59 protein-coding genes (2 of these 59 only partly in view) are annotated in these 54333 nt (G+C 66.5%); 29 read left to right on the top strand and 30 right to left on the bottom strand.

Going from position 1 to position 54333, the window contains the following annotated elements; all coding sequences use genetic code 11:
• A protein-coding gene (locus tag VGN62_RS18900) for a zinc-ribbon domain-containing protein (protein WP_327456772.1) crosses the window boundary here: on the bottom strand, window positions 1-278 show its beginning. The gene continues 502 nt to the left of window position 1, outside the view; only the first 278 of its 780 coding nucleotides appear in the window; it begins with the start codon at window positions 276-278; the stop codon falls past the left edge of the window.
• 171 nt (window positions 279-449) lie between these two features.
• Between VGN62_RS18900 and ftsE the strand changes: the two genes are divergently transcribed.
• From ftsE to VGN62_RS18880, 4 genes are read left to right on the top strand one after another with little or no spacing between them, the layout of a single operon-like run.
• On the top strand, window positions 450-1181 hold the full coding sequence (gene ftsE / locus VGN62_RS18895) for a cell division ATP-binding protein FtsE (RefSeq protein ID WP_327456770.1): 732 nt from the start codon (window positions 450-452) through the stop codon (window positions 1179-1181).
• On the top strand, window positions 1178-2083 hold the full coding sequence (locus tag VGN62_RS18890) for a cell division protein (protein WP_327456768.1): 906 nt from the start codon (window positions 1178-1180) through the stop codon (window positions 2081-2083). The genes ftsE and VGN62_RS18890 overlap by 4 nt, the downstream gene beginning before the upstream one ends.
• The gene (locus VGN62_RS18885; RefSeq protein WP_327456766.1) at window positions 2080-2610 is read left to right on the top strand and encodes a YdcF family protein; all 531 of its coding nucleotides are present in this window, start codon (window positions 2080-2082) and stop codon (window positions 2608-2610) included. Before VGN62_RS18890 ends, VGN62_RS18885 begins: the two co-directional genes overlap by 4 nt.
• 11 nt (window positions 2611-2621) lie before the next feature.
• Window positions 2622-3353, top strand: a complete 732-nt coding sequence (locus tag VGN62_RS18880; RefSeq protein WP_327456764.1) for a lysophospholipid acyltransferase family protein — start codon at window positions 2622-2624, stop codon at window positions 3351-3353.
• Between the two features lie 20 nt (window positions 3354-3373).
• On the opposite strand, the gene VGN62_RS18875 is transcribed toward VGN62_RS18880, so the two are convergent.
• Both VGN62_RS18875 and hisC read right to left on the bottom strand, forming a co-directional pair.
• Window positions 3374-4276, bottom strand: coding sequence for a prephenate/arogenate dehydrogenase family protein (locus tag VGN62_RS18875; protein WP_414713300.1), 903 nt, complete (start codon window positions 4274-4276; stop codon window positions 3374-3376).
• Window positions 4276-5391: a histidinol-phosphate transaminase gene (hisC, locus tag VGN62_RS18870; RefSeq protein WP_327456762.1), complete on the bottom strand. Its 1116-nt coding sequence runs from the start codon at window positions 5389-5391 to the stop codon at window positions 4276-4278. The genes VGN62_RS18875 and hisC overlap by 1 nt, the downstream gene beginning before the upstream one ends.
• Window positions 5392-5469: 78 nt before the next feature.
• On the opposite strand from hisC, the gene metX reads away from it, so the two are divergent.
• From metX to metW, 3 genes are read left to right on the top strand one after another with little or no spacing between them, the layout of a single operon-like run.
• Entirely contained in the window at window positions 5470-6594 is a 1125-nt protein-coding gene (metX, locus tag VGN62_RS18865; RefSeq protein ID WP_327456760.1) for a homoserine O-acetyltransferase MetX, read from the top strand.
• Window positions 6591-7022, top strand: coding sequence for a GNAT family N-acetyltransferase (locus VGN62_RS18860; RefSeq protein ID WP_327456758.1), 432 nt, complete (start codon window positions 6591-6593; stop codon window positions 7020-7022). The genes metX and VGN62_RS18860 overlap by 4 nt, the downstream gene beginning before the upstream one ends.
• A 2-nt stretch (window positions 7023-7024) precedes the next feature.
• Window positions 7025-7609, top strand: a complete 585-nt coding sequence (gene metW, locus VGN62_RS18855; protein ID WP_327456756.1) for a methionine biosynthesis protein MetW — start codon at window positions 7025-7027, stop codon at window positions 7607-7609.
• Window position 7610: 1 nt separating this feature from the next.
• Here metW and VGN62_RS18850 read toward each other — a convergent pair whose 3' ends face one another.
• Entirely contained in the window at window positions 7611-8246 is a 636-nt protein-coding gene (locus tag VGN62_RS18850) for a TetR/AcrR family transcriptional regulator (protein WP_327456754.1), read from the bottom strand.
• Window positions 8247-8441: 195 nt separating this feature from the next.
• Between VGN62_RS18850 and VGN62_RS18845 the strand changes: the two genes are divergently transcribed.
• Window positions 8442-10832, top strand: coding sequence for a TonB-dependent receptor (locus tag VGN62_RS18845; protein ID WP_327456752.1), 2391 nt, complete (start codon window positions 8442-8444; stop codon window positions 10830-10832).
• 47 nt (window positions 10833-10879) lie between these two features.
• Here the strand turns inward: VGN62_RS18845 and VGN62_RS18840 are convergent, their stop codons facing one another.
• From VGN62_RS18840 to hemC, 5 genes are read right to left on the bottom strand one after another with little or no spacing between them, the layout of a single operon-like run.
• Window positions 10880-11989, bottom strand: a complete 1110-nt coding sequence (locus VGN62_RS18840; protein WP_327456750.1) for a CaiB/BaiF CoA-transferase family protein — start codon at window positions 11987-11989, stop codon at window positions 10880-10882.
• Between the two features lie 19 nt (window positions 11990-12008).
• On the bottom strand, window positions 12009-13211 hold the full coding sequence (locus tag VGN62_RS18835) for an acyl-CoA dehydrogenase (protein WP_327456748.1): 1203 nt from the start codon (window positions 13209-13211) through the stop codon (window positions 12009-12011).
• Between the two features lie 49 nt (window positions 13212-13260).
• Complete coding sequence (locus VGN62_RS18830) at window positions 13261-14172, bottom strand: mitofilin family membrane protein (RefSeq protein WP_327456746.1); 912 nt, start codon at window positions 14170-14172, stop codon at window positions 13261-13263.
• Window positions 14173-14191: 19 nt separating this feature from the next.
• Window positions 14192-14881: a uroporphyrinogen-III synthase gene (locus VGN62_RS18825; protein WP_327456744.1), complete on the bottom strand. Its 690-nt coding sequence runs from the start codon at window positions 14879-14881 to the stop codon at window positions 14192-14194.
• Complete coding sequence (hemC, locus tag VGN62_RS18820; RefSeq protein ID WP_327456742.1) at window positions 14878-15825, bottom strand: hydroxymethylbilane synthase; 948 nt, start codon at window positions 15823-15825, stop codon at window positions 14878-14880. The genes VGN62_RS18825 and hemC overlap by 4 nt, the downstream gene beginning before the upstream one ends.
• 62 nt (window positions 15826-15887) lie before the next feature.
• Between hemC and tsaD the strand changes: the two genes are divergently transcribed.
• The 3 genes from tsaD to VGN62_RS18805 all read left to right on the top strand — a co-directional run bounded on the left by tsaD (window position 15888) and on the right by VGN62_RS18805 (window position 19517).
• The gene (gene tsaD / locus VGN62_RS18815; RefSeq protein ID WP_327456740.1) at window positions 15888-16922 is read left to right on the top strand and encodes a tRNA (adenosine(37)-N6)-threonylcarbamoyltransferase complex transferase subunit TsaD; all 1035 of its coding nucleotides are present in this window, start codon (window positions 15888-15890) and stop codon (window positions 16920-16922) included.
• A complete protein-coding gene (locus VGN62_RS18810; protein ID WP_327456738.1) occupies window positions 16919-17911 on the top strand; it encodes an NAD(P)H-dependent glycerol-3-phosphate dehydrogenase in 993 nt (330 codons plus the stop codon). The genes tsaD and VGN62_RS18810 overlap by 4 nt, the downstream gene beginning before the upstream one ends.
• 76 nt (window positions 17912-17987) lie before the next feature.
• A complete protein-coding gene (locus VGN62_RS18805; protein WP_327456736.1) occupies window positions 17988-19517 on the top strand; it encodes a lipopolysaccharide biosynthesis protein in 1530 nt (509 codons plus the stop codon).
• Here the strand turns inward: VGN62_RS18805 and VGN62_RS18800 are convergent.
• Together VGN62_RS18800 and VGN62_RS18795 are read right to left on the bottom strand one after the other, a co-directional pair.
• A complete protein-coding gene (locus tag VGN62_RS18800) occupies window positions 19514-19771 on the bottom strand; it encodes a hypothetical protein (RefSeq protein WP_327456734.1) in 258 nt (85 codons plus the stop codon). The two genes, VGN62_RS18805 and VGN62_RS18800, sit on opposite strands and share 4 nt — an antisense overlap.
• A 52-nt stretch (window positions 19772-19823) precedes the next feature.
• On the bottom strand, window positions 19824-20822 hold the full coding sequence (locus tag VGN62_RS18795; protein ID WP_327456732.1) for an adenosine kinase: 999 nt from the start codon (window positions 20820-20822) through the stop codon (window positions 19824-19826).
• A gap of 188 nt (window positions 20823-21010) precedes the next feature.
• Between VGN62_RS18795 and VGN62_RS18790 the strand changes: the two genes are divergently transcribed.
• Both VGN62_RS18790 and VGN62_RS18785 read left to right on the top strand, forming a co-directional pair.
• On the top strand, window positions 21011-21694 hold the full coding sequence (locus VGN62_RS18790; RefSeq protein ID WP_327456730.1) for an EI24 domain-containing protein: 684 nt from the start codon (window positions 21011-21013) through the stop codon (window positions 21692-21694).
• Entirely contained in the window at window positions 21691-22065 is a 375-nt protein-coding gene (locus VGN62_RS18785) for a hypothetical protein (RefSeq protein ID WP_327456728.1), read from the top strand. Before VGN62_RS18790 ends, VGN62_RS18785 begins: the two co-directional genes overlap by 4 nt.
• 43 nt (window positions 22066-22108) lie before the next feature.
• On the opposite strand, the gene queG is transcribed toward VGN62_RS18785, so the two are convergent.
• Window positions 22109-23161 carry a tRNA epoxyqueuosine(34) reductase QueG gene (gene queG, locus VGN62_RS18780; RefSeq protein ID WP_327456726.1) on the bottom strand — a complete coding sequence of 351 codons (1053 nt, stop codon included), beginning with the start codon at window positions 23159-23161 and terminating at the stop codon, window positions 22109-22111.
• Between the two features lie 49 nt (window positions 23162-23210).
• Between queG and VGN62_RS18775 the strand changes: the two genes are divergently transcribed.
• From VGN62_RS18775 to msrB, 4 genes are all read left to right on the top strand, one after another.
• Window positions 23211-24185, top strand: coding sequence for an ABC transporter ATP-binding protein (locus VGN62_RS18775; RefSeq protein ID WP_327456724.1), 975 nt, complete (start codon window positions 23211-23213; stop codon window positions 24183-24185).
• Window positions 24182-25432 carry an ABC transporter permease gene (locus VGN62_RS18770; RefSeq protein ID WP_327456722.1) on the top strand — a complete coding sequence of 417 codons (1251 nt, stop codon included), beginning with the start codon at window positions 24182-24184 and terminating at the stop codon, window positions 25430-25432. The genes VGN62_RS18775 and VGN62_RS18770 overlap by 4 nt, the downstream gene beginning before the upstream one ends.
• A gap of 87 nt (window positions 25433-25519) precedes the next feature.
• Window positions 25520-26755: a cytochrome P450 gene (locus VGN62_RS18765; RefSeq protein ID WP_327456720.1), complete on the top strand. Its 1236-nt coding sequence runs from the start codon at window positions 25520-25522 to the stop codon at window positions 26753-26755.
• A 44-nt stretch (window positions 26756-26799) separates the two neighbouring features.
• On the top strand, window positions 26800-27285 hold the full coding sequence (gene msrB / locus VGN62_RS18760; protein ID WP_327456718.1) for a peptide-methionine (R)-S-oxide reductase MsrB: 486 nt from the start codon (window positions 26800-26802) through the stop codon (window positions 27283-27285).
• 6 nt (window positions 27286-27291) lie between these two features.
• Here msrB and VGN62_RS18755 read toward each other — a convergent pair whose 3' ends face one another.
• From VGN62_RS18755 to VGN62_RS18745, 3 genes are read right to left on the bottom strand one after another with little or no spacing between them, the layout of a single operon-like run.
• The gene (locus tag VGN62_RS18755) at window positions 27292-29112 is read right to left on the bottom strand and encodes a hypothetical protein (RefSeq protein WP_327456716.1); all 1821 of its coding nucleotides are present in this window, start codon (window positions 29110-29112) and stop codon (window positions 27292-27294) included.
• On the bottom strand, window positions 29109-29540 hold the full coding sequence (locus VGN62_RS18750; RefSeq protein ID WP_327456714.1) for a GtrA family protein: 432 nt from the start codon (window positions 29538-29540) through the stop codon (window positions 29109-29111). Before VGN62_RS18750 ends, VGN62_RS18755 begins: the two co-directional genes overlap by 4 nt.
• 25 nt (window positions 29541-29565) lie before the next feature.
• Window positions 29566-31101 (bottom strand): NAD(P)/FAD-dependent oxidoreductase, encoded by a 1536-nt coding sequence (locus VGN62_RS18745; protein ID WP_327456712.1) that lies wholly within the window; start codon window positions 31099-31101, stop codon window positions 29566-29568.
• A gap of 163 nt (window positions 31102-31264) precedes the next feature.
• Between VGN62_RS18745 and VGN62_RS18740 the strand changes: the two genes are divergently transcribed.
• Window positions 31265-32227: a patatin-like phospholipase family protein gene (locus VGN62_RS18740; protein WP_327456710.1), complete on the top strand. Its 963-nt coding sequence runs from the start codon at window positions 31265-31267 to the stop codon at window positions 32225-32227.
• Between the two features lie 18 nt (window positions 32228-32245).
• Here the strand turns inward: VGN62_RS18740 and VGN62_RS18735 are convergent, their stop codons facing one another.
• From VGN62_RS18735 to VGN62_RS18690, 10 genes are all read right to left on the bottom strand, one after another.
• Complete coding sequence (locus VGN62_RS18735) at window positions 32246-32521, bottom strand: hypothetical protein (RefSeq protein ID WP_327456708.1); 276 nt, start codon at window positions 32519-32521, stop codon at window positions 32246-32248.
• Between the two features lie 114 nt (window positions 32522-32635).
• Window positions 32636-35407 carry a carboxypeptidase regulatory-like domain-containing protein gene (locus VGN62_RS18730; protein WP_327456706.1) on the bottom strand — a complete coding sequence of 924 codons (2772 nt, stop codon included), beginning with the start codon at window positions 35405-35407 and terminating at the stop codon, window positions 32636-32638.
• A 32-nt stretch (window positions 35408-35439) separates the two neighbouring features.
• Window positions 35440-36264, bottom strand: coding sequence for a molecular chaperone (locus tag VGN62_RS18725; protein ID WP_327456704.1), 825 nt, complete (start codon window positions 36262-36264; stop codon window positions 35440-35442).
• Between the two features lie 190 nt (window positions 36265-36454).
• Window positions 36455-36952 (bottom strand): DUF4402 domain-containing protein, encoded by a 498-nt coding sequence (locus tag VGN62_RS18720; protein ID WP_327456701.1) that lies wholly within the window; start codon window positions 36950-36952, stop codon window positions 36455-36457.
• A 275-nt stretch (window positions 36953-37227) separates the two neighbouring features.
• Complete coding sequence (locus tag VGN62_RS18715; protein WP_327456699.1) at window positions 37228-38196, bottom strand: ParB/RepB/Spo0J family partition protein; 969 nt, start codon at window positions 38194-38196, stop codon at window positions 37228-37230.
• A complete protein-coding gene (locus tag VGN62_RS18710; protein WP_327456697.1) occupies window positions 38197-38979 on the bottom strand; it encodes an AAA family ATPase in 783 nt (260 codons plus the stop codon).
• Window positions 38976-39632, bottom strand: a complete 657-nt coding sequence (gene rsmG / locus VGN62_RS18705; RefSeq protein ID WP_327456695.1) for a 16S rRNA (guanine(527)-N(7))-methyltransferase RsmG — start codon at window positions 39630-39632, stop codon at window positions 38976-38978. The genes VGN62_RS18710 and rsmG overlap by 4 nt, the downstream gene beginning before the upstream one ends.
• Window positions 39629-41497: a tRNA uridine-5-carboxymethylaminomethyl(34) synthesis enzyme MnmG gene (mnmG, locus tag VGN62_RS18700; RefSeq protein WP_327456693.1), complete on the bottom strand. Its 1869-nt coding sequence runs from the start codon at window positions 41495-41497 to the stop codon at window positions 39629-39631. Before mnmG ends, rsmG begins: the two co-directional genes overlap by 4 nt.
• Window positions 41498-41572: 75 nt before the next feature.
• Window positions 41573-42877 (bottom strand): tRNA uridine-5-carboxymethylaminomethyl(34) synthesis GTPase MnmE, encoded by a 1305-nt coding sequence (gene mnmE, locus VGN62_RS18695; protein WP_327457031.1) that lies wholly within the window; start codon window positions 42875-42877, stop codon window positions 41573-41575.
• A 23-nt stretch (window positions 42878-42900) separates the two neighbouring features.
• Entirely contained in the window at window positions 42901-43200 is a 300-nt protein-coding gene (locus VGN62_RS18690) for a DUF6489 family protein (protein ID WP_327456691.1), read from the bottom strand.
• Window positions 43201-43309: 109 nt separating this feature from the next.
• On the opposite strand from VGN62_RS18690, the gene VGN62_RS18685 reads away from it, so the two are divergent.
• On the top strand, window positions 43310-44008 hold the full coding sequence (locus VGN62_RS18685) for a dienelactone hydrolase family protein (protein WP_327456689.1): 699 nt from the start codon (window positions 43310-43312) through the stop codon (window positions 44006-44008).
• On the top strand, window positions 44005-44406 hold the full coding sequence (locus VGN62_RS18680; RefSeq protein WP_327456687.1) for a nuclear transport factor 2 family protein: 402 nt from the start codon (window positions 44005-44007) through the stop codon (window positions 44404-44406). Before VGN62_RS18685 ends, VGN62_RS18680 begins: the two co-directional genes overlap by 4 nt.
• On the opposite strand, the gene VGN62_RS18675 is transcribed toward VGN62_RS18680, so the two are convergent.
• The 5 genes from VGN62_RS18675 to hemE all read right to left on the bottom strand — a co-directional run bounded on the left by VGN62_RS18675 (window position 44403) and on the right by hemE (window position 48124).
• The gene (locus VGN62_RS18675) at window positions 44403-44789 is read right to left on the bottom strand and encodes a DUF1489 domain-containing protein (protein ID WP_327456685.1); all 387 of its coding nucleotides are present in this window, start codon (window positions 44787-44789) and stop codon (window positions 44403-44405) included. The genes VGN62_RS18680 and VGN62_RS18675 overlap by 4 nt on opposite strands.
• Window positions 44790-44887: 98 nt before the next feature.
• Window positions 44888-45181, bottom strand: a complete 294-nt coding sequence (locus tag VGN62_RS18670) for an antibiotic biosynthesis monooxygenase (protein WP_327456683.1) — start codon at window positions 45179-45181, stop codon at window positions 44888-44890.
• Window positions 45182-45193: 12 nt separating this feature from the next.
• Entirely contained in the window at window positions 45194-46450 is a 1257-nt protein-coding gene (gene rho, locus VGN62_RS18665; RefSeq protein WP_037557490.1) for a transcription termination factor Rho, read from the bottom strand.
• A 195-nt stretch (window positions 46451-46645) separates the two neighbouring features.
• A complete protein-coding gene (locus VGN62_RS18660) occupies window positions 46646-47062 on the bottom strand; it encodes a CopD family protein (RefSeq protein WP_327456680.1) in 417 nt (138 codons plus the stop codon).
• A 33-nt stretch (window positions 47063-47095) separates the two neighbouring features.
• The gene (gene hemE / locus VGN62_RS18655) at window positions 47096-48124 is read right to left on the bottom strand and encodes a uroporphyrinogen decarboxylase (RefSeq protein WP_327456678.1); all 1029 of its coding nucleotides are present in this window, start codon (window positions 48122-48124) and stop codon (window positions 47096-47098) included.
• Between the two features lie 350 nt (window positions 48125-48474).
• On the opposite strand from hemE, the gene VGN62_RS18650 reads away from it, so the two are divergent.
• The 9 genes from VGN62_RS18650 to VGN62_RS18610 form a co-directional block, all read left to right on the top strand.
• Complete coding sequence (locus VGN62_RS18650) at window positions 48475-49287, top strand: pyruvate, water dikinase regulatory protein (RefSeq protein ID WP_327456676.1); 813 nt, start codon at window positions 48475-48477, stop codon at window positions 49285-49287.
• The gene (locus VGN62_RS18645; protein ID WP_327456674.1) at window positions 49284-49880 is read left to right on the top strand and encodes a Maf family protein; all 597 of its coding nucleotides are present in this window, start codon (window positions 49284-49286) and stop codon (window positions 49878-49880) included. The genes VGN62_RS18650 and VGN62_RS18645 overlap by 4 nt, the downstream gene beginning before the upstream one ends.
• Window positions 49877-50689, top strand: coding sequence for a shikimate dehydrogenase (gene aroE / locus VGN62_RS18640; protein WP_327456672.1), 813 nt, complete (start codon window positions 49877-49879; stop codon window positions 50687-50689). Before VGN62_RS18645 ends, aroE begins: the two co-directional genes overlap by 4 nt.
• Complete coding sequence (coaE, locus tag VGN62_RS18635; protein ID WP_327456671.1) at window positions 50686-51309, top strand: dephospho-CoA kinase; 624 nt, start codon at window positions 50686-50688, stop codon at window positions 51307-51309. Before aroE ends, coaE begins: the two co-directional genes overlap by 4 nt.
• 19 nt (window positions 51310-51328) lie before the next feature.
• The gene (gene dnaQ / locus VGN62_RS18630; protein ID WP_327457029.1) at window positions 51329-52030 is read left to right on the top strand and encodes a DNA polymerase III subunit epsilon; all 702 of its coding nucleotides are present in this window, start codon (window positions 51329-51331) and stop codon (window positions 52028-52030) included.
• A 45-nt stretch (window positions 52031-52075) separates the two neighbouring features.
• Window positions 52076-52648: a ribosome hibernation-promoting factor, HPF/YfiA family gene (hpf, locus tag VGN62_RS18625; protein ID WP_327456668.1), complete on the top strand. Its 573-nt coding sequence runs from the start codon at window positions 52076-52078 to the stop codon at window positions 52646-52648.
• 149 nt (window positions 52649-52797) lie between these two features.
• Window positions 52798-53262 (top strand): PTS sugar transporter subunit IIA, encoded by a 465-nt coding sequence (locus tag VGN62_RS18620; RefSeq protein ID WP_327456666.1) that lies wholly within the window; start codon window positions 52798-52800, stop codon window positions 53260-53262.
• Between the two features lie 21 nt (window positions 53263-53283).
• Window positions 53284-53622: a DUF1491 family protein gene (locus VGN62_RS18615; RefSeq protein ID WP_327456664.1), complete on the top strand. Its 339-nt coding sequence runs from the start codon at window positions 53284-53286 to the stop codon at window positions 53620-53622.
• 199 nt (window positions 53623-53821) lie between these two features.
• On the top strand, window positions 53822-54333 hold the 5' portion of the coding sequence (locus VGN62_RS18610) for a cell wall hydrolase (protein WP_327456662.1). The gene runs 154 nt beyond the window's last position; only the first 512 of its 666 coding nucleotides appear in the window; the start codon lies at window positions 53822-53824; its stop codon lies off the right edge, out of view.

The following is a 54333-nucleotide window of genomic DNA, read 5'->3' as shown; positions in this document are numbered from 1 at the left end:
AAGGCCGGCGGCGCGGTTACCGGGTCTGCGGCCGGTTCGGGGAAATCGGAATATGTCGCCGCGGGTACGGGCGCGGCAGCCGGTTCGGGCGCCGGAACGCTCTCCGGTGCAGCCGGCGCAACAGGCGTTGGCGCAGGCGCGGCTTCGGCGGCGGCTGCCGAGGGTTCCTGGAACCAGCTATGGCGGCAATTGGCGCAGCGAACCGTGCGGCCCGTCGGTCCGATCGCCGTATCGGGCACGACATAACGCGTATGGCAGGACGGGCAGGCGAGGATCATGGGGTTCCTCTAAACACGCTGATTCGCAGCGTTGCAAGCCTCGCGTGGCGGCCGCGCCGTTACTCGCCGCTTTACGTCGGTGAACAGCCGTGTAACAGGCTTCGGCATGAGCGCCGATGCTCCCCTGTTCCGCAGACCGGCCATGGCGCGACGACGCGCGCGGGTGACGCCATGACGGACATCTCTCCTGCGCGTCCCGGCGGGGCGATGGTCGAATTCGACGGCGTCGGGCTGCGCTACGGCCCCGATGCCGAGATTTTGAGCGACATCAGCTTCAACCTGCAACCCGGCAGCTTCTATTTCCTGACCGGCGCGTCGGGTGCGGGCAAGACATCGCTGCTCAAGATGCTCTATCTCGCGCAGCGCCCGAGCCGCGGCATCGTCCGTCTGTTCGGCGAGGATCTGGTCGCGATGCCGCGCCACCGCCTGCCCGGCTTTCGCCGCCGCATCGGCGTCGTCTTCCAGGACTTCCGGCTGATCCCGCACCTGTCGGCGCGCGACAATATCGCGCTGCCGCTGCGTATCGCAGGGGTGAGCGAGGAAGACCTGTCGGGCCCGGTCGGCGAAATGTTGAGCTGGATCGGGCTGGGCGACCGCGCCGATGCGCGTCCCGCGACGCTGTCGGGCGGCGAGCAGCAGCGCGTCGCCATCGCGCGCGCGGTGATCGCGCGGCCTCAACTGCTCGTCGCCGACGAGCCGACGGGTAACGTCGACCCCGAAATGGCGATGCGCCTGCTGGGCTTGTTCGAGGCGCTCAACCGCCTTGGCACCACGGTCGTCGTCGCAACGCACGATATCCACCTGATCAGCCGCATCGAAAATGCGCAGATGATGCGGCTCGAACGCGGGCGCCTGTCCGACCCCACCGGTGCGCTGCGCTATCCCCCGGCGAACCGGGCATGATCATTCCGCGCGTTCCCGTCCAGCATCGCCGCCTGCTCCCCGACCATCGCCTCTCGGGGCCGACGCCGTGGGTTATCGCGATATTGATGATGCTGACCCTGCTCGCCGCCGCGGCCGGCGTCGGACTCGCACGGTCGGCGAATGCGATCGGCGATGCGATCGCGGGGCGCGTCACGGTGCAGATCGTCACCGCAAACCCGGTCACGCGCGCCGAACAGGCCGCCGCGCTCCGCCGCGCCGCCGCCGCGCAGCCCTTCGTGCTCTCCGCGCGCTCGGTCGAACAGGAAGAGTTGCAAGCGACGCTGGGACAATGGTTCGGGAGCAGCGAAGGTGACGATCCGGTGCTCAAATCGCTGCCCCTGCCCGCGCTGGTCGACATCGATTTCGTCGGCGAGGACCGCGCCGGTCCCATGCGCGCGCTCCGGGCGCTCGTCGCGCGCGAAGCGCCCGGAGCGCGCATCATCCCGCACGCCGAATGGCTCGGTCCGGTCGCGCGGCTGATCCGCTCGCTCGCGTGGATCGCCGGCGCCATGGTGCTGCTGATGGCGCTCGCCAGCGCCGCGGTGGTGATCATGACCGCGCGCGCCGCGCTCGGCACCCATTACGCAACGATCGAGATGCTCCACCTGATCGGCGCGACCGACCGCCAGATCACCCGGCTGTTCCAGCGCCGCATCGCGATCGACACCGCTTATGGGATCGCGCTCGGCAGCCTCGTCGCCACCGCGATCCTGCTGCTCATCGGTTGGCAATGGTCGGGAGTCACCTCGGGACTCGCGGCGACCGCGTCGCTCGGCGCGGCGGGCTGGGTGCTCTTGCTGGCGCTGCCGCTATTGGCTATCGCGCTCGCAGCCCTGACGGCGCGCCAGACGCTGCTCGCCGCGCTCAAGAAGATTTTATGATCAAGCGCCTGATTTCGCTTTTGTTCCTGGCTTGGGTGCTCGGCTTCGCCTGGTTTGCGCTGTTGCTGCCCTTGCCCGCCGATGCGCAAAAGACCGACGCGATCGTCGTGCTGACGGGCGGCCCCGGACGCATCGACCGCGCGCTCGAACGGCTCGAGGCGGGCGATGCGAAGCGCCTGTTGATCAGCGGCGTCGCGCGCGAGGTGAAGCCGCGCGAACTCGCCGCCGAATATAAGCGTCCGCTCGACCTGTTCGACTGCTGCATCGCGCTGGGGTTCGAGGCCGAGGATACGCGCTCGAACGCGACCGAGGTCGCGACCTGGGTTGCGCGGCGCAACTACAAGAGCATCCGGCTGATCACCACCGACTGGCATATGCGCCGCGCCGAATATGAAATCGGCCGCGCGGTCGGCGACAAGGTGACGATCCTGCCCGACGCGGTGCGCAGCCGGCCCAATTTCGCAACGCTGTTTCGCGAATATCATAAATATCTCGCGGGGCTGGCGGGCGGCGTCCTCGGGCTTTAAGAAGCGCGCCGATGCGCTACATCATTGCCCTTGCCCGCTCGATTTTGTTCTGGCTGCTGTTCGTCCTGATGAGCAGCTTCAGTTCGATCGGTGCGGTGATCTCGCTCCCCGTCTCGCACAAGGCGACGATCTGGTTCGTGCGCATCTGGGCGCAATTCCACCGGTTGATCTGCCGCTTTGTCCTGGGCCAGACGATCGTTGTCGAGGGCGACATGCCCGACATTCCGGTCCTCTATGTCTTCAAGCATGAGGGGGCGTTCGAGACGATCGAGCAGCCGGGGCTGTTTAGGCACCCCGCGGTATTCGCGAAAGAGCAGCTGTTCAACATTCCCGTCTGGGGTCAGGCGGCGCATTTCTATGGCCTGATCCCCGTCGACCGCGACGGCGGCGGCAAGGCGATGCGCGCCATGCTGAACGCCGCCAAGGCCGCGCTCGCCAAGGACCGGCCGCTGGTTCTGTTTGCCGAGGGTACGCGCATCCCGCACGGATCGGCGCCTCCCCTGCGTTCGGGCTTTGCCGGCATCTACCGCCTGCTCGGCGTGCCGGTGATCCCCGTCGCAGTGAACAGCGGCATCGCCTATCCGCCGCGCCGCTGGGTCAAATGGCCGGGGACGATCACCTACAAGGTCGGCGAGACGATCCCCGCCGGCCTGCCGCGCGAGGAAGCCGAAGAGCGCGTCTGGCGCGCGATCAACGCGCTGAACCCGCCCGAAGCGTTGCTGGAAGGCTACAAAGCCTCCTGATTCCCGTTCGTGTCGGAAGCCTAATGTTTCCGCCCGAAATCGGGCGCCGCGTCATCCTGCCCCTGTTCGATGATCGAACGGCGGATCGCGCGCGTGCGCGTGAACCAGTCCTCGAGCTTGTCGGCGTCGCCGCGGCGGATCGCCTGCTGGAGCACGGTCAGATCCTCGTTGAAGCGCTGCAGGGTCGCGAGCACCGCATCCTTGTTCGCGAGGAAGACGTCGCGCCACATCACCGGGTCGCTCGCCGCGATGCGCGTGAAGTCGCGAAAGCCGCCCGCCGAATATTTGATCACCTCGCTCTCGGTGACCTCTTCGAGCTCGCTCGCGGTGCCGACGATCGTGTAAGCGATGAGATGCGGCAGGTGGCTCGTCACCGCGAGCACCATGTCGTGATGCGCGGCATCCATCGTTTCGACCTTGGCGCCGAGCGCCTGCCAGAAAGACGTCAACGCCGTCACGGCGTCTTCGGATGCGTCGGCGCCCGGCGTGACGATGCACCAGCGGCCCTCGAACAAGGTCGCAAAGCCCGCCGCCGGCCCGCTGTTTTCGGTGCCCGCGACCGGGTGCGCCGGAATGACGGCATGATTGGGCAGCGCCTTCGCGAGCGCTTCGGCGACCCCGGCCTTCGACGAGCCAACGTCGGAAATGATCGCGTCGGGCTTCAGTCCCGGCGCGATCGCCGCCGCGGCATCGGCCGTGCGCCCGACCGGCACCGCGAGGATGACGAGGTCGGCTTCGGCCACCGCGGCCAGCGCATCGTCGGCGATCGTGTCGCAAAGCCCCAGATCGCGGGCGAGTTCGCGGACGTCGGCGCTGGCGTCATGGCCGGTGACCGTCACCTGCGGCAAGCGCTCGCCGATCGCGCGCGCGATCGACGAGCCGATCAGGCCCAGCCCGACGATCGCGACGCGGTCGATACGCATCAGCCGTTCAGCGCGGCGCGAATCGCCGCCGCAAGGCCGCGCGTCTCGTCCTCGGTGCCGATCGTCATGCGCAGCGCGCCCGGCAGCCCCTGCCCCGGCAGCCAGCGGACGATATAGCCCGCGTCCATCAACCGGTTGTAGACGGTCTCGGCGCTGACATCGCCCTCGAACAATACGAGCAGGAAGTTGCACGCCGACGGCACGACGCGCACGCCATGGTTGCCGAGGCTTTCGAGCTCACCCGCCAGCCAGGCACGCCATTTCGCATTATGCTCGCGGCTGTTGTTGACGAACGCGTCATCACCGAGCGCCGCGACCGCTGCTGCCTGCCCCGCGCGCGTGACGTTGAACGGCAGGCGGATACGGTGCAGCGCGGAAATCACCTCGGCGGCGGCATAGCCCCAGCCGATACGTTCGGCGGCGAGGCCGTGAATTTTCGAGAAGGTACGCGTGATAAAGACGTTCGGCTGAGTTTTCGCAAGCTCGAGCCCGCCGTCATCCTCGGCTTCGGACAGATATTCAGAATAGGCCTGGTCGATCACGAACAGGACATCCTTGGGCAGCCCGGCGTAGAGCCGCTGCACCTCTTCGCGCGTCGCGAGCGTGCCCGTCGGATTGTTCGGATTGGCGAGATAGACGACACGCGTCTTGTCGGTGACCGCTGCGAGCAGCGCATCGACGTCGGTCGCATAATCCTTGTCATCGGCCTCGACCGGCACCGCGCCGACGCGCCGCGCGGCGATTTCATAGACCGCAAAGCCATAGCGAACGTACAAAATCTCGTCGCCGACGCCGGCGTAGGTGCCCGCTGCAAGATGGAGCAGCTCGTCCGACCCGTTGCCGCAGATGATCCGCGCCGGATCGAGCCCGAATTTCGCCGCTATCGTCTCGCGCAGTAGGGCCGAACCCGGATCGGGATAGCGCGACAACGCATCGGGCGCCGCCTGCGCCGCAGCGAACGCCGCGCGCGCCTTTTCGCCGGTGCCCAGCGTATTTTCGTTCGCCGACAGCTTGATGAGCGGGCGTCCGTCGGCGCCCGCGGACTTGCCGGGAACATAGGGGGCGATGCCGCTGATCCACGGCTTGGGCGTAAGGGTCTGGGTCGTGTCGGTCATGCGGTGGCGTTTAGCGGCTGTGCGACGCGAGTCCAGCACGTTGACAGTCTTCGCGCACCCGCTTAGCCCCGCCGCACCATGGCGAGCCTGCTACACGATATCCAGCATCACAGCGTGACGATTCCGGCACCGCTGCCGCTCGACAGCGGGCAGGTTCTGGGCTCGGTGACGATCGCCTATCAGAGCTATGGCGCGTTGAACGCCGACAAGTCGAACGCAGTGCTCATCTGTCACGCGCTGACCGGCGACCAATATGTCGCGAGCGACCATCCCGCGACGGGCAAACCCGGCTGGTGGGCGCGCATGGTCGGCCCGGGCAAGCCGATCGACACCGACCGCTTCCACGTGATCTGCGCCAATGTCCTCGGCAGCTGCATGGGGACGAGCGGCCCCGCTTCGCCCGACGCCGCGACCGGCGCGCCGCTCGGCATGCACTTCCCCGTCATCACGATCACCGACATGGTGCGCGCGCAGGCGATGCTGCTCGATCATCTCGGCATCGCACGGCTTCATGCCGTCGTCGGCGGGTCGATGGGGGGTATGCAGACGCTCGCCTGGGCCGCGACCTATCCCGAGCGCCTCGCCTCGGCGCTCGTGATCGCGAGCGCGGCGCGGCATTCGGCGCAGAATATCGCGTTCCACGAGGTCGGGCGGCAGGCGATCATGGCCGACCCCGACTGGCAGGACGGCCAATATTATGGCAGCGCGCGCGCGCCCACCAAGGGTCTCGCGGTCGCGCGCATGGCGGCGCACATCACCTATTTGTCCGAGGAAGGGCTGACCGAAAAGTTCGGCCGCCGCCTGCAGGCGCGCGACATCAAGAGCTTCGGTTTCGACGCCGACTTCCAGATCGAATCCTATCTCAGGCATCAGGGACTCGCCTTCACCGATCGCTTCGACGCCAACGCCTATCTCTATATCACGCGCGCGATGGACTATTTCGACCTCGCCGACCCGCATGACGGACGCCTCGCAGGCGCGTTCGCAAACGCAAAGAACGTGCGCTTCACGCTCGTCAGCTTCGACACCGACTGGCTCTATCCGACCTCCGAATCGCGCCGTGTCGTCCAGGCGCTGCAAAGCGTCGGCGCTGCGGCGAGCTTCGTCGAACTGTCGGCGCCCTTCGGCCACGACAGCTTCCTCCTCGACGTGCCCGCGCTCGACCGGCTCGTCGCCGGATCGCTGAAAGCAGGGCTGGCATGACCGGAAACTATCGCCTGTCATTCGACGCGGCCGACATGCAGGTCGATGCGATTCATACTTTTCTGGCGCAGAGCTATTGGGCCGCGAACATCGCGCGCGGCGTTGTCGAACGTGCCATCGCGGGGTCGCTCTGCATCGGCGTCTTTGCACCGGGCGGCGCGCAGGTCGGCTTTGCCCGCGTCGTCACCGATCGCGCGACCTTCGCCTATCTGGCCGACGTCTATGTGCTCGAGGCGCATCGCGGGCACGGCCTCGCCGCGCGCATGGTGACCGCGTTGCACGACCACCCCGATCTGCAGGGGCTCCGGCGCTGGATGCTCGCGACCAGCGACGCCCACGGCCTTTATGCCGCGCTCGGCTGGACCCCGGTCGAGGACAGCGCGCCGTTCATGCAGCGACACTTCCCCGACGTCTACAGGCAGGCCTGACGATGAAGCTGCGCCCCGATCTTGCGATCATCGCCGATGCCGTCCCGTCGACGGCGCGCGTGCTCGACGTCGGCTGCGGCGACGGCGACCTGATGGCGGCACTCCGCGACAAGGGCGTCGATGCCCGGGGGCTCGAGATCGATCCCGACAACGTCACCGCGGCGATCGCGCGCGGCCAGTCGGTGGTGCAGGGCGACGCCAACCGCGACCTTGCCGACTATCCCGACGACGCCTTCGACTATGCGATCCTGTCGCAAACGCTGCAGACGACCGAACGCCCCGACCGTGTCGTCGACGAACTGCTGCGCATCGCGCCGCGCGCCTTCGTCAGCTTCCCCAATTTCGCGCATTGGCGGATCCGCCTCGCGCTCCTGTGGGGCGGGCGGATGCCGGTGACGCGGCTGTTGCCCGTCGCCTGGTACGAAACGCCGAACATCCACCATGTCACGGTCAGCGATTTTCGCGACCTCGTGCGCGACAAGGGCATCGCGGTCGAACGCGTCTGGCACCTGTCGGGCGACCGGCCGACGAGCGACGCCGCCGCGAGCTGGCGCGCCGAACATGCGATCTTCCTGATTTCGCGTTAAGTCAGTCGCGCTTCTTCAGTCCGTTCGCGAGCAGGTCGTTCGCGATGCGCGCAATCTCCGATATGTCACTCTCTTCGTCCCACAAACCATAGCGCATACCAAGGAACACGTTCATCCCGCCGATCGCCCAGGCGTGGATCTCGCTGACGTCATCGCGGATCTCACCGCGCGCCGCGCCGCCCTCGAGCCGCTGGCGGACGCGCGCGACGGTCGTTTCATAGTGGCGGCGATAGCTCGCATAATCGACGAACTCGGCCTCGTCGATGATGCGGTAAATCTCCTTATGCTCGCGCACGAAGCCCAGATAGGATTCGAGCCCGATGCGTTCGGCGCTGATCTCATCGGGCGCGGCCTGGACGAGCGGGGTGACATGATCGCGTAACTGTTCGCTCATATAGCGCACGAGCGCCTGGAAGATTTCCTCTTTCGAATCGAAATAGGTGTAGAAACTGCCGAGCGCGGTCCCGGCGCGGCGCGTGATCGCGCTGATCGACGCTTCATGAAAACCGCGCTCGCCGAATTCGATCGCCGCGGCGTCGAGCAGCTTGCGCAAGGTCCGGCGCCCGCGCTCGGTGCGCGGCGTCTTGTCGCGCGGTTCGCTCTCGGCATGTTCTGTCGCGACTGGCGGCTGATCCATAAACTGCCCTTGCCTCCCCTCCGTCGCTGCATCGTGGCTTTTTCGCACCACTGGCAAGCAAAAAACGACGATTGCACATTCCAAGTTGAAACTTGGTTCATGTTTCATTATTGGAAGCGGCGCGGCTTGGCAAGCACCAGCCCAAGAAAACCGACAAGGGTGGCGAGGGGCCGCCCGCCACATGGGAGAGTCTTCATGCGTCCTTTCGCCCGCTCGCTGCGCCGTGCCGTCCTCGCCACCAGCGCGCTTTCCATGATCGCCTTTGCCCCCCCGGTCTTTGCGCAGGAAGAGGGCGCGAGCACCGACGCCAGCGACAATGAGATCATCGTGACGGCACGCCGCCGCGACGAACGGCTGATCGACGTTCCGGTCGCGATTACCGCCTATTCGGGCGACGCGCTCGCCAAGGCCGGCGCGATCGACATTACCGACATCGGCCAGACCACGCCGAACACGACGCTCGAAGTGTCGCGCGGTTCGAACTCGACGCTCAGCGCCTTCATCCGCGGTGTGGGCCAGCAGGATCCGGTATCGGGCTTCGAACAGGGCGTCGGCATCTATCTCGATGACGTCTATCTCAACCGCCCGCAGGCCGCAGTCCTCGACATCTATGACGTCGAACGCATCGAAGTGCTGCGCGGGCCGCAAGGCACGCTCTACGGCCGCAACACGATCGGCGGCGCGGTCAAATATGTGACCAAGCAATTGCCCGAGGAATTCTCGCTCAAGATCAAGGGCACGCTTGGCACCTATGACCAGGCCGACCTGATCGTCACCGCGAGCGCGCCGATCGGCGACCTCCTGCGCGTCGGCGTGTCGGGCGCGCGCCTGTCGCGCGGCGGCTTCGGCGACAACCTCACCACCGGCCTCGAAAATTACAACAAGGACGTGTGGGCCGGGCGCGGTACGGTCGAACTCGGCGGCTATGGCGCGCCGGTCCTGATCCGCATCTCGGGCGACTATAGCAAGGACAAGAGCGACCCGCGCGGCGGGCATCGCCTGATCGCCGGTCTCAAGACGGGCGCACCGGTCCTCGACGACGTCTATGACAGCCGCGGCGGTCTCAACGATCCCAAGCAGGAAATCGAGGCTTACGGCCTCGCGATGAATGTCACCGCCGAACTCAGCGACACGGTGACCCTCCGCTCGATCAGCGCCTGGCGCAAGGATAATTCGGCGACCCCGATCGATTTCGACGCACTGCCCGCGGTCGACGTCGACGTCCCCGGCTATTATTTCAACGAGCAGCTGAGCCAGGAATTCCAGCTGCTTTACGAAGGCGAAAAATTGAAGGGCCTGCTCGGCTTCTATTATCTCGATGCCAAGGCCGACACGCTGTTCGACGTGCGCATCTTCAACAATGTTGCCGGGCTGACCGCCTTTACCGAGGCCGATGTCGACACCACGACCTTTGCCGTGTTCGGCGACTTCACCTATGATTTCACCGACCAGTTCAGCCTGTCGGTCGGCGGCCGCTACACCTGGGACAAGCGCGAGGCGCATATCCTGCGCCAGAATTATATCGGCGGCGGGTCGCCCGTCTTCGGCGGCGCGGGAATCGCGGCAGGCGCGCCAAGCACCAATTTCGACGGCAGCCGCAGCTTCAACAAATTCACCCCGCGCGTATCGCTGTCGTACAAGCCGAACCCCGACCATAATTTCTACGCCAGCTATTCGCAGGGCTTCAAGGGCGGCGGCTTCGATCCGCGCGGGGTCGGCGCCAACGCCCCCGCCGCAATCCCCGGCCGGCCGACCAACGACGAGGTCGCGAACTTCCTGAGCTTCCGCCCCGAAAAGGTCGAAAGCTATGAAGTCGGATATAAGGGCAGCCTGCTCGACGGCGCGGTCAATGTCGCGCTTGCGGGCTTCTACGCCGATTATACCGACGTCCAGATCCCGGGCTCGGTCGCGTGTACGGTGTCGGGCCTGCCGACCTTCTGCGGCGTCGTGTCGAATGCCGGCAAGGCGAAGTTCAAGGGCCTCGAATTCGAAGGCCGCGCACGCCTCGGTCAGGACATGGCCACGCCGGGCGACCGGCTGACCTTCTCGACGGCACTCGGCTATATCGACGCCGAGTATAAGGAATATATCACCAATATCGCGAGCGTTCCGACCGATGTCGCCGCGTTCCGCGAAGTGCAGAACACGCCGAAATGGACCGCAAGCGGCACGCTCGCCTATTCGGCCCCGGTCGGCGACGGCGACATCAGCTTTGCCACCACGCTGTCGTACCGCAGCAAGACCTATCAGTTCGAAATCCCGAACCCCTATATCGACCAGAAGGGGTTCGCGCTTTGGGATGCGAGCCTCGTCTATACCGCGCCCGACGAACGCTGGAGCATCGGGCTGTTCGGCAAGAATCTGCTCGACAAGCAGTATAAGACGTCGGGCTATACCTTCATGGTCGCGAACCCGACAACCGGTGCGCTCGTCCAGACTGCGGCACCGACGCCCGTCGCGGCATGCCCCGGCATGGCGCCGCTGCCCGCGGGCAGCCTGATCCCGGCCTTGGGCTGCGAAGGCGTGCTCACCGCTTTTTACGGCAATCCGCGCCAGGTCTTCGTCACCGGCACGGTCAAATTCTGATCTTCGGATAAGGGGAGAAAGGGGCGTCCGTCGCGGCGCCCCTTTTTCTATGGCCTGAGCGGCGGCGCCCCGGCGCGCGCGACCATGCGTTCGCCGTCGATCACGATCGGGCTCGCGACACCATCGATCGACGCGCCCTCGGGCCGGAAGCGCATCCCGCGCGCCCGGACCTGCGGATCGGCGAACACCTGCGCGAGGTCGTTGATCGGCCCCGCGGGAACCCCCTCGGCCTCGAGCGCAAGCGACAGCGGCTGCGCGTCCCACGCGGCGATCTTTGCGGCGAGCAGCGGGATCAATTCGGCGCGGTTCGCGAGCCGCGCGGCATTGTTGACGAAACGCGGATCGTCGGCCCATTCGGGCACGCCCAATATCGCGCAGAGCTTGCGATACTGGCCGTCGTTGCCGACCGCGATCACGAGCTGGCCGTCGGCGGTCGCAAAGACCTGATAGGGCACGACATTGACGTGGGCGTTGCCCATCCGCTTCGGCGCGACGCCGCTCGCCAGATAATTGGCCGCCTGATTGGCGAGCACCGCAACCTGCGAATCGAGCAGCGCCATGTCGACATGTGCGCCCTTTCCGGTGACGTCACGGCGTCGCAGCGCCGCGAGGATCGCGACGGCGGAATACATGCCGGTGAAGATATCGGCATAGGCGATCCCGGCCTTTTGCGGCGCGCCGTCGGGCTCGCCGGTCAGCGACATGAAGCCGCTCATCGCCTGCACGATATAGTCATAGCCGGCGCGGTGCGCATAAGGCCCGGTCTGGCCGAAGCCGGTGATCGAGCAGACGACCAGCTGCGGGAAATCGGCGCAGAGCCGCGCGGGGTCGAGCCCATATTTGACGAGCCCGCCGACCTTGTAATTTTCGATCACGGCATCGGCATCGGCGAGCAGCGCCCGCACCTCCGCCTGCCCCGCGGCCGACGCGATGTCGATCGCGACGCTCAGCTTGCCGCGGTTGCAGCTGTGATAATAGGCCGCGCCCAGATTCTCGCCCGCCGCGCCGGTGACGAAGGGCGGGCCCCATTCGCGCGTATCGTCGCCCGCGCCCGGCCGCTCGACCTTGATCACCTCGGCGCCGAGGTCAGCGAGCAATTGCCCGCACCACGGCCCCGCGAGCACACGCGCCAGTTCGACGACGCGGATGCCCTGCAAAGGTTTTAAGCCCTGGGGCTCAGGCAAAGGCCGAAATACCCGTGATCGCGCGGCCGAGGATCAGCGCGTGAACATCGTGCGTGCCCTCATACGTGTTCACCGTCTCGAGGTTCACCGCGTGGCGGATGACATGATAGTCGGCCGAAATCCCGTTACCGCCGTGCATATCGCGCGCGACGCGCGCGATATCGAGCGCCTTGCCGCAATTGTTGCGCTTGAGCAGGCTGATCGCATCGGGGATGAGCCGCCCCTCGTCGATCAACCGGCCGACGCGCAGCGCGGTGTGCAAGCCCAGCGTGATTTCGGTGAGCATGTTGGCGAGCTTGAGCTGCACGATCTGGTTCGCCGCGAGCGGGCGCCCGAACTGCTTGCGCTCGCCGGTATAGCCCCGCGCCGCTTCATAGCAGAATTCGGCCGCGCCCATCGCGCCCCAGCCGATGCCGTAGCGCGCGCGGTTGAGGCAGCCGAACGGCCCTTTGAGCCCCGAAACATGCGGCAACAGCGCATCTTCGCCCACCTCGACCGAATCCATGACGATCTCGCCGGTGACCGACGCGCGCAGGCTCACCTTGCCCTCGATCTTGGGCGCCGACAGGCCCTTCATGCCCTTTTCGAGCACGAAACCGCGAATCGCGCCGTCATGCGCCTCCGACTTCGCCCAGACGACGAAAACGTCGGCGATCGGCGAATTGGTGATCCACATCTTCGCGCCCTTGAGGCGATATCCGCCTTCGATCTTTTCGGCGCGCGTGCGCATCCCGCCGGGATCGCTGCCCGCGTCGGGCTCGGTCAGGCCGAAACAGCCGACGAGTTCGCCCGAAGTGAGCCCGGGCAGATATTTGCGCTTCTGCTCCTCGCTGCCATAGGCGTTGATCGGGTGAATCACGAGGCTGCTCTGCACCGAACAGGCCGAACGATAGCCCGAATCGATCCGTTCGACTTCTCGCGCAATCAGGCCATAGCTGACATAATTCAGCCCCGCGCCGCCATATTCGGGATCGATCGTCGCGCCGAGGAGGCCGAGTGCGCCCATTTCCGACATGATCTCTCGATCGAAGCGTTCGTCGAGGAACGCCGAGGTCACGCGCGGCAACAGCGCGTCGGTCGCATAGGACCGCGCGGTATCGCGGACCATCCGCTCCTCTTCGCTGAGCTCGGCGTCGAGCTGGAGGGGATCGAGCGGGTCGAGCGCTTCGATGCGCTGCGGGTCGGCGAGGGCCATGGAACGGGCTTTCTCTCTAAAGGGCGGGCAGCCCTTACCGGAATGCGCGCTATGGGGTCGGTTCGGCCGCTTTCGGGGCCATCGCGGCAGCGGGGCTGTCGCGCGGTTCCAATATCGCCGCCGTCTCGATCAGGTCAAGCGCGCGCCGCGCCTCATGATAGCGGCGCGCATCGATCAGCCAGTCGTTCGCCGCGGCCGCGCCGGGCATCGCCTCGACCTCGGCAATCGCAAGGTCGGCTTGGCCGGCCGCGAGATAGCGCCGCGCGCGATCGAGACGTTCGGATGCACGCGGCGATTGCGTTCCCGCCGCGCGCACGACGAACAGCTCGCCCAGTTCGCGGCGCAGCCCGGTCCACAGGCTGCCATTGCCGTCACCGTTCCGCCCGACGAGTTGCGGCGCGAGCGTGTCGAGTTCGGCGCGAAGCTGTTCGAGCGTCACCGGTTCGCGCGAGGTGTCGATGATCGTTTTCACCGCATTGGGCTGGTCATCACCAAAGCGCAGCCGGAGCTGGGCGTCGAGATAACCAAGCGACAGCCCGCGATCGAGCGCGCGCCGGACGGCAAAGGCGACGAGGAGCCCTTCGGCGCGCGACGCATTGCCCGATGCCGATTCGGCTTCGAGGGTGATTCGCGACAATCGTTGTTCGAGTTCGGCGACGCGCGCCGCGAGCGCATTCGCGCCGTCGACGGGCGCAACCACCATCGGCTGGCCGTCGGGCGCACCCTTCGCCGCGCCTGCAACGAGGAGCGGATTCGCGGTCCCTGCCGATGGCTCGATCGCTTTCGGAGCCGACGGCAAATTATCGCCCGTCAGCCAACGATTTACCGCCCATCCGCCTCCGGCGATTCCGATCAGGAGCAGGACGAGGGCGCCAAGGCCGACCGCGCGGAACGATAGCCCTCTCGTCGGGACCGCCTCGTCCTGCACGGGCGAGGTGGTGTCGATACTGTCGATTGCCATGTTTCTCTTTCGAACGACCCTATTTTGCACCCTTGTGCCACAAAGCACGCGCCTGTGCCAATATTGCGACATCGTCCGGCTGTCCCGCGATGGCGATATCGTGCCACCCGCTCCCGGCGGCCGCCGCGACCGCGGGGCTGATTGCAACGAGCGACAGATGGTCGCGTGCGGCGCCTACAAGGTCCGAAATCCGCCGTGCGGCACGCGCCGAATGGGCGAGCAGGACCGCGGGTTCGGCGATCAGCCCCATCCATTCGGCAGGCGGCGGGACGGGATCGACAGCATAGCAGGGCAAGGCCGTGATCGCCGCGCCGCGCAGGTCGAATTCGGACCGGTCTCGCCCGCAAAGCCATAATATATCTCGGATATTTTCTGACGTCATGGCGTCAAGAAGCTGCCCGGCGTCCGTCGATCCGACCGTCGCCACCGTCAGTCCCGCTGCCTCTGCCGCGCGCGCGGTCGCCGCGCCGACGGCATAGGCGGGCAGCGATGCCATCCGGACAAGGCCCGGACCCGCGAGCCGCACTGCCGCCGCGCTGGTGAGCAGCAGCGCGTCGAAATCTTCGGGGGGCGGTGCGTCCCAATCGAGCGCGCGCGCTGCAAAAAGCGGCATGGCGCGCGCGTCGAACCCCATTCCCATCGCCCGCTCGACCGTCGCCGCGTTGCCCGGTTCGGGCCGCGTGACGATCAATGGCGGGCCGTCGGTCATCGCGCGAACAGGCGCCGGACGCTGTCGGGCGCTTCGCCGAGCAGGCGGCGCGCCAGCACTTCGGGCGCCTCCGAATTCGCGACAACGACATGTCCGGCAACATGGTCGGCGCCATCCTCCGAAAAAACCTCGGCATCGAGGCGGAGCGTGCCGTCATCCCGCCAATGCGCGTGCGCCGCGACCGGCGAGCGGCAATCGCCGCCCAGCGCCGCGAGAAACGCACGCTCGGCCATCACCGCGCGATGCGTCGGCGCGTGATCGACCGCGGCGAGCAGCGCGCGCGTCGCCGCATCGCCCGCGCGGCATTCGATCCCGATCGCACCCTGCGACGCCGCGGGAAGCAGCAGGCGCACGTCCTGCACCGTTCCAACGTCGTGCATCCCCAGCCGGTCGAGCCCCGCCGCCGCGAGCAAGGTCGCGTCGGCGTCGCCGCCGGCGATCTTGGCAAGCCGTGTCGCGACATTGCCGCGCAGCAGCACCGTTTCGAGGTCGGGGCGAATGCGCTTCACCTGCGCCGCGCGGCGCGGGCTGCTCGTCCCGAGCCGTGCGCCCTGCGGCAAATCGGCGATCGAAATGGCCGCTATGCCCTCGCGCACGACCAGCCGGTCGCGCGGATCGGCGCGTTCGAGCATCGCGCCGAGGAAAAAGCGCGCCTCGCGCAGCGTTTCGACATCCTTCAGCGAATGGACCGCGATATCGATCGTCCCGGCGTCGAGCGCGGCGTCGAGTTCGCGCGTCCAGAGCGCCTTGCCGCCGACCTCGGCGAGCGCCCGGTCCTGGATCTTGTCACCGGTTGCGGTCATCGGCACGATTTCGAGCGCCGCCATATCGATGCCATGACTGGCAATCAGCGCCGCAGCCGCCATATGCGCCTGGGCCATCGCGAGCGGCGACGCGCGCGTGCCGATGCGAAGCGGGTTTTGGGGAGTAGGAAGGCCATTCATGCGCAAGCTGCTAGCGCGGGTTGCCCTGTCGATAAAGGGGCGGGTAAAGGACGCGCAACAATATGACCCTGATCCTCGGCCTTGAATCGAGCTGCGACGAAACCGCGGCAGCGCTCGTCGACAGCGAACGGCGCATATTGGCGCATCGCGTCGCGGGACAGGAAGCCGAGCACAGCCCCTATGGCGGCGTCGTTCCCGAGATCGCGGCGCGCGCGCATGTCGACCGGCTCGCGCCGATCGTCGAGGGTGTGCTCGCCGACGCCGGCGTATCGCTCGCCGAGGTCAATGCGATCGCGGCGACCGCCGGCCCCGGACTGATCGGCGGGGTGATGGTCGGGCTCGTCACCGGCAAGGCGCTCGCCCACGCCGCGAACAAGCCGCTGATCGCGGTCAACCATCTCGAAGGCCATGCGCTCAGCCCGCGCCTCGCCGATCCGGCGCTCGAATTCCCCTATCTGCTGCTGCTCGTGTCGGGCGGCCACTGCCAGCTGCTGCTCGTCAAAGGCGTCGGCGATTACCGCCGTCTCGCGACGACGATCGACGACGCGGCGGGCGAAGCGTTCGACAAGACCGCGAAGCTGCTCGGCCTCGGCTACCCCGGCGGCCCCGCGGTCGAGCGCATCGCAAGGGACGGCGACCCGCACGCGGTGCCGCTGCCGCGCCCGCTCGTCGGCAGCGCCGAACCGCATTTTTCTTTTGCCGGCCTCAAGAGCGCCGTGGCGCGCGCGGCGGCGTCGGGCGAACACAGCGTCCCCGATCTCGCCGCTTCGTTCCAGCAGGCGGTCGTCGATTGCCTCGTCGACCGCAGCCGCATCGCACTCGCCGCCTGCTCCGACGCGACCGCCTTCGTCGTCGCGGGCGGGGTCGCGGCGAACACGGCGATCCGCAGCGCGCTGACCGATCTCGCGGCCCGGTTCGACAAGGCCTTTGTCGCGCCCCCGCTGTGGCTCTGCACCGACAATGGCGCGATGATCGCATGGGCGGGCGCCGAACGCTTCGCCGCCGGACTGACCGACGACCTAGGCGTCGCCGCACGCCCGCGCTGGCCGCTCGATCCCGAAGCCGAGGCGGTGCGCGGAGCAGGGGTGAAGGCATGACGTCATATTCGAATTTCGGCGTGATCGGCGGCGGTGCGTGGGGCACGGCGCTTGCCCAGCTACTCGCCGCCGAAGGCGCGCCGGTGCGGCTGTGGGCGCGCGAAGAAGAGGTCGTCACCGCGATTAATTCCGAACATCGCAACCCGGTCTTTCTTCCCGGCGCCGCGCTCTCGCCCTCGCTGACCGCGACCGGCGCTCTCGCGGACATGGCCGACCTCGACGCGCTGCTCGTCGTCGTTCCCGTACCCTATCTGCGCGCGGTACTCGCCGCGCTTCCGCCCGGCGATGCGCCGTTGATCTTTTGCAGCAAGGGGATGGAAGCGGGCAGCTTTGCCTTCCCGATCGACATGGCGCGCGATCTCGCGCCCCAGCGCCCCCATGCTGTGCTTTCGGGGCCGACCTTCGCACACGAAGTTGCCGCCGGGCTTCCCACCGCGATCACGCTCGCTGCCGCCGACGCCAGCCTCGCGAGCGAAATCGCGCAGGCGCTCGCCCGCCCGCATTTCCGGCCCTATGCCTCGACCGACGTCATCGGCGCGGAGATCGGCGGCGCGGTTAAGAATATCCTCGCGATCGCATGCGGGATCGTCGACGGCGCCGGGCTGGGGCTCAACGCGCGCGCGGCGCTGATCAGCCGCGGTTTCGCCGAAATGACGCGGTTCGGCCTCTCGCGCGGCGCACAGGCCGAAACGCTCGCCGGCCTCGCCGGGCTCGGCGACCTCGTCCTCACTTGCACCTCGTCCAACTCGCGCAATTTCGCGCTCGGTCAGGGGCTCGGGCGCGGCGAAGCCGCCGAGGCGTTGATGGCCGACCGGCGCACCGTCGCCGAAGGCGCCTTCAGCGCCCCCGTCGTCGCCGCAGCCGCACGCGCCGACGGCATCGACATGCCGATCACCGACACGGTCGCGCGCCTCGTCGCGGGCGAAACCCGCGTCGGCGAAGCCATTCAGGCGCTGCTCAGCCGCCCGCTGCGATCCGAAGGGCAATGAAGTACTTCGATCGATTGCCTGCACCTTCCCGCCGCGCTAGACTGCGCTTCGGGGAGCAGCAGAAGGGGCGCCAGGCTTGAGCCAGACGGACAGCGCAGCCGCGCCCCCTTCGCCAGCCGCATCTTCGGGGGATGCGGACACGGCCGCGCTCGCCAAGGGCGGACGCACCAATTTTTTCGGCTTCATCCTTCGCCTCGTCGCGCGCCTGCCCTTCCTCTATGTGGCGGGCCGCTGGTACGGGCCCGAGGCGGTCGGGCGTTTCGCCTTTGCCGTGCTCGTCATCGAACTCGTCGCGCAGCTCGCGACGCTGGGGCTGAAGCGCGGCCTCGCCGAGCAATTGAGCGCGCCCGGCGCCGATCATCGTATCGTCGTGTGGGACGGCATGTTCGTCGCCTTCCTTGCCTCGGCGGCGGGGTCGGCGATCCTCTTCCTCCTCCCGCAACTCATGTATCCGGCGGGCGGGATCGACGGCGCCGATCGCTGGATGGCGCTGCTCGTCTTCGCAATCGCGGGGACCGACATCGCGCTCGCCGCCTGCGCATATAAATTCGACATCGGCGCCACCGTGCGCGCGCGTGCGATCGTCGAACCGTGGGTGATCAGCATCGCCGCCGCGGGATTCTGGTTCGTCTCGGCGCGCGACGGGCTGATGCTGTCTTATGCCGCGGCGATGCTCGGCGCCTTCCTCACCGCTTTGATCCCGATGATCCGGCACTATGGCGGTCCCGGGGTCTGGCGGCCGCATCCAGCGCACCTGATCACCCTCGCGCGGCGTAACGCGCCGCTCGCCGCCGCCGATGCGATCGAATGGGGTACGCGCCGCCTCGACCTCTTCATCCTCGGCCAGTTCACCTCGCCGACGATCTACGGCATCTATTACATGGCGCAGCAGGTCGCCTCGCTGCCGCAGAAATTGAAGACGAGCTTCGAGCCGATTCTCGGCCCGGTCATCACGCGCAACCTGGCCGAGAACCGGCTTGCCGCCGTGGCGGCACAGGTCAGCCAGGTCGGTTTCTGGATCATCGCGGCGCAGGCTGGCGTCGCGCTCGCGCTCGGCATTCCGGGCGAGGCGGTGATGGGCCTTGTCGGCCCCGAATTCGTCAGCGGCACCGCCGCGCTCGCCTTCCTGCTTGCCGCCGAGGTCGTCGCCGCGACCGCGGTCGTCAGCGAGGCGGCGCTCGTCTATGTCGCGCGCCACCGCAACCTGCTCATCAGCATCGCGACGCTCGCGCTGCAGGCGGGTCTCAGCGTCGCGCTGATCCTGATCGCCAAATCGATGGGATTGCCCCCGATCACCTATGCCGGGGCGGTCGCGCTCGCGCTGATGCTGGCGCTCGGCTTCGCATCGCTGGTCAAGGCGCGGCTGCTTGCGCGCATCCTCGGCGCGCCGGTGAACAGCCTGCGCTGGGCGCTCGTCTGGGCGACCGCGGGCGCGGCGGTGCTCGGCTGGGGGGCGACGCAGCTTCCCGAATGGGCCGAGCTGCTGATCGGCGTACCCTTCATCCTCGGCATTTACGCCTGGCTGATCTGGACCCGCGGTTTCGGCCCCGCCGACCGGGCGCTGTTCAAGAAGCACCCGGAAGAAGCGCCGGCGGCCGCGGCCTAATCGACCGCTTTCTGCGCGGCGTCGCCGACGTCCTGCGCGGCATCGCCAACCTTTTGCGCGGCTTCGGTAACTGCGCCCGTCTGCGCGCTGTCGTTGGCGAGGAACTGGAATGCGACAAAGGCCGCAACCGCGAGGACAACGAGCAGGATCAGGCCCATGCCCAATCCGCCGCCGCGACGCGGTTCGCGATCGATGATCGTCGTCGTGTGCGTCGACCCGTCGGGGGTGCGCGTCTCGTGAATTTCATCGGCCATGTCGACCTCCTATGCTGATGGCGCATAGGACGCTTCATCCCGGTGAAAGTTCCTAGGCGAGGCGCGCCGCGACCGTCGCCTTGAGGTCGGTCTGGGCGCGCGGCCCGACCTGCGCGATGATTTCGCGCGCGCACACCGCGCCCATCGTCAGGCAGTCGGCGATCGAACGCCCCTGCGCCTGACCCGACAGGAAGCCCGCCGCGAACAGGTCGCCGGCACCCGTCGTGTCGACGACGGTGTCGATGGGCTCGGCGCCCACTTCGGTGCGTTCGCCGCCGGTGATCGCAAGCGCGCCGTGCGAACCGCGCGTCACGACGAGCAGCGGCACCTGCGGCGCGACCTTTGCGACCGCCGCTTCGAAATCGTCGGTTTCGGCGAGCGCGCAAATCTCGACCTCGTTCGCGAACAATATGTCGAACAGCCCTTCGGCGATCAGCTTGCGGAAATCGGCGCCGTGGCGGTCGATAATGAAGGCATCGGACAGGGTGAAGGCGACCTTGCGCCCCGCGGCCCGCGACACGTCGATCGCGCGCCGCATCGCCGCGCGCGACAGTTCGGGATCCCACAGATAGCCTTCGAGATAGAGGATATCCGAATCGGCGATCCACGCCTCATCGATCATCGACTGTTCGAGCAGGTGGCTCGCGCCGAGGAAGGTGTTCATCGTCCGCTGCCCGTCGGGGGTGACGAGGATCAGGCAGCGCGCGGTCGGCGCGCCTTCGCTGAGCGGCGGGGTTTCATACGCAACGCCAAGCGCGCGGAGGTCGTGCGTGAAGACATGCCCGAGCTGGTCGTCGGCGACCTGCCCGATAAAGCTGCACCGCTGGCCGAGCGCGGCCATCCCCGCGAGCGTATTCGCCGCCGAACCGCCCGACATTTCGATCGCCGGCCCCATCGCCGCGTAAAGCCGTTCGGCCTCTTCGGCGTCGATCAGCCGCATCGACCCCTTGGTCAGGCCTTCGGCGGTGATCAGCGCATCGTCGGCGCGGGCAATGACGTCGACGATCGCATTGCCGATGGCAACAACGTCGAAACGGGCGGTGGAGGCCATGAAATATCCTGTGATGCGTGGAAAAAGCTGCGCGGGCCTTTACGGGCGGCGGCGCATCAAGGCAAGCAGAACGCTCGCGAGCGCCATCCCTCCCCTCTTCAGACCCGCGATCAAGCCCCGGGTGACGAGAGGAATAGATTGTCGACCTGCGCTTGACGGGAGGGGTTCGCTCGCGCCATCCCCTGGTCATGGCCCGCGCCGTTCATGCTTTCCTGCTCGCACTCAGGGACTTGCCCCAGCCGCGCGTGCTCCGCGTCCTCGCGCAGAGCCTTGCCCTCACTTTGCTACTGCTCGCCGCCGCGGGCGCCGCGATCTTCTGGTCCGCGCGCTGGGCGCTCGCGCATTGGCAATGGCTGGGCGAAACCGAGCAGGATATGGCGGGCCTGCTCGTCGTCGTCGTCATCCTCGCCGGCAGCTGGCTGCTGTTTCGCGCGGTCGCGATCGTGGTCGTCGGGCTGTTCGCCGACGGCATCGTCGCCGATGTCGAGGGACGTCATTATCCCGCTGCGGCGGCGGGGGCCGTCGATGTCGGCTGGCGCCAGAATATCGGCCTCGCGCTCGCGTCGCTCGTCCGGCTCGTCGGCGGCAACCTGCTCGCGCTGCCGGTCTATATCCTGCTGCTCGTGACGGGAATCGGCACGCCGATCTTTGCACTGTTCGTCAACGCGCTGCTCCTCGGACGCGATCTCGAGGCGATGGTGCTCGCGCGCCATCCCGACCGGCCGCGGCTCGATCGCCCGGCGCGCTGGTCGCTCGGGCTGCTGTCCGCCGCAAGCTTCATGGTGCCCGTCGCCAATCTGTTGGCGCCTATCCTGAGTGCCGCTATGGCCGTGCACATGCTGCACCTGCGGGACGGGGACGAAAAAAGATGACCAAAAATGGACAGTTGGCCGCCATCTCCGGCCTTGCGCTGACGCTCGGCGCCTGCGCCGGCCCCGCAATCCCGCGCCCCTCGACGCCGCCCCCGGTCACGCAGCAGCCGACGGTGGTGAAGCCGGTGCAGAATAATGCGCTGATCGGCAACAGCGCCGATGCCATCGGCCGCATGTTCGGCAAACCGCGGCTCGACGTCACCGAGGGTGCGGGGCGCAAGCTCCAGTTCGCGGGGACGAACTGCATCCTCGATATCTATTTCTATGCCCCGCGCGCGGGCGCCAATCCGGTCGCGACGCATGTCGACGCGCGCACCCCCGACGGCCGCAACGCCGAGGTCAACAGCTGCGCGCAGTCGCTGCAGCGTTAGGATGGGCGGGAATGGGCCGGTGCCGTTTTACAGGCGAATGACGTCACGGCGTCAATTCGGCGAGCGCCCATAACGCCGCATCGGCCACCATCGGCGAATCATCCTTCGCCAGCCGTTCGAGCACCGGGACAAAGCGTATGTCGCCGCTGTTTCCCGCCGCGATCGCCGCGTTACGCACCATCCGTCCGCGCCCGATCCGCTTGATCGGTGAGCCCGCGAAGACCTGCCGGAAATCGGCATCGTCGAGCGCCAGCAGGTCGGCGAGCGACGGCGCGGCGAGTTCGGCTCGCGGCAGGAAAGCGCGGTGCGCCTGCGCGGTTTCCGCAAATTTGTTCCACGGGCACGCCGCAAGGCAATCGTCGCAGCCATAGATACGGTTGCCGATCCCGCGCCGCAGCGCGACGGGGATCGGGCCGTTGTGTTCGATCGTGAGGTACGAGATGCAGCGACGCGCATCGAGCCGGTACGGCGCAGGAAAGGCCTGCGTCGGGCAGGCATCCTGGCACGCCGAACAGCTGCCGCACGTGTCGCGCCCCGGTTTCGACGGCGCCAGTTCCAGCGTCGTGTAAATTGCCCCCAGAAACAGCCAGCTGCCATGGTCACGGCTGACGAGATTGGTGTGCTTGCCCTGCCAGCCGAGCCCCGCCGCGGCGGACAGCGGCTTTTCCATCACGGGCGCGGTGTCGACGAACACCTTGACCTCGGCGTCCGTCACTTCGGCAACCAGCCAGCGCGCGACCGCCTTCAGCGCCCTTTTGACGACGTCATGATAATCGCCGCCCTGCGCATAGACCGAAATCCGTCCGCGGTCGGGATGATCGGCGAGCGCCAGCGGATCGAGCGCGGGTGCATAACTCATGCCGAGCGCGATCACCGATCGGACCTCGGGCCAGAGACCCTTGGGCGAACCGCGCTGTTCGGCGCGGCTTTCCATCCAGATCATGTCGCCGTGGCGCCCCTCGGCCAGCCATTGGTCGAGCCGCGCCGCGGATTGCGGCGCCGCATCGGCGTGCGCGATCCCGAACGCCGCGAATCCATGCTCGCGCGCGACCGCTTCGAGGCGGTCTTCCAGAGGAGGCAAGGCTTCGGCAACCATTGGCGCTCTATACGCGAGCCGTCTCGCCGTGCCATAGTCCGGTGAGCGAATGATCGGGGACCCAGGTTTGAGCGATTTCAGCGTCGAGGCGAACGGCCTCACCAAATATTTCGGCGATTACAAAGCGGTCGATCATGTCAGCCTCGCGGTGCCGGCGGGCAGCATCTATGGCGTGCTCGGCCCCAACGGCGCCGGCAAGACGACCAGCCTCCGAATGACGCTCGGCATCATCGATCCCGACGAGGGAACGAGCCGGCTGCTCGGCGGGCACCGGCCGCAAGCCGTGCGCAACCGGATCGGCTATCTGCCCGAGGAGCGCGGACTCTATCCCGGCATGAAAGCGCGCGAGGCGATCGCCTTCATGGGCGCGCTGCGCGGGCTCGACTGGTCCGAAGGCCGCCGCCGCGCCGCAGGCTTCATGACCGAACTCGGACTCGAGCGCGTGATCGACGAAAAGATCCGCAAGATGTCGAAGGGCATGGCGCAGATGATCCAGCTGATCGGCTCGATCGTCCACGCACCCGACCTGATCGTCCTCGACGAACCTTTCTCCGGACTCGATCCGGTCAACCAGGAACGGCTCGAAATGCTCGTCCGGCGCGAGCGCGACCGCGGCGCGACGATCCTCTTTTCGACGCATGTCATGGCGCATGCCGAACGGCTGTGCGACCGCATCGCGATCATCGCGCGCTCGGCACGCCGCTTCGAGGGCACGGTCGACGAAGCGCGCGCGCTACTGCCGATGCAGGTGCGTTACACCCCACGAACCGCCGGCGACCCCGCCATCGTCGCCGCCAACCTTCCCGCTGGCGCTGAACTGCGCGGCGACGCATGGCATTTCGCGATTCAGGACGGCGACGTCGAACCCCTGCTCGCGCGCATCACCGCGAGCGGTCATGGCGTCACCGGTCTTTCGATCAGCCGCCCGGCGCTCCACGACGCCTTTGTCCATATCGTCCGCCAGGTCGATGCTGGCTTCGATGCCGACGCGACCGGGGACGCCGTAGAGGAGGCCAGCGCATGACCCCCTTCATCCGCAGCATGTTCGTTGTTGCGCGGCGCGACTTCCTCGCGATCGTCGCGACCCCGACCTTCCTCCTGTTCTTGCTGGCGCCGCTGTTCATGGTCGCGATGGGACTGGCCGGCGGGATGGGCGCGTCGCAGCTCGCCGACAGCGCGCGCGGCGCGGGCCGCATCGTTATCGTCGCCGACGCGGCCGATGTCGAAGCGCTGCGCAGCGCCGATACGCGGCTTCGCGCGGCGATGAGCCGCGAACCCGCGCTGCTCGACATCCGGATCGCCGGCCCCGCCGCCGATCCGGTGAAGATCGCGCACGAAAAGGGCAGCGACACCTATGCGGTGATGATCGGCCCGCTCGCCGCGCCGTACATCGTCGAGCGCGAAAGGGACAGCAGTTCGGGACGCTATCTCGCACTGCTCGCGAGCGACGTGCAGCGCGCCCGGGCCGCGGGGCCCTTGCCGCCCGTCGCACCACGCTTCGAAGCGCTCTCGAACGGCGGCACCAGCATCGCGGTGCAGCAATCGATCGGTTTCGGCGCGGTGTTCATCATATTCCTTTTGACCCTGCTTCTCGCCGGCCAGACCGTGAGTTCGCTCGCCGAGGAGAAGGGCAACAAGGTCATCGAGATCCTCGCCGCCGCGGTGCCGCTCGAAAGCGTTTTCCTCGGCAAGCTGCTCGGGATGCTCGGCGTCGCGATGCTCTTCATCGCCTTCTGGGTGATCATCGCCATGGGGGGCGGGCTGGTCGCCGCGACGCAGGTCGATCCGGCTTCGCTCGCCGCGGCGGGCAAGCCTGCGGCCGCGCTCGCCGCGATGCCCGCGACCGGCTGGCCCTTCTTTCTCGGGATCGGCTTCGCCTATTTCATCCTGTCCTTCCTCCTCCTCGGCGCCGCCTTCCTCGGCGTCGGGGCGCAGGCGGCGACGGTGCGCGAAATCCAGATGCTCAGCCTGCCGATCACCATCTTCCAGGTCGGCATGTTCAGCCTGTCAGCGGGCGCCGCGAGCGCGCCGGGCAGCAGCCTCGCCCGCTTCGCCGAGATTTTCCCCTTCTCATCACCGCTCGCGATGGCGGCGCGCGCCGCGACCGACGATGCCAAGGCGGTCCACCTGCTCGCGCTTGGCTGGCAGGCGATCTGGGTCGCGCTCGTTATCTGGGTTTCGGTCCGGCTGTTCCGGTCGGGGGTGCTGAGCAGCGGGAGCGGCTGGAAATTCTGGCGCCGCGCTCCGACGGGACGCACCGCACGTCATTGACAAAGCTGTTAGCAGTGGCATTCTGCAACTGATTTCGCCGACGGCGGCAAGCGTCGCGGCGAGTCCCTTGCGAAGAGAGGATGCCCGATGGCGACTGCAGCCAAACCCCAGCCTGTCACCCACGCCTATGACATGAGCCCCGCCGCGATCTATTCGGAGGATCGCTGGCAGGAACCCTTTGCCGAACTTCGCAAACTGGGCGGTATCGTGAAGTGCGAGGACAGCGTCCACGGCCCCTATTGGAATATCGCAAGCCATCAGGCGATCCAGCACGTCGAGGCGCTCCCCGACATCTACAGCTCGTCATGGGAATATGGCGGGATCACGATCCTCGAACGCGACGAGGATGAGGATTTCCGCCTGCCGATGTTCATCGCGATGGACCGGCCGCAGCACACCGACCAGCGCCGCACCGTCGCCCCCGCCTTTACGCCCGCCGAAATGACGCGCCTGTCGGAGGATATTCGCAACCGCACGGGCGAGGTGCTCGACAGCCTGCCGTGGAACAGCGAATTCGACTGGGTCGATCGCGTGTCGATGGAGCTGACGACGCAGATGCTCGCTTTGCTCTTCGATTTCCCCTGGGAAGACCGCCGCAAGCTCACCGAATGGTCCGACTGGATGGGCGACGTCGAACTCGCGCAGAAGGTCGAGCTCAAGGAACAGCGCCGCGCGGTGCTCGAGGAAGCCTTCGTCTATTTCCAGAAGCTGTGGATGGAAAAGCTCGACCAGCCGCCGACGCCCGACCTCCTGTCGATGATGCTGCACAGCGAGGCGATGCGCAACATGGACAAATATGAGTTCATCGGGAACCTCGTCCTCCTCATCGTCGGCGGCAACGACACGACGCGCAACACCATGTCTGGGCTTGCCTATGGGCTCGACAAATTCGCCGACCAGCGCGCGAAGCTCGAAGCCGATCCGTCGCTGATCCCCAATGCGGTCAGCGAAATCATTCGCTGGCAGACGCCGCTGGCGCATATGCGCCGCACCGCGCTCGAGGATGCCGACCTCTTCGGACACCAGATCAAGAAGGGCGACAAGCTCATCCTCTGGTATCTGTCGGCGAACCGCGACGAGAGCGTGTTCGACGATGGCGACGCGCTGAAACTCGACCGCGAGAATGCCCGGCGCCACCTGTCGTTCGGCTATGGCGTCCACCGCTGCGTCGGCGCGCGGCTCGCCGAGCTTCAGCTCCGCATCCTGCTCGAAGAGATGGCGGCGCGGCGGATGCGCGTGAACGTCACCGGCACCCCCGAACGCGTCCACGCCTGCTTCGTCCACGGTTTCCGGTCGCTGCCCGTGCAAATCGAGAAATATTGACGCGGGCTTGTAACCCTTCGGCGAAGGCGTACGTATCGCAAGGCATGATCGAACGTCGTTATCTTCTCGGCGGACTTGCGCTCGGCGGCGCCGTGATCGGCGCGCCGATGCTCTTCGCCCGATCGGCGCGCCCGAAAGCGCAGGCCGGGTGGCAGCTCTCCGACGCCGAATGGAAAAAGCGCCTGTCGCCGCTGCAATATCGCGTGCTGCGCGAGGCGGCGACCGAACGCCCCTTCACCAGCCCGCTCGACAAGGAAAAACGCGCCGGCACCTTCCTGTGTGCGGGCTGCGCCCTGCCGCTTTATTCGAGCCGGACCAAGTTCGACAGCGGCACCGGCTGGCCCAGCTTCTGGGCGCCGCTGAAGGGCGGGATCGCCACCTCGACCGACCATGAGCTCGGCTATGCGCGCACCGAGGTGCATTGCAAACGCTGCGGCGGCCACCTCGGCCACGTCTTCAATGACGGGCCGAAACCCACCGGCAAGCGCTATTGCATGAACGGCGCGGCGCTCAGTTTCCAACCCGCCTGAAGCACTTCACTCGGGCTTGACGCGCCACACCGACAGGCCCGCACGCGCGGTGAGCGGCACCGCTTCGAGCCAGGCCGGTGGCTTCCCCGCATAAAGCTGCGCCGCGAGCGCATCCTTGCGTGCGCGGCGATAGCCGCGAAAATCATTGGCGGTCGGGCAATAGACGATCAGCGTCGCCTTTTGCTTGCGCACCAGCGCTTCGGCCGCCGCCGGATCGCCGGCGAACACGCGAATTGTATCCGCCATCGCCTCGCGGTTGCGATGATGCGGGGTCGCGACGAGGCTGTGGCGCGTCCAGAACAGGATCGACGGGCCGAGGTCGATCGGGGTCAGGATCGTCGTCGTCGGCAGGCGGTCGAGCGCCGCGATCGTGTCGCGGTCGAGACAGGTCGCTTTGTGGGATACCGCGGCGCCGGTTTCCCTTTCGGCGGCTTTCGATGCCGGAAAAACTGTCTCGAACGCGGCGACGACCGCCATGCTCCCCAGAAGCGGCAGGGTCAGCGCCGCCGCGACCGACGCGAGGATCCGCGGCAGCGTCGAACCGATCGAGCGCGCCCAGGCCCACGCACGCAGCCCGAGCCAGGCACAGCCGGGCAAGGCGAACAGATGCGCGGTCCCGGCGCTGCGCAGGACGAACAGCGACAGCGCCGCCGCCCCCGCCAGCGCGACGATCAGGGTCGCCCAGTTGCGGCGATCGACCGCCATCGCCGCACCGCGCCAGGCGAGCAAAGCCCCGGCGAGGCCAATAAGCGAAGGCAGCAGGACATGAATCGCGTCGGCCGGGCTCGACGCCCACACCGGCTGCCCTTCGAGGACATGCCGATACCAATATTGCACGACGATCGGGTCGAGCGACGCAAACGGGCCTTTGGCGCATTGCGGCTCGGTCCAGACGAGCACACCCGCCGCGGCCGCGCCCGCGACCCCGAGCGATGCAAAGCGGACCCAGGATTGCGCGGGGTTCGCGCGCGCTACCGCAAGGGTCAGCGCCGCCGCGGCGATGAACGCCGCGAGATAGGGTACCGAAAGCGCGTCGCACCAGCGGCCAATGAGCCCCGCAGGACCGTGCGTCAGGAACTGGAGCAACAGCGCACCGCCCGCGAGCGCGGCCATATAGCCGCACAGGCGCGCACGATCCTCGCCGCACCCATGGAGCACCCAGCGTAGCGCCGCGAGACCCGCGAACAGCGCCGCGATCGGCAGCCCCTCGATCGACACCGCGATCAGCGCGGCGGCGGCAAGCCCCGCATACACCCCCGCGCGCACGGTCGCGGGCCGCAGCGCCTGTCCGATGACGATCATCGCGAGCAATATCTGCCAGCCGTGATGATCGACGCGCAGCGGCCGGAACTGGACGATGATGTAGCCCGCCATGATCAGGAACAGCGGCACGACATAGGCGATCCGGCGATCGGACAGATCGCGGTATCCCAGCACGCACGCGACGCTGAGCGCCGCGCCAAGCAGCGGTGGCCACAGCGTCATCACGATCCGTTCGGCCATCGCCTGCCCGAACAATGGTTCGAGCACGACGATCCCGGCAGCCAGCGGCGCATCGACGATCCGCGACCAGTGCATCAGCACCCCACCGCCCGCCGGATTGACGCGATGTTGCGCGAGGTCCCACCAGCCCTGTCCGGCGAGCAGGTCGCGGACCTGCACCATGCGCATCGCGTCGTCGGTATCGGAGAGGTCGAGCGCGACGATCGCATGCCAGTTGAAGATGATCGCGATCAGGCTCATCGCCGCCCAGACGATCAGCGCGATCCGCACCGGGGTGAACCACGGCCCAAGCGAGAGGCCGCCCTGCGCGGGCGTGCCGTTCATGCCGCTGCGGCCCGGAAGACGATATGGCGGCGGAGCAGATAGGTGGTCTGGAAACTGACGACGATCGCCGCAAGCTTTGCAAGCCGCGGATCGAGGCCGAGCGCGCTGCCGCCCCCGACGATCGCCGTCGTGACGGCAAGACCGACCAATGCCGATCCGACAAAGAGCAGTTTCTGGCGGTGGCGCTCACCCGTGCCGCGCGCCGCGGCGCCGTCGGCGAAAACGAGTCGGCTCGAGATCATCCAGTGGACAAGGATCCCGGCGCAATAGCCGGTCGCCGACGCCGGTACCGGCGACAGCCCGGCATCGAGCAACAGCAGGAACAGCCCTGCATCGCTGCCGAGCGCAAGCCCGCTGGCGAGCAGATAGTTGAGCCAGCGAATCTCGCCGCGCCGCACCGACGCGATCAATCGGGTCACAGGTTGCATGGCGCCGATCCCCCCGGCCAAAGCCTCAGGCGGCCTTCGCCACGCGCGTCGGAACATCGCGGACCGACGCGAGTGCGGCCCGTTCGCCCTCGGTGCCGCTTTCATGATATTCGGCATCCTCGTTGACGCCCCAGATATCATAGAGTTTTTCGCCCGCGACGATGTTGCGCACCGTCAGCATCGCGGTCATCATCGCATGATCCTGGTTGTTATAACGGTGCATGCCGTTGCGCCCGACCATGTGCAGCGTCGGATAGCGCGCCTCGAGTTCGCTGCGCATCGTCTCGACATGCGCGGCATAGTCGTCGTCATAGACGGGATAGGCTTTTTCCTGCCGCACCACCGCGCCGCCGACGACATCTTCCGGATCGCAAAGGCCGAGGATTTCCATTTCCTTCGTCGCCAGCGCAACCAGCTGCTCGTCGCTTGCTGCCCAGAGGTTATCGCCCTCGAAACAGAAATATTCGAGGCCGACGCACGCGAGTTCGGGGTCGGGCACCATCTCGGGCGACCAGCTGCGGAAATTCTGCACGCGGCCGACCCGAACCTTGCTGTCGTGGATATAGATCCAGTTGTCGGGGAACAGGTCCTCCGACCGGATCTTGAGCGCGACGGTCAGGAAGTCGCGATATTTGAGGTTCGGCGCCGCGCTCAGCGCGCACGCCGGCAGCGGATGGATACGCGCCGCCAGTTCGCGCATCGGCGCCGAGCTGATGACATGGCCCGCGTCGATCACGATATCGCCGTCGGGGCCGGTCGCAGTCATCCGCCAGCGCCCCGTCCTCTGGTCCTGCGTCAATTGTTTGAAGCTGTGGCCCATCAGCACATGGTTGCCGCCCGCGACGACCTTGTCGCGCGCCGCGTCCCACATCATGCCGGGGCCGAGCCGCGGGTAGCGGAAGGTTTCGAGCAAGGTCTTGGTCGCCATGCCGTCATTGGGCTTCTTGTTGAGCCCGAGGCTGCGCTTCAGCCCGTCGAGTACCGCGGCGCCGAGGCTGAGCCCCTTGATGCGCTGCGCCGCCCAGTCGGCCGACATTTCGTCGCACGGCATGCCCCACACCTTCTCGGTATAGGTCTTGAAAAAGATCGAATAGAGCTTCCGTCCGAACTGGTTGATCGTCCAGTCCTCGAAACTGCGGACCTTCCGGTTCGGGAACAGCTTCGCCTGCGCATAGCTCACCATGCACAATGTCGAGCGTATGATACCGAGATTCCACAGCGCCTCGAACGCGCGCAGCGGATAGGAATAGAATTTGCCTTCGTAATAGATGCGGCTCATCCGCGGGCGCTCGATGAAATCGTCGGGCAAAATCTCGTTCCACAGGTCGACGACTTCGCGGCTCTTCGAAAAGAAGCGATGTCCGCCGATGTCGAAGCGAAATCCCTCATGCTCGACGGTGCGGCTGATCCCGCCGACATAGACCGGGTCCTTTTCGATCACCGTCACGCTGTAACCCTGCTGGGTCAGCTGATAGGCGGCGGTCAGCCCCGCCGGCCCGGCGCCAATGATGGCGACATCGGCGCTCGTCGGACGGTTTTTCGAACCCAAGGCATCGGACATTGTTTGACTTCCCCACAGGCAAATTCATGCTCACACCCGCTGTGGCCAATCATGGATAAAAATTGGTTAATGACCCGCGGAGTTTCTCGAAAAAGCGCGGCTTCGCCGCTTGGGAAGCCTCCCAAATTGCTGTAAACTGGCACCGGCCAAGGAGGCGCACGGCATGGCAGGCGGTCTGGCAATCGTATTGAGCGGGGGCGGCGCGAAAGGCGCCTTCCAGGTCGGCGTCGTCCACGAACTCGTCGTCAATCGCGGCGTTCGCCTCGACATCGTCGCCGGCGTATCGACCGGCGCGATCCAGGCGCTCGGCGTTGCACAGGACGATGTCCCGGGGCTGCTCGACGCCTGGCTCGGCATCAAGGGCAACAGCTCGATCTACAAATCGCGCCCGCTCGGCGTCGTTGGCGGGCTGCTCGGCGAGGATGCGCTTTACGACACCGCGCCACTCAAAAAACTGCTCAAGGGCTTCGCAAACGATGCGAAGCTCCGCGCGAGCGGGCGCAAGTTGCTGCTCGGCGTCGTCAATCTCGGCACAGGCACCTATCGCAGCATCGACGAAAGCGTGCCCGGCATCCACAATTGGGTTTATGCGAGCTGCGCGATGCCGCTTTTCTTCGATCCCTTGAAGACGCGCGCGAGCGACGGGACCGAGGAGCAATGGGTCGACGGCGGGGTGCGCGACGTGACGCCTTTGAGCGCGGCGCTCGAAATGAACCCGCGCGGGGTGATCGCGGTGCGCGCGTCGCCGGCACCGCGGCCCGGCCCGGTTCGCGTCTTTCCCGATTTGATCAAGATCGGGCTGCGCGCGGTCGATATCTTGCAATCGGAAGTGTCGGCGAACGACCTCGCCGGCGCGGCGCTGATCAACGACCTGATCGCCGCGCGCGAGGGACAGCTTCGCGCGCTGCAGAACGAGGGCATCGGCGGCGCGCAGGCGGCGCGCATCCTTCGCCCGCTCGACGTCCAGATCGCACGCTATCGCTTCGCGCCGATCCGCATCATCGAACCCGAAGAGGAAGTCGCCGAAACGCTCGAATTCAACCCGGCAAAAATCCGCGCCGCGATCGACGCCGGCCGCCGCGCGGTCGACCGCGAATGGGACGCGCTCGAACCGCTGTTGAGCTGAATCGACGCAAAAGCGCCGCTATCGGTTCACCGACAGGCGCGCTTTTCGGGCCTCATCGCAATATTCGCCGCGTTCAGCACACGCCGCTTCCAGCGCCCGGATCGATTTTTCCCATTGCGCAGCAACATATGGGTCCTTCGCGATAACCGGCGAATAGACCTGCCTGTGCTGCGCTTCTCCCATCGGGGCGCGATCGATCGAAGATCGCTTGGCGCCGTCATTCCGCGGCGACGGTACGGCAGAAACCAGCACCGCAAACAGCCCCGCTGCCGCAAGCAGCAGGCCCAGCGCCACGGCGATCCACACAGTTTTTCGCACGTCATCGCCTTCCGGGGCCGACCTCGTTGCGGTGCTTCATCCCTTCCCCGGCGCGGCGCAGCAAGCAAATTGTCGATTCTTCCATGACCGCTACGGTCGGCGCTCCTCTTCCTCCGGCGGCCCGCGTGCGCTGTTTCCGCCCGATGGGCTCCCATCACGCAACGCGACGTCGCGGCGCAGCGGCTTCAGTACCAGCACGCCGAGCCGGACGCGTGGCGTCGCCTTGCCCGGCACCGCGCCCACTGCGAAATCACTGTCGAGCCGCAGCGCCGCCGCCGACGCCTTGCCCAGCCGAATCGTGTAGCGTCCGTAAGCGACGCTTTCGAAAAGGAAGTATCCGTCGAACTCGGTGACCGTCGTCGCCCGCACGCGCCCTTCGGCATCGACGAGTTCGACACCGAGTCCCTCGATCGGGTTGCCGCCATCGCGGCGAAGGGTCCCCTCCACCTCGCCCGCCGCGGTCATCGGCAACGCGACGCGCGTCGCGACACCCGGCCGAGGCGACACGACCACCCCCGGCAGCGCGGGCTGGACATAGGGGTCGGGCAGGCTGCCGGCGTCGATCCCGATCATCACGGCGCGGAAGGGTTCGAGCCCGTCGATCGTCCCCCGACCCTCCTTGTCGGTCGCCGCCTCGACCACGGCATTGCCCGCGGTCAGCGGCACACCGGGCAACGCCGCCTCGCCGGGCTGGCGAATGCCGTCGCCATTGTCGTCCATCCATACATCGGCGATCACCTGCCCGCGGCTCGCGAGCTTCTCGCTCGACACGCGCCAGCCACCATTCGATTTGGGGCCGAAGCTGAAAGCGAGCGCGAGCGACGCCGCGACGGACCCGTCGCTCGCCACCTCGCCGAACCCCGTCAGCTGCAACTTGTTGAAACGGCGCGTATATCCAAGGCCCGCGCGTGCGCGATCGAGCCCGCGGTCATAGCCGAGCTCGGTCCGCCATTCGGCGTCGCCCTTCCCCGCCCATTCGCCGATCAGCGTCATGCGCGTGTCGCTATTGTCCCCCGCCAGCGCAAAGCGCGCCTCGCCCCGGACGCGAACGCGGCCGATGCGGGCATTGGCGAGCAGGGTGGCCGAGAGGTTGTCGGGCGGGTCGGGGCCGACGGGCACCTTGGTCCGGCTCCAGTCGAGCTGGCCGGTAAAGGTCAGCGCACGGAAGCTCGCCGATGCGCGTGCGCTGGCCTCGAGACTTTCGATCCCCGACCGCCGCTCGACCTGCCGCACATCGAAATGGAGCGGCAGCACCGTCCGCCCGAGCGTCACCGACTGATCGACCGAAATCGAATATTGGCCGTTGATATTGCCGAGGAAACGGTCCGACACGAACCCGCCCCAGCCGCGCATCGCATCGGCGCGGACATAGGTTTCGCCGAACGCCGCCAGCCAGCTCGCGCGTGCCGCCACTCCGCCATTGTTGGCATAGGATCCGCCGACCTCGAGCAACGACGGCCCGATCGAGCGGTGCAGCGCGACCTCGCCATAATTGTACCGGACATTTTCGATCAGCAGGCTGTGCATATAGGCGGCGGCCGACGTGCGCGTGTCGAGCCCGCGTTCGATGCCCAGCGTCCCGCGCCAGCCGCGTCGGAACGCGCCGCGCAGCCGGCTTCCGAATTCGATCAGATCGGCATTTTCCTGCGCGAAACCTGCCCAATACCAGGTCTGCTGCGGCGGGATCGAATCCATGCCGACCTGCACCTGCCGGATTTCGCGCCGGACCTGCCCCTGCGGTCCGTACAACACGATCTCGAACCGGTTCGCGCCATATTGCAGCGGCACATCGATGAATTCATAGCGCCCGTCGCCATTCGGGCTCGTGAAGGCGAGCAACTGGCCGTTGCGGTACAGCTCGGCATCCCAGCCGGCGGGCAAATCGCCGCGAAAATTGGTTTTGTCGAACGCATCGGGGCGTTCGATCGGGCGGTTGGTGAGCACCGCGCCGCGCCCCGGCGCCGACGCCGCGACGATTCCCGTCGACAGCAGGCTGACGTCACCCACGCCATAATGCGTCGCCTTCAGCGGCCCGAGCAATCGCCCTTGCGGATCGGTGCGATAGAGCCGCATCCGCAAACTGTCGGGCACCCCCTCATTGTCCGACGACAACCGCGCGTCGAAACTCTGGCCCAGCACCTCGCCCGCGGCAAAAACCTCATAGCGGCCCTGCACATAGGATCCCCCGCGCTTGTCCGACACGCCCCCGGCCGAGGCGACAACGTCGATCGAGGGCGTCGCCCACGCCTGATACGGCCGCGCCGCCTGCGGCAGGCTCGCGAGGTCGAACTGCGCTTGCGGACGGATCGCGGCGGCGCGCGCGCGGCGCTCGGCGGCGAGCTGGAAGGGCAGCTTGTCCTTCGAATCGATCCGCAGCACCGCATTCGACAGGTCGACCGCGAGCGGCACGCCGAGCCAGTCGTTCAGGCTGTCGAGGTCGACGCACCAGCCCGCAGGCGTATCGCGGATCGTCGTCGCGTCCAGGCGAAAACCCTGGCTTCCCGCGCGCACTTCGCCCGCTTCGCGGTCGATCGTCAGGCTGCGCCGCTCGTCGAACACCCAACCGGTTGCGCGGCGCAACTTCTTGTCGACGCGCACCGCGAGATCGAGCGCGAGCACAACATCGCCCAGATCGACGCAAATGCCCTGCGGGGTCTGATAGCCGCGCACCCCGTCGCCGAGGCGATATGGCCCCGAACGCACATCGAACAGCCAGCTATCATCCTCGTTCGGCGCCCAATTGTCGGCGGCAAGCGAAACGGGCTTCTTCTCGACAGCCTGAGCGCCGGCGGAAACGAATCCCGCCAGCGCCAGCCCGGCGAACATCGCCGGTTTCCACCGTGCAAGCACCGCGCGGATCATCGCCCCGCCCGCTTCGCTCCGATTCTACCGCGTCACTTCACCATCCGCGCCGCCTCGTCGATCGTGCCGCCGCCGATTTCGCGATCCTCGCTGTAACGGATGCGCACCGGCCCCTTCAGTTTCGCGGCGAGCTCCCCCGGTACGCGCAGCGACACCTTGCGTGCGCTAACTTCGGGATAGACCGCGATGCCGCGCGCGACGAGCAGCGGCTCGGGCACCCCCGGCCGCGTCACCTCGATATCGCCATAGACCGACCGATTGCCCGTGCGCGCGAGGTCGAAATTGAACGCCGGCCCGTCCCGCGTATCGCTCACCCACGCCTCGCCGATCGCCGCCTCGGCGCCAAGGTCGCCGACGCGCACGATCACGGGGATCGTGATGCCATAGATTGGCGTCAGCGCGATCGAGACCCCCTCGCCCGCCGGTTTCGGTTCGGCGGACGCCGGCGCCGTGTCGGGAACCGACCGGAACAGCATATGCGCGCGATATTCGCCCGGCGGCGTCCCTTCGGGCAGGCGCACCCCGACGCGCACGACCTGCGGCTGGTTCGGCGGCAGCGTGACGCGCCGCGGGCTGAACGCGATCATGTCGAGCGCCGCGCGTTCGGCGGGCGTGACATTCTCCTCGGCAATCTCGTCGAGCCCGCCCTCGGCGGTCATCCGCTTGATTTCGAGGCTGATGCGATAAGTCGCGGGCTCGCTGCCGATATTGTTGAGCACCACCTCGGTCCCGCGCGATCCGTCGAGGATGACGCGCGTCGGCGCGACGAGCAGGTCGCCCGCCGCCAGCGCGGGCGATGCCGCGGTGCCGAACGCAGCCGCGGTGAACAGGCCAAGGGCCTTCAGAAAGCGAAACATGGATACGATCCCCACAATCGTCCGGGAAACGGCCCCACACCGCCCCGATGGTCGTATCCTGCCTGCGACAACATGGTTGATATTTCGCTAACCATGCTGGCAGCTTGCACAAAAAAGGGGTCGCCGGACCCGTGCCCGGCGACCCCATTTTCACGGCTGGCGGATATTGGCCCGCCACGCCCCCCAAATCTTACTGGTAGTTGGCGGTGACGTTGAACGTCCCCGAATAGTCGCCCGACGCCTGGTTGGCGCCGACGCTCAGCGTGCCGCCGACCTGGAAGCTGCCGCCGGTGGTGCCCAGCGTGATGTTCGGCGCCGAATAGGTCAGCGTCGACGACATCGTGCCGCCGAGCGAGCCGTTGAGCGTGACGCTCGAATCGCCGCCAACGAGAACGACGGCGCCATTGGTGCCCTGAACGTTGAAGCTGCCGGCCGTCGTCGTCCCCGTGCAGGTCAGGCCCGCGCCGCAGGTCACGCCGCCAGCCGTCGAAACCGCGACGGTCGAAGCGGTCGCGCCGCTGATGATCGTCGCATATTGCAGGTCGCTGGTCTTGGTGAGCGTGATCTGGCGCAGGATCTTCGCCGTCGCCGTCCCCGTGGCCGACGCCGCATGGGCCGCCGAGGCGTTCATGGCGAGAGCAGCAATCGCGGCGCCCAAGAGGGCGCGCTTCATTCCAAAGTTGCGCATATGATTTGGTCCCTTGAATCCAAAAACTGGAAGTCGAATTTCGAATGGATATCCCACCCCATTCGCCGACCTGTTTAGGGGACGACCTGTTCAGGCTTTGCCAGCAAGCTTGGTTAACAGCGCAATAATGATTGGCTCATGTTACGACATGTAACCAGTAAAAATCAGTATCTTAGCTCGATATATGGCGGATTGTGAAGCCCGCGCTTTCTGTTTGACGGCCCGGACTGGTACAAATTAGACCGCGCCGAAAGGCTGGGAACCGGCTGTTCGATTCAGATCGATTCGCCCGACAGGCGCTGGCAGATCATGTCGAGCTGGTCGAGCGACGCGAATTTGAGCGTCAACGCCCCTTTGCCACCGCCGGCATATTGGATCGCGACGCCGATCCCGAGCAGTTCGGACAAATGGCGCTCGACGGCAACAATATCGGGATCGCGTCCGCCGTCGGTGCTCATATGGGTGTCGAGCGACGCCTTGCGCGGCGAAACTTCGTCCTTGCCCGCACGGACCAACGCCTCGACCGCGCGCACCGACAGGCCTTCCTTCGCGACGCGGCGCGCGATCGCCTCGGCATCGGGCGCGCCGACCAGCGCGCGCGCGTGACCCATCGCGAGCGATCCGTCGCCGACGAGCGTCTGTACGCTCGCGGGCAGGTCGAGCAGGCGCATCAGGTTCGCGACATGGCTGCGCGACTTGCCGACGAGCTTCGCCAGCGCTTCCTGATTATGGCCGAAATCCTCGATCAGGCGGCGATAGGCGCTCGCCTCTTCGATCGCGTTGAGGTCCTGCCGCTGGATATTTTCGACCAGCGCGATCTCATAGGTCGCGGCATCGTCGAGTTCGCGCACCAGCGCGGGGATCTGGTGGAGTCCCGCACGCTGCGCCGCGCGCCAGCGGCGTTCGCCCGCCACGAGCTGATAACCGTCGCCATCGGGCGAGCGGCGGACGATGATCGGCTGGAGCAAGCCGCGCAGTGCAATCGAATCGGCGAGCTCGGCGATCGCCGTCTCGTCGAAATGGCGACGCGGCTGGCCGGGCAGCGGGCGGATCGACCCGACCCCGATATGCTGCACGGCATCGCCTGAAACCGGCGCGGCCTCCGCAGCGGCGCCGGGAGTCGCGAGCACCGGCGCCTCGACCGCGACGTCGCCGAACAGCGCGTTGAGGCCGCGCCCCAATCCCGATGGACGCTTGCGGGCCGGGGTTGCTTCCGATCCAGTTTCGTCTTTATTATCAGCCATTTATGCAGCCTTGCGGACGTTAGGCAAACGATCGATCAACTCGCGCGCCAACGCGATATAGGCCGCCGACCCGGCGCAGCGATGATCGTAGATCAGCGCCGGAAGCCCGTGGCTCGGCGCTTCGGACAGGCGGACATTGCGCGGAATCACCGTCTGGAACACGACCGGGCCGAGCACTTCGCGAACATCGTCCGACACCTGGTCGGTCAGCCGGTTGCGCCGGTCGAACATGGTGAGCGCGACCCCGAGGATCGACAATTTCTGGTTGAAGCGCTCGCGCACGCGTTCGACCGTGGTGAGCAGCTGGCTCAGTCCCTCGAGCGCGAAAAACTCGCATTGCAGCGGCACGATCAACGATTCGGCCGCAATCAGCGCGTTGAGCGTCAACATGCCGAGCGACGGCGGACAATCGATCAGGCAGATGTCCCACTGCCCCGCCTCGGCGCTCGACAGCGCCTGTTGCAGCCGGTGGAGCCGGTCCTGGAATTCGATCAGCTCGATCTCGGCGCCCGACAGGTCGACCGTCGCAGTGACAATGTCGAGCCGCGGTACTGCGGTCGGGATCGCGCATTCGGCGAGCGTGGCATCGCCGCGCAGCAACTCATAGCTCGACGATTCGCGCTGCGATTGCTTGATACCCAACCCCGTCGACGCATTGCCCTGCGGATCGAGGTCGATGATCAGCGTGCGCCAGCCGGTCGCCGCGAGTGCGGTTGCCAGATTGATCGCGGTCGTCGTCTTGCCGACCCCACCCTTCTGGTTCGCCACGGCAATGCGGATCATCGCTTTCCTCGCTGTTTTGCCGCAATTTTCCCGGTTCCCACCAAAATCTGGCTGTCGGCGTCGGTGCGGCTTTGTTCCACGTGGAACATTCTCTGCCATGGCTGGGGCAGCAAAGCCAGTTCCTTAACCGCGTTTCGCCCTTTTGGCAGCAGCCAGCGCGTCGATTCGGTGGAAAAACGCGCGGATAAGTCGATCAGCTTGTCGAGCGGCGCGAAAGCGCGCGCGCTGATCGTCGCCGCGGGCCGTGTCGCGACACGTTCGAGCGGCGCCTCGGCGACCACGACATGGCCAAGGTCGAGTTCGGACGCGACCGTGCGCAGAAAGTCGCAGCGCCGCTTGCGCGATTCGACGAGCAGCATCGGTCGCGCGCTCAGGATCGCAACGACCAGCCCCGGCAATCCCGGCCCACTGCCCAGATCGATCCAGAGCCCCTCGCCTTCGCGCGTGTCGAGCGACAGCAGCTGCGCGCTGTCGGCGATGTGCCGCACCCAGATCGTCGGAATCGTCGAGGCCGCGATCAAATTCTGCTGCGCATTTTCAGCGATGAGCATATCGACAAAGCGGTCAAGTTTCGTCCAGGTGTCGCGGGTGGGCGCGAAGCTGTCGCCAATCCAGCCGCGCGCCGAGTCTTCGCTATCGAGCGCGTCGATCATGCCGCGCGTCGCCGGCTGTGCACCATGATCGCGGTGAGCGCCGCCGGCGTGACTCCGTCGATCCGCGCGGCCTGTCCCAAAGTCTCGGGCTGCGCTTTCGTCAACCGCTCGACCATCTCGCGCGACAGGCCGCCGATCGCGCCATAGTCGAGCGCGGGGTCGAGCGCGATCGCCTCGTTCGCCGCGAGCGCGCGCAGCTCGGCATCCTGCCGCGCAATATAGGGCGCATAATGCGCATCTTCGACGACCTCCGACAGGATCGCCGGATCGATCGATTCGAGCTCGGGTGCAAGCGCTGCAAGCCGCGAAATCGTCACCTCCGGATAGCGGAGCAGGTCGATCCGCCGCCGCGCGACGCCGTCTCCCGGAAGCGCCAAGCCGATTGCTACATAGTCGGCGGTAACCACGGCCGCTTCGAGCAAGGCTTCGGCGCGCGCGCGTTCGACCTGACGCGCTGCGAACAATTCCGCCGTTGCGGGCCTCACCAATCCCAGCGCGATCCCCTTCGGGGTCAATCGCGTCGCGGCATTGTCGGCGCGCAACCGCAATCGATATTCGGCGCGCGCGGTGAGCATCCGGTACGGCTCGGTCACACCCTGCAGCACGAGATCGTCGACCATCACCCCGATATAGGATTCGGTCCGGTCGAGGATCAATGGCTCGCGCGCCTGTACCGCGAGCGCCGCGTTGGCACCGGCGACCAGCCCCTGCGCCGCGGCTTCCTCATATCCGGTGGTGCCATTAATCTGTCCCGCGCACCACACCCCCGGCATCGCGCGCACCTGCAGCGTCCGGTCGAGCGCGCGCGGATCGATATGATCATATTCGACCGCATAGCCCGGAACGACCATCTCGACCGTTTCGAGTCCTTCCATCGTGCGCAGCATCGCGAGTTGCACATCGGCGGGAAGAGAGGTCGAAATCCCGTTCGGATAGACGAGATGCGTGTCGAGCCCCTCGGGTTCAAGGAATACCTGATGCCCATCGCGATCGGCGAAACGGTGGATCTTGTCCTCGATCGACGGGCAATAGCGCGGACCCGCAGCGCCGATCGCACCCGTGAACAAGGGCGAGCGATCGAGGTTCGCCGCGATGATCGCATGGCTTTCGCTGTTCGTGCGCGTGATCGCACAGAAGATTTGCGGTACTGTCCGCGCACTGTTCCACGTGGAACAGGTCCAATGCGCGCCATCGACGCTGTCCGACGGCTGCTCGTCGAGCCGCGCCCAGTCGATCGTGCGACCGTCGAGCCGCGGCGGCGTTCCCGTCTTGAGCCGGGCCATCGGGAGATCGGCCGCGCGCAATTGATCGGCGAGCCGATGCGCGCCCGCCTCACCGATGCGGCCGCCTTCCATCCGCTCCTCGCCGCGAAACAGCTTGCCGCCGAGGAAGGTGCCGGTCGCGAGCACGACCGCGGGTGCGATCAAGACCGCACCGTCGCCCAGCTCAAGGCCTTCGACCCGACCCGCGTCGGACAGTCGCAGCGCTGCCGCCTCGCCGGCGACGACCGTGATGCCCTCCTCCCCCGCGAGTATAGTCTGGATCGCCTCGCGATAAAGTCTGCGGTCGGCCTGGATGCGCGGCCCCTGCACCGCCGCGCCCTTCGACGCGTTGAGCATCCGGTAGTGGATCGCCGCGCTGTCGGCGGCGCGCGCCATCCAGCCGTCGAGCGCATCGACCTCGCGCATCAAATGGCCCTTGCCGAGCCCGCCGATCGCCGGGTTGCACGACATCGTCCCGATCAGCGCGGGGTCGAAACTGACGAGCGCGACGCGCGCGCCGAGCCGCGCTGCGGCCGCGGCGGCCTCGGTCCCGGCGTGCCCACCGCCGACAACGATGACATCGAAAATGGCTGGTTTCTGCATGATTGCGGCGCCTTTAGCGCAAAACAGGCGGCAAATCCACCGCGCCGCGCGCAATGCGATGTTTCACGTGGAACATCATTTGCCGATACAGAAACGTCCAAACAGCGCGTCGAGCATCTCCTCGACCCCCGCGCGCCCGGTGATTCGGTCGAGCGCGGTGGCGGCGAGTCTAAGTCGCTCGGCGAGCAGGATTAAATCGTCCGCTTCGCGCGATCCGGGTTCGATCTCAAGCCATTGCCTTGCCTCGGCCAGCGCGGCGCGCTGGCGTTGGCGCAGCGCGGCTTCGCCTTCGCGCGGCAACAAGGTCCGCGCCATATCGACAATATAGCGGTGGAGCTTGTCCATCCCCTCGCCCGTCGCCGCCGACAGGATCAGGTCGCAATGCGCCGCCTCGGCCTCGGCCGCCGCATCGCCCGACCAGCGATCGGATTGCGCCGCGACGAGGATCGCACGCGGATGATCGGGAACCGCTTTGGGCGGCCCCAGCCACAAGAGGATATCCGCCGCCTCGACCGCGGCCCTTGCGCGATCGATTCCGATCGCCTCGATCACATCCGCCCCCTCACCGCGAATCCCTGCCGTATCCGAAAAACGCATCGCGATCCCGTCGAGCGCGAGCGGGGTCTCGATCACGTCGCGCGTTGTCCCGGCGACCGGCGACACAATCGCCAGCTCACGCTGCGCCAAGGCATTGATCAGGGTCGATTTTCCGGCGTTCGGTGGCCCCGCGATCACCACCGAAAGCCCGTCGGCGATCACCTCTGCCGCGGGCCGCGCCAGCCATTCGCCCAACTCGTCCGCAAGCTCCGTCATCCCGGCGATCAAATGCCGCGCAACCGCGTCGCCGACCTCGACATCATCCTCATCGGCGAAATTGAGCTCGGCCTCGGCGCCCGCCATCAACCCGAGCAAGTGGTCCTGCCACGCCGCAACCGCGCGCGACACATGCCCGCTTGCATGCCCCAGCGCCTGTACGCGCTGCCTCTCGGTTTCCGCCGCGAGCAAGTCGGCCAGCCCCTCGGCCTCGGCGAGGTCGATCCGGCCATTGTCGAACGCGCGCCGTGTGAATTCGCCCGGCGCAGCGCGCCGCAGCCCGGGCGTCGCGGCCAGCGCCTCCTCGACCGCCGCAACCACCGCACGCCCGCCGTGGAGGTGGAGCTCGGCGAGATCCTCGCCCGTCGCCGTCGCGGGGCCGGGGAACCACAGGACCAGCGCCTTGTCGAGCGGGGCACCCCCCGCATCCGCCAACAACGCCAGCGACGCACGGCGCGGCTCGGGCAGCCGTCCGGCCAGCGTCTTCAGCGCCGCTCCGGCTTGTGGTCCGCTGACGCGCACGACCGCGATCGCTGCCGGCGGCATCCCGCTCGACAGCGCAAAAATCGTATCATTTACAGATGTTTGGATCAGGTCTTGCGTCCCTTGGCGGGCTTGTCGTCATCGTCGGCCTTGTCCGCCGCCTTCGATGCCCCGCCCATCAGGCCGCCGCCGAACTGGCCGAGCAGCGACTGGACGAGTCCCAGTCCGCTTTCGCCCATCGGGACCCAGGTCTTGACCATCGACTGGACCATGTCGGGGGTGATCCCCTTCGCCATCAATTCCTTGACGCGGTCGAGATAGATGTCGTGCAGCGGCTCGAGGTCGGGAAGGCCAAACAGGCGCCGCGCCTCTTCGGGGGTGCAATCGATCTCGATATTGAACTTCATCGCCTGTCTCCGCCCCGAAAAATGCCGGTTAGCCGCTTGAGCCGCGCTCTTCGCCCCGCTAGCTTCGCGCTTTCACAGCAAAGAAGCAAGAGACAGGAGAGCTCCCCACATGGCCGCAACCAACACCCAGATCCCGACGCTCGACGGCGCCGGCACGATCCCCGCTTATGTCGCGCGCCCCGACGCCGACAGCACGCGCGCGATCATCGTCATTCCCGAAATCTTCGGCGTCAACGAAGGCATCCGCAAGAAATGCGACGACTGGGCGGCCGAAGGCTATCTGGCGATCGCACCCGACATTTTCTGGCGCTTCGCCCCCGGGGTCGAACTCAGCCCCGATATCGAAGCCGAATTCCAGCAGGCGCTCGATTATTTCGGCCAGTATAACGCCGATGACGGGGTTCAGGATATCGAGGCCGCGATCCACTGGCTGCGCGGCCAGGGCGCCGAAAAGATCGGCTGCGTCGGTTTCTGCCTCGGCGGCCGCCTGGCCTATATGGCCGCGACGCGCACCGATATCGACGCGTCGGTCGGCTATTATGGCGTCATGATCGACCAGATGCTGAACGAAAGCCACGCGATCGCGAACCCGCTGATGCTCCACATCCCGACCGAAGATCATTTCGTCGACCATGCTGCACAGGCGAAGATCCACGAAGCGCTCGACCCGCATCCGAAGGTGACGCTCCACGATTATCCCGGGCTCGACCATGGTTTCGCCGCGACGATGGGCAATCGCCGCAACGAAGAGGGCGCCCAGGTCGCCGACGGCCGCACCCGCGCCTTCTTCGCCGAGAAGCTCGCATGAGCGCGCCGCATCCCGGCCTCGCCGCCTGGCACGCCTATATGGCGGACGGCGGCGATCCGCAGGCACTGCGCGACCTGCTTGCCGAGGATGCGGTGTTCCACTCGCCGGTCGTCCACACGCCGCAGGAGGGGCGCGACAAGGTGTTCGCTTATCTCCACGCGGCGAGCCATGTCCTCGGCGGCGACGATTTCCGCTATCTGCGCGAAATCGTCGACGGCGACCAGGCGGTGCTCGAGTTCCAGAGCGAACTCGACGGGATCCAGATCAACGGCGTCGATATCATTCGCTGGAATGATGACGGAAAGATAAGCGATTTCAAAGTGATGGTCCGGCCGCTCAAGGCGATCAACAAGGTCTGGGAAAAGATGGGCGAGATGCTGGCGGCGCAAACGCGCTAGATCAGGCTGAGCTCGGCGAGCTCGCGATAGAGTTCGGGTGGCAGGTCGCCGACGCCGCTTTCATCGTCAACGCCTTTGGGCGCATCGGCATCGGCAAGATAGCGCCAGCCCTGATGCGCGCGCTTCGGTTGCGGGTGGATGCGTTCGAGTTCGGCGACGCACACGATATCGACCCGCCCGTCGCTGCGGTCGTCGAAGCGCAGGATCTCGACGCGCGCGACGAGCGTATGCTTCACAATGAAATGCAGCTTGCCGCCGACCAGCTCGTCGGCGCGTTTGGGCCGGAACCGCGTCGTGAAGCGGATCTCGCCGTTCTCGGCATAGTTGGCGATCCGCGCCTGCAGCGCCGGATAGTCGGAACAGCCGACCGCAACGCGGGTCATGTGCAATCTGGACATGTCGGCGAGATGGGAAGCGGACGGAAAAAAAGCCAGCCCCACCGGCCCGGCTTCACACTTTTATCGTCAAAATATCCGTGCGATCATAGCGGATCGCCGAAATAGCCGACCGCAGGCACCGGGTCGTAAAACGGGTGCAGCAACGCCCGCCACCGCTGATACCGCTCGGAGGTACGAAAGCCGTCGCGATGATCGGCAACCGAGCCCCACTGCACCAGAAGCAGGTAGGGTTGTCCCGGGTCGACCGGAGGCCGGATTTCCAGTGAAATAAAGCCCGGCGACGCCTCGATCAGCGGCTTGGCTTCGGCGACCGCCGCTTCGAACGCTGCCTCGCTTCCCGCACGCACAGGGAGCAAGGCATGTTCGATCACGGCCATTGCGATACGAACCTACTGGTTCATGCTGTCGAAGAAATCCTCGTTGGTCTTCGAATCCTTGATCTTGTCGAGCAGGAATTCCATCGCGTCGACCGTGCCCATCTGCATGAGGATGCGGCGGAGCACCCACATTTTCGACAGCTTGTCCTTCTCGACGAGCAATTCTTCCTTGCGCGTACCCGACTTGCCGACGTCGAGCGACGGGAAGATGCGCTTGTCGGCGACCTTGCGGTCGAGCACGATTTCCGAGTTACCCGTGCCCTTGAATTCTTCGAAGATGACTTCGTCCATGCGGCTGCCGGTATCGATCAGCGCGGTCGCGATGATCGACAGCGAACCGCCTTCCTCGATGTTGCGCGCGGCGCCGAAGAAGCGCTTCGGACGCTGGAGTGCGTTCGCGTCGACACCGCCCGTGAGCACCTTGCCCGACGAGGGAACAACGGTGTTGTACGCGCGGCCGAGGCGGGTGATCGAGTCGAGGAGGATGACCACATCCTTCTTGTGCTCGACGAGGCGCTTCGCCTTTTCGATCACCATTTCGGCGACCTGGACGTGGCGCGTCGCGGGTTCGTCGAAGGTCGAGGAGACGACTTCGCCGTTCACGCTGCGCTGCATGTCGGTGACTTCCTCGGGGCGTTCATCGACGAGGAGGACGATGAGGTAAACCTCGGGGTGATTGTCGGTGATCGCCTTGGCGATATTCTGCAGCAGCACCGTCTTACCCGTGCGCGGCGGCGCGACGATCAGCGCGCGCTGGCCTTTGCCCTGCGGGCTGACGAGGTCGATGACGCGCGCCGACTTGTCCTTGACGGTCGGGTCGACGGTGTCGAGCGACAGCTTCTGGTTCGGATAGAGCGGGGTGAGGTTGTCGAAATTGACGCGGTGACGCACCGCTTCGGGATCGTCGAAGTTGACCTTGATCAGTTTGGTCAGCGCGAAATAGCGTTCGCCGTCACGCGGCGCGCGGATCTCGCCCTCGACGGTGTCGCCGGTGCGCAGTCCATATTTGCGGACCTGGTTCGGCGAGACATAGATGTCGTCGGGACCGGCGAGATAATTGGCGTCCGACGAGCGCAGGAAACCGAACGAATCCGGGAGAACCTCGATCGTGCCCGATCCGATGATTTCCTCGCCCTCTTCGGCAAGTTCTTTCAGGATCGAGAACATCAGGTCCTGCTTGCGCAGCGTCGATGCGCCCTCGACGCCCAGTTCTTCCGCCATTTCGACGAGCTGGGCGGGCGCTTTGGTCTTGAGTTCTTTAAGGTGCATGGGATGGATTCCGGGTAGAAAATCAGGGAGAAAATGAAAACTAATTCGTTGCACCTGCCGGTGCCTATCCGGCCGTGGGACGACCGTTTCGATAGCGTCGGCGCGGGAGACGCGCCGCCCGCGCAAAGCGGGGTTGACCGGCCCCTATAACCGGGCCGGGTTCAAGTCAATCGACCTGCGTCCGAAGACCGCGATTCAGGGCCGGACGACGACAAGGATGACGATAATCGCCGCGGCGATCCCGGGGACCTCGTTGAGCAGGCGGAGCTGCTTTTCGGTCAGCGGGCGTTCGCCCTTTTTGAGCTTCTTGAAATAGCCGATCATCCAGCCGTGATAGCCCGACAGTGCGAGCACGAGGACAAGCTTGGCAATAAACCAGCCCTCGCGCCAATAGTCGCCGTTGAAAGCGAGCATCAGGCCAAAGATCCAGACGATGATGATCGACGGACCCAGGATGATCCGCCGCAACCGGTCCTCGCGTTCGATCCACTTCTTATCCTCGTCGGACCCGACGGGCACCTGATGGTGATAGACGAAGAAGCGCGGCATCATGAACAGGCCGGCCATCAGGAAAATCACGAAAATGATATGCGCGGCTTTGATCCAAAGCATCGTCGCCCCCAAGAATCCCGCCAGTTCCATAGATTATCCGCCGCGAACGCGCCTGATCAGATGCTCGACATGCGCAATCGGCGTGTCGGGCACGATGCCATGGCCGAGATTGAAGATATGGGGGCGCGACGGGAAAGCTGCAAGGATGCGGTCGATCGCCGTATCGAGCGCAGCGCCGCCGGCGACGAGCGCGAGCGGGTCGAGATTGCCCTGCACCGGCAGATGCGGCGGCAGCGCCTTGTCGGCCCACACCGGATCGACCGTCTCGTCGAGCCCGATCGCATCGACCCCGGTCTCGTCGGCATAGGCGCGAAGCTTGCCGCCCGCACCCTTTGGAAAGCCGATGACCGGCGTATCGGGATGCAGCGCCTTCAGGCGGCGGACGATTTCGGCATTGGGCGCGATCACCCATTGCTCATATTGCGCCGGGCTCAGGCTCCCTGCCCAGCTGTCGAACAATTGCACGGCGTCGACGCCATTCTCGATCTGCCCCGACAGATAGGTGACCGAAAGCTCGACGATCGCATCGATGATCGCCTGAAACGCTGCCGGATCGCCGAACGCGAGGCGCCGTGCGGCGGCCTGGTCCTTCGACCCCTGCCCTGCCACCATATAGGTCGCAACCGTCCACGGGCTTCCCGCAAAGCCGAGGAAGGTCGTCTCAGGCGGCAGCGCGGCCGCCACGCGCGCGACAGTTGCGTAAACGGGGTCGAGCCGCTGCGGCGCCGCTTCGAGCGACGCCAGCGCGCTGTCGACCAGCGGCGGGGCGAGCCGCGGCCCCTCGCCCGCCTCGAACCACAGATGCTGGCCGAGCGCATGCGGAATGACGAGGATATCGGAGAAGAGGATCGAGCCGTCGAAACCGAAGCGGCGGATCGGCTGCAATGTCACCTCGGCGGCGGCCTCGGGATCGTAGCAAAGCTCGAGGAACCCGCCCTTGGTTTCGCGAAGGGCGCGATATTCGGGCAGATAGCGTCCGGCCTGGCGCATCAGCCAGAGCGACGGGCGCTCCTGCCGCACCCCGCGCAGCGTTGCGAGCAGACTCTTCGATGACGCCTTCACGCGGCCCCTCTTTCTCTCTTCATAAATATTTAAATAGAATTGTGGTGGTTTGTTGGTCGGCGGACAAGCGCGGCTTTAGGCCGAGGCGTCCCTTTTGCCAACAGCTTGACTCTCCGTGCCGCGCCGCCGTCCGCAGAGTCGTTCGGCGCTTTCCCCCTAATTCACAGCCTGTGGATAAGATTCATCCCTTGTGGATAAGCGGTGGAGCGGAATCGGCACGCGCGGGGATGAATCCTGCCTGCCGAAATCATCCCTGCGCTTATGCCAAAACTTATCCACAGGGCCTTGTTCGTCGTTCCAGCCTTGATCCGGGATTGCCTTTTTCGGCACTTTCCCGCCATGGTGGCGCGATGGGCCGGCTCCACCTTCATCTCATATCCGACTCCACGGGCGAGACACTCGAAAATATCGCCAAGGCGGCGATCGCGCAGTTCGACGATGTCGAGGTGGTGCGCCATTTCTGGCCGATGGTGCGCTCGGAATCGCATCTCGACCGCATCATGGCCGAGGTACAGGCAAGCCCCGGCATGATCCTCTTCACCCTCGTCAACGGCGAGCTGCGCGTCAGCCTCGAGCGCCGCGCGGGGGCGCTCAACCTCCCGACCGTCGCCGCGCTCGACGCGGTCACCGACGCATTGTCGCGAATGCTCGGGCAGGAAGCAAAGGCGCGCCCCGGCCGCCAGCACGCGCTCGACGCCGCCTATTTCGCGCGCGTCGAGGCGATCCAGTTCACCGTCGCCCACGACGACGGCATCGGCTGGGAAAATTGGGAACAGGCCGACATCGTGCTCGCGGGCGTGTCGCGCACGTCGAAGACCCCGACGAGCATCTATCTTGCCAATCGCGGCTTCAAGACTGCGAATATCCCGATCGTCCCCGAATCGCCGCCGCCCGACGCGCTCTACAACCTCAAGCGCCCGATGGTCGTCGGGCTTACGACCGGGCTCGACCGGCTGGTGCAGGTGCGCCGCAACCGGCTGCTCTCGCTTAATCAGGCGCCCGAAACCGCCTATGTCGACGACGAGCGTGTGAAGGCCGAGCTCGCCTATGCGCGACGGATGTTCGCCGACAATGGCTGGCCGGTGATCGACGTGACGCGCCGTTCGATCGAGGAAACCGCCGCAGCGGTGATCAAGCTCGTCGAAGACCGCGGCACCGCATGACCCTCCTCCTTGCCTCGCAAAGCAGCGGCCGCGCCGCGATGCTCCGCGCCGCCGGACTGACCTTTGAAACGAGCGCGGCGCATGTAGACGAGGAAGCGCTGACCGCCTCGCTGCTTGCCGCCGGGCAGACCCCGCGCAATATCGCCGATGCGCTCGCCGAGGCCAAGGCCGTCAAAATCTCGTCGCGGCTGCCGGGCGTCACCGTGCTCGGCGCCGATTCGACGCTCGCACTCGACGACGGCGCGATGCTGTCGAAACCTGAAAGCCCCGAAGAGGCCGCCGATCACCTCCGCCGCATGGCGGGAACTCGCCACCGGTTGTTCAGCGCTGCGGTCGCGGCGCGCGACGGCGCCCCGGTGTGGCGCGCGATCGGCGAGGCGAAGCTGTGGATGCGCCCCTTGTCGGATGCGTTCATCGCCGACTATGTCGCGCAAAATTGGGACAGCATCCGCTGGACCGTCGGCTGTTACGAAATCGAAGGAGCGGGCGTGCAATTGTTCGAACGGGTCGAAGGCGATCCCTGGACCATCATCGGCATGCCGATGCTTCCCTTGCTGGCGTGGCTGCGCGCGACCGGGCTGGCTCCGCAATGAGCGCGCCTTATGCCGAAGTGATCGGCGACCCGATTGCCCAGTCGAAATCGCCGCTCATCCACGGTTTCTGGCTCGACGCGCTCGGGCTCGAAGGCGACTACGCCCGCGCGCATGTAAAACCCGAAGGCCTCGCCGCTTATATCGAGGAACGCCGGGGCGATCCCCGCTGGCGCGGCTGTAACGTCACGATGCCGCACAAGGCGGCGGTGATGGATCTCGTCGACGATCCCGGCAATATCCGCGGCACGATCGGCGCGATGAACACCGTTGTTCGCCAGCCTGACGGCGCGTTGATCGGTACGAACACCGACGCGGCGGGCTTCTATGCCCCGCTCGCCGAGCTCGATCTCGAAGGCGCGCCGGTCGCGGTGGTCGGCGCGGGCGGCGCCGCGCGCGCGGTGCTCTTCGCCCTCGCCCGCGCGAACGTCGGTCCGGTCACCATCCTCAATCGCTCACCCCTGAAAGCCATGGGCCTGCTCGCGACCTTCGGGCTCAAGGGCGACGTCGTCGCGCTCGATGCCCAGCTTCCGCCGGTATCGCTGCTCGTCAACTCGAGCAGCCTCGGCATGAAGGGCCAGCCGCCGCTCGAGCTCGACCTGTCGCCGCTTCCCGAAGGCGCGATCGTTTACGACCTCGTCTATTCGCCGCTCCAGACCGGGCTGCTCAAGGCCGCCGAAGCGCGCGGGCTCGACACGGTCGACGGGCTCGACATGCTGATCGGTCAGGCCGCGCTCGCCTTCGAACTCTTCTTCGGCGCGGCTCCGCCCGAAGGCCGCGATGAAGAGCTCCGCGCGCTTTTGATGGCATGACGCACCGCCCGCGCCCCGGCTCGCGGCTTCGCCGTCCCTTCGTCATCGGACTCACCGGATCGATCGGCATGGGAAAATCGACCGCGGCGGCGATGTTCGAGCGCGAGGGCGTCCCCGTCTTCGACGCCGATGCCGAAGTGCACCGGCTGCAAGGCCCTGGCGGCGCGCTCGTCGCCGCGATCGAGGCGCGGTTTCCCGGCACCACCGGCCCGCAGGGCGTCGACCGGCAGAAACTCGGGCGCCTCGTGCTCGGCAACACCCACGAACTCGCCGCATTGGAAGCGATCGTCCACCCGGCGGTCGGCAAGGCGCAGAAACGCTTTCTTGCCGAGAATCGCGCGCGCGATGTCGTCGTGCTCGACATCCCCCTGCTCTTCGAAAAGGGCGGCTGGCGCCGCGTGGGTGCGATCGCCGTCGTTTCGGCGCCCGCGTGGATGCAGCGAAAGCGCGTGATGCGTCGTCCCGGGATGACCGCGGCCAAGCTCAAGGCGATCCGCCGCCTGCAGGTTCCCGACCGCGTCAAACGCGCGCGCGCCGATTTCATCATCGAAACGGGCCGTCCCAAAAGCGAGACGCACCGGCAAATTCGCTTCATCGCCTCTTGTTTCCGCGCCCGATAGGGTCCAGATTATGGCTTCGATGCGTGAGATTATCTTCGATACCGAAACCACGGGTTTCGATCCCAGGACCGGGGACAGGCTGGTCGAAATCGGGTGTGTCGAGCTGGTCGACCGCCGCGAGACCGGGGTCACCTTCCACGCCTATTTCAATCCCGAACGCGACATGCCCGCCGCGGCCGAAGCCGTGCATGGGCTGTCGATCCAGTTCCTGTCGGACAAGCCGCTGTTCGCGACGCGCGTCGACGAGCTGATCGAATTCCTTGGCGATGCGCCGCTGGTCGCGCACAATGCCGTCTTCGACTTCGGTTTCGTCAACGCGGAGCTCGCGCGCGCGGGGCGCCCGGCGCTCGACATGGCGCGCATGTGCTGCACCGTGCAGATGGCGCGCAAGCTCCACCCCGGCGCGAAGCACAGCCTCGACGCGCTCTGCACGCGCTACGGCATCGACCGCAGCCACCGCGTCAAGCATGGCGCGCTGCTCGACGCCGAACTGCTCGCGCATCTCTATATCGAAATGACCGGCGGGCGGCAGATCGGCCTCGGACTCGCCGCCACGGCCGCGGGCGCCGCTGCTTCGACCGCGCCGGTACCCGCCGCATCGGCCGGCTCCGACCGTCCCTTTCGCGAACCCCGTCCCCATATGGCCTCGGCCGCCGAACGCGCGCGCCACGCCGAATTTGTCGCAGGGCTGAACCAGCCGCTGTGGCTCGATACGGTGTGATGACCCTCCCTTAAGTCATCGCGCCGGCCAAGAAGGAGAAGAAAAATGGAAATCCGCGTCTCTGGCCACCAGATCGAAACCGGCGAAGCGCTCCAGGCGCATGTGTCGGACCGGATGAACGCGATTGCCGACAAATATTTCTCGCGCGCGATCGGGGCGCATGCGACCTTCGGGAAGGGGCCGCACGACAGTTTCCAGTGCGACATCGTCGCGCATGTGATGCAGGGGCTGGTGCTGAAGGGGCATGGCCAGGCGCAGGACGCGCATGTCGCGTTCGAAGGCGCCGCCGAGCGCATCGAAAAACAGCTCAGGCGCTACATGCGGCGGCTGAAGGATCATAACAACGGCGTCGCGCAGCCGTCGCCGACGGTCGACGAGATCGAAGACAACGCCAGCTACACCGTGTTCGACGGTGGCGACGACGAGGATGCGGGCGACGCGCCGGCAATCATCGCCGAAACGCGCGTCGATATCCCGAGCAGCAGCGTGTCCGACGCGGTGATGATGCTCGACCTGCGCAACACCAACGCCTTGCTGTTCGTCAACAGCAAGACCGGGGCACATAACATGGTCTATCGCCGCGACGACGGGACGATCGGCTGGGTCGAACCACGATAGGACTGGATTTTCTCCGCCATCCGGCTTAAGGGCCGCGCCCAACGATGCCCGAAGCCGGGTTGGCGGGGGGCCTGCCACGACAGATCCGCGATCGTCTGCCAGCATGGTTTCTGGCGGCGGCCGGCGTTTAACAAGATTTGACCAGAGCAATGAATCTTTCTTCCCTTCTCTATCCGGCGACCGTGCGCGCGCATGTTCAGCTCGATTCGAAAAAGGCGCTGTTCCCCTTCGTCGGCGATCTCGCGGCGCGCTCGCTCGGGCTCGACGCGGGCGAAGTCAGCGAAGCGCTGCTCGAACGCGAACGTCTCGGCTCGACCGGATTCGGCCGCGGGATCGCGCTGCCGCACGCCAAGATGGCCGACCTCGGCGGCGTGCGCGGGCTGTTCCTGCAACTCGCCAAGCCGATCGATTTCAACGCGGTCGACGGTCTGCCCGTCGACCTCCTGTTCGTCCTGCTGTCGCCGCTCGACGCCGGCGCCGATCACCTGAAGGCGCTCGCGGGCGTGTCGCGGATGCTCCGCAACGAAGCGATCGCCGAACGGCTGCGCGGGGCGAAGAGTGACGAGGCGCTCTATGCGCTGCTCGCCGACACCGAAACGCGTGACGCGGCGTAACGCCACGCCGCGAATCTTCCCGTGACACGGCTGAAAAGCCGTTTTCTCGTCGACCTGCTGCTTCGACGTACCGAAGCGGCGGGCGGTTTTGCGACCGTGCTTGCCAAAGGCGACGACACCGCGGGAATCATCCTCGTCCAGTGTTGCGAGCGCGGCGAGCCGGGACCGCTGCTCGAACGGCGCTTTTCGGCGGACGGCCACTATATTTGGGAGGCGGTTGGCCCGACCGACGCAAAAGATAGTGAATCGCGCGCAAACTATCAGGATCGGCGGCGAAAGGCGGATCCCGATCTGTGGTTCATCGAACTGGATATCGCAGATGCGCCACGACTCGTCGCGGAGTGGGGCGCGTTAACTTGACTCTGTTGCGGCGCAACATAGGTGGCGCCCATTCGATAACGCGTAGGTCGTTCCGCGGGTTGCCTGCCTCTTTTTTGCAGGGACCCGGCAAACGGATTGGACACGCAGTCGGACGATGACCGCAGGCGGCGATACTGGATGATAGTCCCCCGCCTGTTTTGAGAGGTTCGGTTCATCGGCCGCACTTTTGACGGACAATATGAGTCGCATTTTGAATGTAGCCAGCGTGGCTGCCGTCGGCATGACTGCCGCCACCATGCTGCTTTTGGCGGAACCCGGCTTTGCAAGCGATCTTGCTGCCGACGCCAATCTTCCCGCCATCATCCTGCCGGGCGCCGATGCGCCGGTGACGGGTGAAACAGCGGAGCTGCCGACCGAGACCGATGCGCCGGTCGAAGCCGATACCCAGACCCCCAACGAAACCGCTCCCGCGCCGAAGCCCGCGCCGGTGACCGCGGAATCGCTCGCCGAACTCGTCGCCGCGACGCCGCAGCCGGCGATGCTCGATGCCGAGCTGCGCTGCCTTGCCGGTGCGGTCTATTTCGAATCGCGCGGCGAATCACTCCCCGGACAGCTCGCGGTCGCACATGTCGTGCTCAATCGCGCCCAGTCGGGCCGTTTCCCCAAGAGCCTGTGCGGCGTCGTCCACCAGAAAAGCCAGTTCAGCTTCGTGCGCGGCGGCCGGATGCCTGCCATTCGCAATGGGGCACA

Source organism: Sphingopyxis sp. (assembly GCF_035998905.1).
Taxonomy (GTDB): Bacteria; Pseudomonadota; Alphaproteobacteria; order Sphingomonadales; family Sphingomonadaceae; genus Sphingopyxis.
The sequence above is the reverse complement of the archived record's forward strand: the minus strand, read 5'-3'. Positions and strand labels throughout refer to the sequence as shown.

Excerpts from the sequence above, each read along its gene's own strand:
- ftsE (WP_327456770.1), top strand. The coding sequence starts at position 450 with ATGACGGACATCTCTCCTGCGCGTCCCGGCGGGGCGATGGTCGAATTC.
- VGN62_RS18890 (WP_327456768.1), top strand. The coding sequence starts at position 1,178 with ATGATCATTCCGCGCGTTCCCGTCCAGCATCGCCGCCTGCTCCCCGAC.
- VGN62_RS18885 (WP_327456766.1), top strand. The coding sequence starts at position 2,080 with ATGATCAAGCGCCTGATTTCGCTTTTGTTCCTGGCTTGGGTGCTCGGC.
- VGN62_RS18880 (WP_327456764.1), top strand. The coding sequence starts at position 2,622 with ATGCGCTACATCATTGCCCTTGCCCGCTCGATTTTGTTCTGGCTGCTG.
- VGN62_RS18875 (WP_414713300.1), bottom strand. The coding sequence starts at position 4,276 with ATGCGTATCGACCGCGTCGCGATCGTCGGGCTGGGCCTGATCGGCTCG.
- hisC (WP_327456762.1), bottom strand. The coding sequence starts at position 5,391 with ATGACCGACACGACCCAGACCCTTACGCCCAAGCCGTGGATCAGCGGC.
- metX (WP_327456760.1), top strand. The coding sequence starts at position 5,470 with ATGGCGAGCCTGCTACACGATATCCAGCATCACAGCGTGACGATTCCG.
- VGN62_RS18860 (WP_327456758.1), top strand. The coding sequence starts at position 6,591 with ATGACCGGAAACTATCGCCTGTCATTCGACGCGGCCGACATGCAGGTC.
- metW (WP_327456756.1), top strand. The coding sequence starts at position 7,025 with ATGAAGCTGCGCCCCGATCTTGCGATCATCGCCGATGCCGTCCCGTCG.
- VGN62_RS18850 (WP_327456754.1), bottom strand. The coding sequence starts at position 8,246 with ATGGATCAGCCGCCAGTCGCGACAGAACATGCCGAGAGCGAACCGCGC.
- VGN62_RS18845 (WP_327456752.1), top strand. The coding sequence starts at position 8,442 with ATGCGTCCTTTCGCCCGCTCGCTGCGCCGTGCCGTCCTCGCCACCAGC.
- VGN62_RS18835 (WP_327456748.1), bottom strand. The coding sequence starts at position 13,211 with ATGGCCCTCGCCGACCCGCAGCGCATCGAAGCGCTCGACCCGCTCGAT.
- VGN62_RS18830 (WP_327456746.1), bottom strand. The coding sequence starts at position 14,172 with ATGGCAATCGACAGTATCGACACCACCTCGCCCGTGCAGGACGAGGCG.
- VGN62_RS18825 (WP_327456744.1), bottom strand. The coding sequence starts at position 14,881 with ATGACCGACGGCCCGCCATTGATCGTCACGCGGCCCGAACCGGGCAAC.
- hemC (WP_327456742.1), bottom strand. The coding sequence starts at position 15,825 with ATGAATGGCCTTCCTACTCCCCAAAACCCGCTTCGCATCGGCACGCGC.
- tsaD (WP_327456740.1), top strand. The coding sequence starts at position 15,888 with ATGACCCTGATCCTCGGCCTTGAATCGAGCTGCGACGAAACCGCGGCA.
- VGN62_RS18810 (WP_327456738.1), top strand. The coding sequence starts at position 16,919 with ATGACGTCATATTCGAATTTCGGCGTGATCGGCGGCGGTGCGTGGGGC.
- VGN62_RS18800 (WP_327456734.1), bottom strand. The coding sequence starts at position 19,771 with ATGGCCGATGAAATTCACGAGACGCGCACCCCCGACGGGTCGACGCAC.
- VGN62_RS18795 (WP_327456732.1), bottom strand. The coding sequence starts at position 20,822 with ATGGCCTCCACCGCCCGTTTCGACGTTGTTGCCATCGGCAATGCGATC.
- VGN62_RS18790 (WP_327456730.1), top strand. The coding sequence starts at position 21,011 with ATGGCCCGCGCCGTTCATGCTTTCCTGCTCGCACTCAGGGACTTGCCC.
- VGN62_RS18785 (WP_327456728.1), top strand. The coding sequence starts at position 21,691 with ATGACCAAAAATGGACAGTTGGCCGCCATCTCCGGCCTTGCGCTGACG.
- queG (WP_327456726.1), bottom strand. The coding sequence starts at position 23,161 with ATGGTTGCCGAAGCCTTGCCTCCTCTGGAAGACCGCCTCGAAGCGGTC.
- VGN62_RS18775 (WP_327456724.1), top strand. The coding sequence starts at position 23,211 with ATGATCGGGGACCCAGGTTTGAGCGATTTCAGCGTCGAGGCGAACGGC.
- VGN62_RS18770 (WP_327456722.1), top strand. The coding sequence starts at position 24,182 with ATGACCCCCTTCATCCGCAGCATGTTCGTTGTTGCGCGGCGCGACTTC.
- VGN62_RS18765 (WP_327456720.1), top strand. The coding sequence starts at position 25,520 with ATGGCGACTGCAGCCAAACCCCAGCCTGTCACCCACGCCTATGACATG.
- msrB (WP_327456718.1), top strand. The coding sequence starts at position 26,800 with ATGATCGAACGTCGTTATCTTCTCGGCGGACTTGCGCTCGGCGGCGCC.
- VGN62_RS18755 (WP_327456716.1), bottom strand. The coding sequence starts at position 29,112 with ATGAACGGCACGCCCGCGCAGGGCGGCCTCTCGCTTGGGCCGTGGTTC.
- VGN62_RS18750 (WP_327456714.1), bottom strand. The coding sequence starts at position 29,540 with ATGCAACCTGTGACCCGATTGATCGCGTCGGTGCGGCGCGGCGAGATT.
- VGN62_RS18745 (WP_327456712.1), bottom strand. The coding sequence starts at position 31,101 with ATGTCCGATGCCTTGGGTTCGAAAAACCGTCCGACGAGCGCCGATGTC.
- VGN62_RS18740 (WP_327456710.1), top strand. The coding sequence starts at position 31,265 with ATGGCAGGCGGTCTGGCAATCGTATTGAGCGGGGGCGGCGCGAAAGGC.
- VGN62_RS18730 (WP_327456706.1), bottom strand. The coding sequence starts at position 35,407 with ATGATCCGCGCGGTGCTTGCACGGTGGAAACCGGCGATGTTCGCCGGG.
- VGN62_RS18725 (WP_327456704.1), bottom strand. The coding sequence starts at position 36,264 with ATGTTTCGCTTTCTGAAGGCCCTTGGCCTGTTCACCGCGGCTGCGTTC.
- VGN62_RS18720 (WP_327456701.1), bottom strand. The coding sequence starts at position 36,952 with ATGCGCAACTTTGGAATGAAGCGCGCCCTCTTGGGCGCCGCGATTGCT.
- VGN62_RS18715 (WP_327456699.1), bottom strand. The coding sequence starts at position 38,196 with ATGGCTGATAATAAAGACGAAACTGGATCGGAAGCAACCCCGGCCCGC.
- VGN62_RS18710 (WP_327456697.1), bottom strand. The coding sequence starts at position 38,979 with ATGATCCGCATTGCCGTGGCGAACCAGAAGGGTGGGGTCGGCAAGACG.
- rsmG (WP_327456695.1), bottom strand. The coding sequence starts at position 39,632 with ATGATCGACGCGCTCGATAGCGAAGACTCGGCGCGCGGCTGGATTGGC.
- mnmG (WP_327456693.1), bottom strand. The coding sequence starts at position 41,497 with ATGCAGAAACCAGCCATTTTCGATGTCATCGTTGTCGGCGGTGGGCAC.
- VGN62_RS18690 (WP_327456691.1), bottom strand. The coding sequence starts at position 43,200 with ATGAAGTTCAATATCGAGATCGATTGCACCCCCGAAGAGGCGCGGCGC.
- VGN62_RS18685 (WP_327456689.1), top strand. The coding sequence starts at position 43,310 with ATGGCCGCAACCAACACCCAGATCCCGACGCTCGACGGCGCCGGCACG.
- VGN62_RS18680 (WP_327456687.1), top strand. The coding sequence starts at position 44,005 with ATGAGCGCGCCGCATCCCGGCCTCGCCGCCTGGCACGCCTATATGGCG.
- VGN62_RS18675 (WP_327456685.1), bottom strand. The coding sequence starts at position 44,789 with ATGACCCGCGTTGCGGTCGGCTGTTCCGACTATCCGGCGCTGCAGGCG.
- VGN62_RS18670 (WP_327456683.1), bottom strand. The coding sequence starts at position 45,181 with ATGGCCGTGATCGAACATGCCTTGCTCCCTGTGCGTGCGGGAAGCGAG.
- rho (WP_037557490.1), bottom strand. The coding sequence starts at position 46,450 with ATGCACCTTAAAGAACTCAAGACCAAAGCGCCCGCCCAGCTCGTCGAA.
- VGN62_RS18660 (WP_327456680.1), bottom strand. The coding sequence starts at position 47,062 with ATGCTTTGGATCAAAGCCGCGCATATCATTTTCGTGATTTTCCTGATG.
- VGN62_RS18650 (WP_327456676.1), top strand. The coding sequence starts at position 48,475 with ATGGGCCGGCTCCACCTTCATCTCATATCCGACTCCACGGGCGAGACA.
- VGN62_RS18645 (WP_327456674.1), top strand. The coding sequence starts at position 49,284 with ATGACCCTCCTCCTTGCCTCGCAAAGCAGCGGCCGCGCCGCGATGCTC.
- aroE (WP_327456672.1), top strand. The coding sequence starts at position 49,877 with ATGAGCGCGCCTTATGCCGAAGTGATCGGCGACCCGATTGCCCAGTCG.
- coaE (WP_327456671.1), top strand. The coding sequence starts at position 50,686 with ATGACGCACCGCCCGCGCCCCGGCTCGCGGCTTCGCCGTCCCTTCGTC.
- dnaQ (WP_327457029.1), top strand. The coding sequence starts at position 51,329 with ATGCGTGAGATTATCTTCGATACCGAAACCACGGGTTTCGATCCCAGG.
- hpf (WP_327456668.1), top strand. The coding sequence starts at position 52,076 with ATGGAAATCCGCGTCTCTGGCCACCAGATCGAAACCGGCGAAGCGCTC.
- VGN62_RS18620 (WP_327456666.1), top strand. The coding sequence starts at position 52,798 with ATGAATCTTTCTTCCCTTCTCTATCCGGCGACCGTGCGCGCGCATGTT.